Raw genomic sequence first — 57,223 nt, 5'->3', positions numbered from 1 at the left:
CGCCGCACGGCGCGCTCCTGATCCGCAACTTCGTGCGCGATATCGCCGGCTGCACCGGCGACTGGACCATGGGCGCCTATCGCGAGGAGGCGATCGCCAAGATTCGCGAGCAGGTCGGCTCGGAGAAGGTGATCTGCGGCCTGTCGGGCGGCGTCGATTCCTCCGTGGCCGCCGTCCTGATCCATGAGGCGATCGGCGAGCAGCTGACCTGCGTCTTCGTCGACCACGGCCTGCTGCGCATGGGCGAGGCCGAGGAGGTCGTGCGCCTGTTCCGCGACCACTACAACATCCCGCTCGTCCACGTGCAGGCGCAGGACCTCTTCCTCGGCGAACTCGACGGCGTCAGCGACCCCGAGCAGAAGCGCAAGATCATCGGGCGCCTGTTCATCGACGTGTTCGAGGCGGAATCCAAGAAGATCGGCGGCGCGGCGTTCCTGGCGCAGGGCACGCTCTACCCCGACGTGATCGAGAGCGTCTCGTTCACGGGCGGTCCCTCCGTGACCATCAAGAGCCACCACAACGTCGGCGGCCTGCCCGCGCGCATGAACATGCGGCTCGTGGAGCCCCTGCGCGAGCTGTTCAAGGACGAGGTCCGGGTGCTCGGCAAGGAACTCGGCCTGCCGGAGGCCTTCGTGGGGCGCCATCCGTTCCCGGGCCCGGGCCTCGCCATCCGCTGCCCCGGCACCATCACGCCGGAGAAGCTGGAAGCCCTTCGCAAGGCCGATGCGATCTACCTGGACGAAATCCGCAAGGCCGGCCTCTACGACACCATCTGGCAGGCCTTCGCGGTGATCCTGCCGGTGAAGACGGTCGGCGTGATGGGCGACGGGCGGACCTATGACCACGTCTGCGCGCTGCGCGCCGTGACCTCGGTCGACGGCATGACGGCGGATTTCTACCCGTTCGACATGGCGTTCCTCGGCCGCGTGGCGACCCGGATCATCAATGAGGTCAAGGGCATCAACCGCGTGACCTACGACATCACCTCGAAGCCGCCGGGCACCATCGAGTGGGAATAGGGAACGACCGGACGGGTCGAGCGGAGCGGCTCGACCGTCCGATCGGTCGAGCACGTCGCGATGAACTAGGACCGTAACGGCTCACAGCGCGCGAGAGCCAAAATCGGGCTTCAGGCGTCGATGGCGTTCGGGCGGGCCGCATTCCACGCATAGGTCAGCCGCAATCCGTCTTCCAGACTCACGCGCGGCCTCCACTTCAGACTGCTCCGAATCAGGCTCGTATCAAGGACGTTGACCGGAACGTCGGCGGCCCGTCCGGGCTGATAATCCACCTCGATAGCGAGCCCCGTCGCACGTTGCACGGCGGCAATCACGTCGATGACGCTCGCACCGACGCCGGACCCCACATTGAACACGTGCTCCGGTCCCTCGTAGCCGGCCGCGGCCGTCAGCGCGGACACGACGTCATCGATATAGATGAAGTCCCGCACCACGCTTCCGTCGCCCCAGATCGTCAGGGTCTCCCTGTTCAGGCCGCAACTGATGACCTTGCCGATCAGGCCCTGGCCCTTCGCCGCGAATTGGTAGGGGCCATACGGGTTCGAAATCCGAAGGATGGTCGACTTCAGGCCGAGATACCGTGCGAAGATCTCGAGGTATTTCTCCGACGCGAGTTTCCCGACGCCGTAGCAGGAAATCGGATTGGCCTGGCTCGTTTCGTTCAGGAACACATCGCGGCTGATCCCATAGACCGTCCCACCGGACGATGTGAAGACGAGGCGATCGACCCCGGCAGCGATGGCGAGTTCGGCGAGTTGGAGCGTCGGCTCCACGTTCTCGCGAAGGTCGGCCAGAGGATCGGTGTTGTAGCGCCCCGGCGATGAGGTCGAGATCAAGTGGAAAACGACGCTCTGCCCTTCGAGGGTGCGGGCCATGAAATCCCGATCCGAGAAACTGCCCTGACGCCACGCGATGTCGGGATCGCGTCGCTGCTCGTCGGAGATCGTCCGATGCACCACCGCCCGGACGCGCGCGCCCTGCGAGACGAGATGGCGGCAGAGATTCCAGCCGATGAAGCCCGTCGCCCCGAGCACCAGGCACGTTTTGCCGGAAAGGTTGGAAACAGGCATTCTCATTCCTGCGTGCGACGATCCGCAAGCGCACCGTCCGCAATGAGGCGGTCCCAGATCTCCGCGTATTGCCGAGAGATCGTGCGGGAGGAAAAGCGTTCCAGCACATCGTTCCGATGCCGGAGTGCGTTCGCGGTCACGACGGCGAGATTATCACACCAGTCGCAGAATGCCTTCCACATTTCGGTCTCCGACGCATCGGGATCGAAGACGCTGCCGGACTCGTAGTCGTCGAGCACGGGCTTGATATCGCCCACGTCGGTGGCGAAGGCCGGACGTCCGAACGCCATGGCTTCCAACAGAACGATCGGCAATCCTTCGAACGCCGAGGTCACGATGAGACCGTCGATCTTGCTCATCATTGCCCAGGAATCGTCGTAGTATCGGATACGGGCCACGTTCGTCAGGTTGTGCTCGGCGATGAACTGGTCGCAGGCGGAACTGAGTTCGCCATCGCCCACGAGAAGGAAGCGATCGCTGCGGTTCGCGTCCTGAGACATGCGGGCGAGTGCGAGAAAGCGGAGCGGTCGCTTCTGGGCGGTGAGGCGCCCGATGAAGGCAAAGCAGCGCTGATCGGGCGTCGCGCCGACCTCCGCCTTCAATTGGCGTACCTGCTCCGCGCTGGCCAGCGGATGACTCAGCTTGGCCGTGTCGATCACGCTGTAGACCAGGCTGACGCGATGGGCGGGAATGCGGATTTTCGAGAGAAAATTTGCTCTGATCCGAGTATTGATTGCAATAAAGTGATCGAATGATTGAATGCCTGGATCGTTGTATCGATTGATCCAGCCGTGCTCCGTATCGTAGACTTGCTGATCCACGATCGGCGTCTTTGAGAAAATCCGCCGCACCTCTTCCGCGTGGTCTGCGAGCCAGGGAGATCCGTTGCAGATCCATACAGCATCGGGCTTGTACCAGGATCGTAACGCCGAGAGCAGCGCGACGTGCTGCGAGCGATCGCAGATCTCCGCCAAGTCGAGGACCGGGACGTCCAGGGCGTCGAGCTGGTAATGCAGGGAGCCCTGGTGCTTGGCCTGCCACTCGGTGGTGACGACGACGAACCGATACCGGTCTCGTAACGTGCGGATCACCTCGATCGTGTTTCGCTCGACGCCGCCGACGGCCAGAAACATCGGCAGCACCAGGATCAGCGGGCCGCCCACGTTCTTCGCCGGCGGGAACGCGATGGCGGCCGGGTTCTCTGGCAGCGGAGCCGCGCCGAGAACGATGTCGGACCCGTTCACGCTCGCGGATTCGAAGCCTGGGACGGAGGTGAGGGCCTTGAGACGCTCATCATGCTCCTCGCGCGGCGCACAGCGGATGATGCGACCGCGCAAAGGTTGTTCGGCCCTGCCTTGACCGGTGAACAGAGCGGCGGCCCGGGCGTTGAAGACACCTTGCAAACGGCCATCCGTGCCGAGACTTACGGAAGGTGGCTCGGACAGGGACGGCGAGATGATCGTAAAATCGTAATCGCCCCATTGGAGCGCGAGGACGCTGTTTTCGAGGGCTCTGAACGGAAGCACCTCGGAGGATTGAACCGCGTAGCGCGCACCGGCACCCGCCGGGCCCATCCGCCCGGAAACGGCTCGTGGCTTGACCGAGTAGAATTCCTGGCTCCGAGACCAGTCGAACGTCGCAGCGTCAGCCGGAGACGAGGCCCGTACGGCAACACCGTCTCTTGCAACATACCGGCTCAGGTGCCGGTTCGATTCCAGGGCCGCGATACAGAGCGGGCTTCGTTCGATCTCGGGATACTCGGATAGGAGCCGCGTGAAGAAGCGCAGAATCTCACCATCGATGTGGCCCGACACTTCCTTGATCGTGTTCGACTCATGGATGCGATAGCGCGCGAAATAGGATCGGCTCAAGTGAACCTTTCCACGCAATGCCGCTTTCAGCGCGAAATCCCAATCATGCGCGTATCTCAGATCGCTGAAACCTCCGACCTTCTTGAAGAAAGCTTTTCGGAAGATCATGTTCGTCGTCGTGGCGAGGAAGTTCTGGCTGCAAAGAGCCGCCAGCATCTGCTCCTTGTCATCCAGGCCGCTGAAGTCGATCGCATCGGGAAAGGCATATTCCGGATCGAGCAGGCCGCGCTTCTGCCCGATCACGTTGTCGCTGCCATCGACGATGAGAAGCGATCCGCAGATCAGATCAGCGCCCGATGTGCGTGTGAGCGCCTGAGCAACGTCGAACCGCCCCGGTGTAAACTCGTCGTCGGAATTGAGAACGGCGATCCATTCGTTCGATGCGAGCTCGCAGAGCTGGTTCAAGCGCGCATGCGCCCCCCAATTCTCGCGTGACGCCGTCGTGAGATCCCGAATGCGCGTCGGATGCTGCCGCGCGAGCCCCGCGATGATGTCGGCCGAGGAATCACGCGATCCGTCATCGACCAGGAGGATTTCCGTGACCAGTCGGCACTGCAGGGCCGACGCGACGGCGCCGCGGATGTATCGTTCGTGATTATAGACCGGGATGACGACCGAAAACATTCACTGGACTCCCGATAACTCAACATCTCTGATGATGGGTTCGAAAAGACCAGAATAGATGAATTCCGATGCACTCAACTCATGATGTATCGTTCGACGCATGCGGTTCATGAAGCTGCTCAGAACGAACTGGTACGCACTCGCGAGGTTGGCATCGAACCGGGTCTGTGCCGCGATGAAGCCTTGGAAGAAGGCTGCCTCGAACACGGCATAGAGAAGGTCATCGTGCCAAGCTTCATGGCCGAGCCCTCCATTGCGATCGAGGATGCGTGCCCACGCCTTGATTCCCTCCAGAATTGCCAGGCAATCGGAAACCACGGCGGCATCGTCGGGCTTCGCCGGGGCCCGCAGATGCTCGAGGATCGTCTGAAGGCCGAGAACCTCGGTGACGTCATGAAGCTTGAGGAAGACGTCGGCCATGAGACCGGTGTTGAACTGGCGCTTGAGGAACCCGTCCACGGTGTATGGATGGATATGGCGCCCGATGCTCGTCGGATCGTAGAAGATCGTGAATCCGCCCGGCCCTCGCGCGAGACGATAGGCGAGTTCGGTGTCTTCGAACCCGTACAGATCGAATTTTGGGCTGAAGCCGTCCGCCTCCCAATCATCGATAAGATCTTTCTTGACCGAAACATTCGCCGTGTAAAAAAAGCGCCAGTCGATAAACGTATAGGGAACAAAATCAGCGTATCCGAACTGCTCGCCAGCACGGCCCTGGATATGTCTCATGACATGATTGACATCCATCTTCTTGCTGTCAGGCCAAACGCATTTCCCGAGCACGGCGAAGCGCGAAGAAGGATACGTTTTGTGCAGCCGGGCATGCGTCTCGAAGAAGTCGCGATCGAACGGCTGTATATCGTCACCCAGGAACAGGATGACCTCCTTCGTCGCGAGCGACGCACCGATGTTACGCGCGCGACCGGGCCCTCCGTTGTCGACAGAACGATAGATGATGTTGTCGTAGCGGTCGGCCATCTCTTCCAGAACGAGCGTCGTGTCATCCCGCGAGCCATCATTGATGATGATGAATTCGACATCCTGCGATTTCGCGTGCTGCTGACACAACTCTAGCGTTTCGCGCAGGAGAGACCCGCGATTGTAAGTCGGAATGACGACAGACAACGAAGCGAGAGCCGCGCTGTTGACGCGCGCGTTCCGCGGCGGACGCAGCGAACGTCCTTCCTTGCGCCCGTGCAGAACATAGTGTTCCAGCGCTCCGATACCCGAGCCGACGATATCGGCATTTGCCGCAAGGTACGCTCGCGTTGTGAATGCCCGCGACGGGTTAAGCCCTTCCCGGTCTCCGTGAAGGACATAGTGAATGAGGCTATTCATTCCACTGGTTGCAACGTAAGGATATGTTGCCTTATAATATTTATCATCGAAAAACGGCGACGGATTGGTGTTCTCTTTCGCACCATGCTCGAGATAATGTCGAACCGGTTCTACTTCCTTGTCCCAAACATCGGGACGCTGCTCATGATAATGATTGATGTCGAAGAGTGGATGAGGATTACGCTTTTCCAAGTAACCAATATTCAGATAATGCAACAATGCCGGTTCATTCAGCGGACCCGTTTGGAGCATGTAAAAACTTGTTTTAAACAACGGATGCGGATCGAGGTATTTTTTCCAACCAATCGTCAAATAATGATGAATCGCATCGATCTGGCCATCAACAGCAATGTTGTTACTCCAGATATAAAAATCCGAATCGAACAAACCGGACTTCTTGATGACTTGAATATTTTTCCGATGCGCGCTGGAAATCAATTTCGCGAATCGCGAGACCTTTCTGAGACCACGAAATGATTCCTGTGACATTCAAATATCCGTGTCTTTAAAGGTCCGAAGCCGTACCGGATGGTGAGTTGCGGGTACCTATCACGCGGATTGTGCATCGCCAAATGAACTTCGTAGACCACATTCCGACGATCGAGCAGCGCAGTCATGCCGGGATCACTCCCTCTTTTCCCGCGGTCAGGCCTCGCTAAAAGGATTTTATACCTTCTTCGCGGTCTTGTCCGGTCGCGCTCCATCTTGCGGTAACAAGGTCGTCACGCCACGCGGATTGTCGAACGTGTGTCGGGGATGGGCTCGACGGCGCTTCAAATTGCTTACCATGGCGCGGACCGCCTCCAAGAGTGGCAGCGCGTGGAGTTTGGTAAAAGGCTCGATCGGATCACCGCCGCCTTGCCGGCGTTTTCCAGGCCGACATAGTTGCGGCTGCCGTCGCCCGAGGGCCGGAGCCCGTGCGGCAAGGCACCGGTCGGAATGGTGGCAAGCTGAGCGAAGTCTTCGGTGCGGAACACCTTGACCTGGTTCAGACCGCCGACCGTCATATAGGCGAATTGGCCAGCCTTGGTCGAGACGATGTTGACGTGGTTCGTGATCGGCTCGGTCTCGATGGTCTTCAACGTCGGTCACCACCGCACCCAACTCGCCAACATGGCAGGCCAGGCGCAGAGCGCCATCGACCAGGAAACCATCCAGGTCCTGGCGGATCGCGGCTAATTCTCTGGCGAGGAGATCCTGGCCTGCGACCGGGCGGGGATCGCGGTCACACGGCCCAAACCGATGACATCCGGTGCCAAAGCCGAAGGCCGCTTCGGCAAGCAGGACCTCGTCTAACAAGCGAGCGACGACACACCCCCTCGGTGGGGAGCGGACCTCCCGACTGGGACTGACCATCACACATTGCGACTGCCGACTTATCCGTCACGCGCCCCACGGCGTCGGCCGGGGCGCGCGTTTTTGCGTTTCCGGTCAGGAACGCCGCCGGAACACCGCGTGGGACTTCCGTGGGACCGACCGCTCACAACGCTGCGCTTCCCTGCCGATTTGTGGCCCGAGACGCGATTGAGGGGGTTGCGCCCCCAGGGGGCAAAAGCTAAGAACCGCCTGCCTTTAGGGGCGTCGGAGCGTAGCGCAGCCCGGTTAGCGCACTAGTCTGGGGGACTAGGGGTCGGAGGTTCGAATCCTCTCGCTCCGACCATTTAAAGCCATCCCCGTCAGGGCTTTAGAAACAATTCCACTGTGGTGTCGGCATCCCGCTCGACGGGAGCGAACCGCGCACAGCCGGACTGAAGCGGACGACGGTTCCCTACATCTCTGCCCACAGCGATTTTGGCCCGCCTTCGCGGCTCGTTGCGGACCGAACCGCAGCGCCAGACGGCGGCCACATGTCGGCTGCAGCGACGATCACCCCCGCCGACCCGCAGGTCTGGCGCACGGCACGGATGGGGGCGCCGAGCTCCTGGCCATCGGCGTCCTGCCTTCAATCCCAACTCGGGCGCGAGACCTTCGGCGCCGGCGTGTTCCACGCTTGCGGACGGTGTTGCGCCTGGCGGAAGTCGGTTTTTGCCGAGCCCGCGCCGTTGAGCCATCGGTCCAGCCGATTTCCCCGGATGGCAACCCCAGCTCAGTTCGTGCGAGGGCGCGCCGCCCTGGCCTTTGGCGGAACGCGCGCTAGGTTGACGTGCGGTCAAGCCGAGCCGAACCGGACGCGCATCCAGGCCGTTCCTGCGCCCGACCGAGGAGAACACGTGACATGAAGGTGCTTGGTGCAATGCTGGCGGTGGGACTGGCCCTGATGGGCTCGGCCTCGGCGCAGTCCTATGGAGATCGCGATTACGGCTCTCGGGATCGCGGCTTCCGCGACCGTGACTACGGCGACCGGGACTACGAGGACCGGGGCCGGGGGCGGCGGGAGCGCGGCGGCGATTCCGGGTTCGACGAGCGGGAATATCTGCGCTGCAACGCCGACGTGCGCCGTGCCGTCGAGCAGGGCAAGATGCCCTCGGGCGCGGTCCACTATCGCACCTTCGGTCGCCGGGAAGGGCGCCGTCTGAGCTGCTGAGCGGCGGTCCGGGACCGGCGGATCGGATCGACGGACGGGTCGTGTCGCACCGGCCCGCGGTCCTGGCCCCGTCCGCCGCACACCCAGCCCCACCATCCACGCGCAGGAGGATGCCGAGACCATGAGCGATCTGAAGACGCTGCGCATCCTGTCCGGGCTCCCCGTCGAACCGGCGCGCCTGACCGGCTCCGCCCTGGTGATGATCGACCTGCAGAACACCTATCGCGAGGGCGTGATGCGGCTGGAGAACGTGGAGCCGGCGCTCACCGCCGCGCGCGCGCTCCTCGACCGGGCCCGTGGGGCGGGCGTGCCGGTCTTCCACGTCCAGCACGATGCCGGGCCGGGTTCGCCCTACGACGTTACCGCCGCCATCGGCGCGATCAGCGACGAGGTCGCGCCCCGGGACGGTGAGCCGGTCATCGTCAAGACCTTCCCCAACGCCTTCGTGGGAACCGATCTGCGGGATCGGCTCCAGGGCGCCGGCGTCACGTCGGTCATCCTCGCCGGCTTCATGACGCACATGTGCATCAACTCGACGGGGCGGGGCGCCTTCAACCTCGGCTTCAGCCCGACCGTGGTGGCCGAGACCACCGCGACGCGGGCGCTGCCCAGTTCGGACGGTTCGATCGTGCCGGCGGCCGCGCTTCAGGCCGCGAGCCTCGCGACCCTGGGCGACCTGTTCGCCGTGATCGCCCCGCGCGTGGCCGATATCGCCGACTGACAGATCCGCTCCGGGGACATTCCTCACACGGAACTCCCGGTGGCGGCGGAGGTTCGGCTCGGGACAACCGGAGCCGAATTCCATGAAGATCGCCACCGTCGCGGACCTCGTCGTCGACACCCTCGAGCAGGCCGGCGTCCAGCGCATCTACGGGATCGTCGGGGACAGCCTGAACGCATTGACCGAGTCGCTGCGGGCGCGGGGCACCATCGACTGGATCCACGTCCGCCACGAGGAGGTCGCGGCCTTCGCGGCGGGCGCCGACAGCCAGCTCTCCGGCAAACTCGCGGTCTGTGCCGGCTCCTGCGGACCGGGCCACGTCCACCTCATCAACGGACTCTACGATTGCCACCGCACCCGCACGCCGGTGCTGGCCATCGCGGCGCATATTCCGACGGCCGAGATCGGCTCGGGCTATTTCCAGGAGACGCATCCGGGGCAGCTGTTCCGTGGGTGCAGTCATTACTGCGAGATGGTCGGCGATGCCTCGCAGCTGCCGCAGGTGCTGGAGAACGCCATGCGCGCCGCCATCGGCCTGAGCGGTGTCGCGGTGGTGATCATTCCGGGCGATGTCGCCCTGATGGACGCGCCGCCACGCCGCGCCGCGCCCAATCCCGGCCTGATCCCGCCGCGCCCCGTGGTGCGCCCGGCCGAGCCGGACCTCGACGCGCTAGCCGATCTGCTCAATGACTCCGAGCGCGTCACGCTGCTGTGCGGGCGCGGCTGCGCCGGCGCGCACGCGGAGCTGCTCCGGCTCGCGGAAACCCTGAAGAGCCCCATCGTCCACGCGCTCGGCGGCAAGGACGTGGTCGAGTACGACAATCCGTACGATGTCGGGATGACCGGCCTGATCGGCTTCTCGTCGGGCTACGCCGCGATGATGTCCTGCGACACGCTGCTGATGCTCGGCACGGATTTTCCCTACCGGCAGTTCTACCCACACGATGCCCGGATCGCGCAGGTCGACGTCCGACCGGAACAGTTGGGACGGCGCTGCAAGCTCGACCTCGGCCTCGTCGGGCACGTGGACGACACCATCCGGGCCCTGCTGCCGAAGCTCGCCGTCAAGTCCGAGCGCCGGCACCTCGACGCCGCGCTGAAGCACTACGCCAAGGCGCGCGAGGACCTCGACGACCTCGCCACGGGCGCACCCGCCCGGGGCTGGTTCGGGCGGAAATCCGCCGAGACCCCAATCCACCCGCAATACCTGACCAAGCTGATCAGCGAAGCGGCGGCGGCGGATACCGTCTTCACGGCGGATGTCGGCACGCCGACGATCTGGGCGGCGCGCTACCTCACGATGAACGGCCGCCGCCGGCTCATCGGCTCGTGGGTCCACGGTTCCATGGCCAATGCCATGGCTCAGGGCATCGGCGCCCAGGCCGCCTATCCCGACAGGCAGGTGGTGTCGCTCTCGGGCGACGGCGGTTTCGCCATGCTGATGGGCGACCTCCTGACCTTACGCCAGCAGAAGCTGCCCCTGAAGGTCATCGTCTACAACAACGGCACCCTGGGCTTCGTGGAGCTGGAGATGAAGGCCGCCGGCTACATCGAGACCGGGGTCGCCCTCGACAATCCCGACTTCGCCGCGATGGCGCGCGGCGCCGGCATCCACGCCGTGCGGGTCGAGGACCCCGCCGAATTGGAAGCGGGCGTGCGCGAGGTCCTGTCCCATCCCGGCCCGGCCCTCCTCGACTGCGTGGTGGCGCGCCAGGAACTCTCGATGCCGCCGAAGATCGACGGCAAGCAGGTGAAGGGTTTCAGCCTCTACGTCCTACGCGCGGTGATGAGCGGACGCGGCGATTCGGTCCTCGATCTCGCCAAGACGAACCTCCTCCGCTAGACCGGCCTCAGAGTAGAATATTTCCAAAGCGGCCGGGTCTTCGCGACACCGGCCGCGCAGCCCGGAAAACGCCATGCGCATCGGACTGTTCGTGCCGTGCTACGTCGATGCCTTCGAGCCGGAGGTGGGGATCGCCACGCTGGAATTGCTCGAACGCTTCGGCCTCGACGTGCATTATCCGTTCGACCAGACCTGCTGCGGCCAGCCGATGACGAATACCGGCTGCCACGCGGAGGCCGCCGCCACCGAGGCCCTGTTCGTCAAGAACTTTTCGGGGTTCGACTACATCGTCGCCCCGTCCGGCTCCTGCGTGCATCAGGTGCGCGAACACCTCACGGCGATTCCGCAGACGCCTGAGGTCACGGCGGTCCGCCAGAAGACCTTCGAACTCGTGGAGTTCCTGCACGACATCCTCAAGGTCGAGGAATTTCCCTGGGCCGAGTTTCCGCACCGGGTGGGCTACCACGGCAATTGCAACGCGCTGCGCGGCATCCACCATGCCCGTCCGTCCGAACTCAACGCGCCGTTCTTCTCCAAGCCCCTCGACCTTCTGAAGAAAGTCAAGGGCATCGAGATCGTGGTGCCGGCCCGGCCCGACGAGTGCTGCGGCTTCGGCGGCACCTTCTCGGTGTTCGAGCCCGCCGTCTCGGCCAAGATGGGCTACGACAAGGTCAGCGACCACGCCCAGGCGGGAGCCGAGTACGTCGTCTCGGCCGACTCCTCCTGCATGATGCACCAGAAGGGCTGCGCGGATCGAATCGGCGTCCCCCTCAAGTTCATCCACATCGCCCGCATCCTCAATGGAGCGACCGCATGAGCGCGTCCGACGATCTCCAGCCGCCTGACGGCACGCAGCGCGACGGCGTCATCCATCCCGAGGTGATGGCGGGCAACGACGAGAGCGAGCGCGGACAGGACGGCCGGCGCCTTCAGCACGCGGAAGGGGCCTCTCGGCCCATCGCCGCCAAGGCACCCCGCGAACCGCAGCCGCGCGGCGCCAAGATCCGGGGCGACCGCCCCATCGATCAGGCCGAGGCGGCCGAGCGCTTCCTCGCGGCGCCCATGCACCAGAAGGCGCACGACGCGCGCCTGTGGGACCTGCGCGGCAAGCGCGACACCGCCGCCTTCGGGATTCCCGAATGGGAGGAGCTTCGCGAACTCGCCTCGCAGATCAAGACGCACACGCTGGCCAACCTCGATCGCTACCTCGAACAGTTCGAGGCTCAGGCCAAGGCCAACGGGGTCCAGGTGCATTGGGCGGCGGACGGGGCCGAGCACAACCGCATCGTCCACGGCATCCTGAAGGAGCACGGCGCGAAGTCGCTGATCAAGTCGAAGTCGATGCTCACCGAGGAATGCGGCTTCCGGCACTACATGGCCGGCACCGGCATCGAGGTGATCGAGACCGATCTCGGCGAGCGCATCCAGCAACTCGACAACGAGGAGCCGAGCCACGTCGTGGTGCCGGCCGTGCACAAGACCCGCTTCGACGTCGCCGACGTCTTCGCCCGCACCATGGGGACCGACCCCGAGAACGACGACGCGCACTACCTCGCCGAGAGCCAGCGCATGCACACGCGCCCACTCATCCTGGAGGCGGATGCGGGGCTGACCGGCTGCAACTTCGCCATCGCGGAGACCGGCACGGTGGTGACCTGCACCAACGAGGGCAATGCCGACCTCTCGGGCAACGTGCCCAAGCTGCAGATCCACTCCATCGGCATCGAGAAGCTGATCCCGCGCATCGAGCATCTCGGCGTGTTCCTGCGCCTGCTCTCGCGCTCGGCCCTGGGCTCGCCCATCACCCAGTACACCTCGCATTTCCGCAAACCGCGGACTGGCGCGCCCATGCACTACGTGCTGGTCGATAACGGCCGTTCCGAGCGGCTCGGGATGGAGGAGTTCTGGACCTCGCTGAAATGCATCCGCTGCGGCGCCTGCATGAACACCTGCCCGGTCTACCGGCGCTCCGGCGGCCTCTCCTACGGCGCCACCTATTCGGGGCCGATCGGCCTCATCATCGACCCGACCTTCAACAAGCGGAAGTACTCGACCCTGCCGTTCTCCTCGACGATGAACGGGAGCTGCACCAACGTCTGCCCGGTGAAGATCAACATCCACGAGCAGATCTTCGCTTGGCGCAAGGTGCTGGCCGAGGAGCACCAGATCCCACTTCTGAAGCAGGGCATGATGAAGGCGGCCGGGCAGGTGCTCAGCCGTCCGGCGACCTACCGGGCCGCCATCGGCGCCGCCGATTCCGCCCTCAAGGTGCTGCCGCGCTTCGCCGTCTACAATCCGCTCAACACATGGGGGAAGGGCCGCGAGATGCCGGAGGCTCCGCGCCAGACCTTCCACGCCTGGTACAAGCAGAACCGCATGGGCAAGGCCGGCACCGGTAAGGCCGGCACCGGCACAGCCGGCACCAAGGGACCGGAGGGCGTGAAGTGAGCGTTCGCGAAGACACCCTCGCGCGCATCCGCCGGAACCGTCCGGCGGGCGAGCACCCGTTGCCGGAGGTGCCGGACTTCGCCCCCCTCGTCGGCGACGACCATGTGGCCGAGTTCGGCGAACGCCTGAAGCGCATGGGCGGCCGGATGGCCGAGGTGATCCCGGGGGAGGACCCCTTCGCGAGCGTGCGCGAGCGGCTGGCGGGCGCGAAGGTCATCGCCTCGGCCGTGCCGGAGGTCGCGGGCAATCGCGATCTCGCGGCGGTGGCACGCCCACACGATCTTGCGGATGTCGACGTCGCCATCGTGCGCGCGGTCTTCGGCGTGGCCGAGACCGGCTCGGTGCTGTTCACGCAAGCCGAGTTGCAGGTGAATGCGGTCGCCTACCTCGCCCAGCACCTGATTGTCCTGCTCGACCCGGCCGACATCGTCATCAACATCCAGGCGGCCTATCGCCGTCCGGACTTCGCGCGCGCGGATTATGCGGTGCTCCATACCGGGCCCTCGGCCACGGCCGATATCGAGGGCGTGCTGATCCACGGCGCGCAGGGCGTGCGCTCGCTCACGGTGATCCTGGCGCCCCGCGCAAACTGACGGTTCGGGCCTTCGCGCGATGCGCCCGGAGGCGCGATCCTTGCTATACCGAGCGGCATCACAGGCCAGCAAGGAGCGGACGGTGCGCTATCAACTCGGCTGCAATCTATCCTACAATATCCTGTCCGACACGACGTTCATCTTCAATCTCGAAGTGGCGCGTCTGCGCAGCGTCGAGATCCTGAGTGAGAGCCTGATCCTGTCGCCGAACCTCAAGCGCGACATCTACATCACGCCGGACCTCCAGAACCGCTACCTCGGCGTCAACGTGCCGGTCGGGCAGTTCTCGCTGGAATACAGCGCCGAGGTCGATCTCACCGTTCACCGGGCCGATCCCGCGACGATCGACGAGACGCCGATCTCGCAGCTCCCGCTCGACATCCTGCCCTTCCTGCTGCCGAGCCGCTTCGTCTCGTCCGATCGGTTGACGCCCTTCGCGCTGGCCGAGTTCGGCGCGCTGCCGAAGGGGCATCAGCGGGTCAACGCGATCTGCAACTGGATCCACGACCACCTGACCTACCAACCCGGTACCAGCGACGGCGAGACCACGGCGGACGAGAGCCTGTTGAAGCGCGCCGGCGTCTGCCGCGACTTCGCGCATATCGGTACCGCCTTCTGTCGGGCGCTGGGCATCCCCGCCCGGTTCGTCAGCTGCTACGCCCACGGCCTCGTGCCGAGCGATTTCCACGCGGTGTTCGAGGCCTATCTCGACGGGCGCTGGTGGCTGTTCGACGCGACGCGGCAGGCCGATCTCGACGGGCTCGTGCGCATCGGCGTCGGGCGCGACGCCGCCGAGATCGCGTTCTCGACGCCCTGGGGCAACATGCAGCCCGTCAACCAGCAGATCCGCATCGTCCGCTCGGACGGGCAGGGCTCTCCGCCCCAGCGCACCGTCGACGCGATCTCCACCGAGGAGCCGGCCCCGCACGCGGGCGCGGTTTAGGCGCCCGAAGGGATCGCGCCCTTGCCGGACCGGTCCCGGGCGCGATCTTGAGGTTTCCCGGGGGAGCGTCGCGCCATGGCCTATCGTCATCTCGTCGGTGCCAGGACCCATGTCTTCGCCGATCTCGCCACCCTGATGGCGAAGGCGACGCCGGTGCGCTCCGGCGACCGGCTCGCCGGCATCGCGGCGGAATCGGCCGAGGAGGAGATGGCGGCGCGCTGGTGCCTCGCGGACGTGCCCCTGAGCGAGATCCTGGCCAGGCCGCTGATCGCCTACGAGGCCGACGACGTCACCCGCCTCATCCTCGACACGCACGACGCGGCGGCGTTCCACGAAATCGCGCACCTCACGGTCGGCGATTTCCGCGAGTTCCTGCTCACCGCCCCGTCCGCGACCCTGGCTCGGATCGCGCCCGGCATCACGCCCGAGATCGCGGCGGCGGTCTCCAAGATCATGCGCAACCAGGATCTCATCCTGGTCGCGCGCAAGTGCCGGGTGGTGACCCGGTTCCGCAACACCATCGGGCTACAGGGCAGACTCGCGGTCCGGCTCCAGCCGAACCACCCGACCGACGATGCCGCCGGCATCACCGCCTCGATCATCGACGGCCTGTCCTACGGCTGCGGCGACGCGGTGATCGGCCTGAACCCGGCCTCGGATTCCGTCTCCACCCTGAGCGGGCTGCTCCATCTCTTCGACGACCTGATCCGGCGCCTGGAGATCCCGACGCAAGGGTGCATCCTCACCCACGTCACCACGACGATCGAGGCGATGAACCGGGGTCTGCCGGTCGATCTGGTGTTCCAGTCGATCGCGGGCACGCAAGGGGCCAATGCGAGCTTCGGCGTGACGCTGCCGATCCTGAAGGAAGCCCACGAAGCGGCGCTCGCCCTCAAGCGCGGCACGGTGGGCGACAACTGCATGTATTTCGAGACCGGGCAGGGCTCGGCCCTCTCGGCGGGCCAGCACCACGGCATCGACCAGCAAACCCTGGAGGCGCGGGCCTACGCGGTGGCGCGGGCTTTCCGGCCGCTCCTGGTCAACACCGTGGTGGGCTTCATCGGGCCGGAATATCTCTACGACGGCAAGGAGATCATCCGCGCGGGCCTGGAGGATCACTTCTGCGGCAAGCTCATGGGCGTGCCCCTCGGCGTCGACGTCTGCTACACCAACCACGCCGAAGCCGACCAAAATGACATGGACACACTGCTGACCCTGCTCGGAGCGGCCGGCTGCACCTTCATCATGGGCGTGCCCGGCGCCGACGACGTGATGCTGAACTACCAATCCACCTCGTTCCACGATTCACTCTACCTGCGCGAAGTGCTCGGACTGAAGCGGGCACCCGAATTCGAGGCGTGGTTGGAGCGGATCGGCCTCACCGATGCGGACGGCGCCCTGCGTTCCGACGGTCCCAGCGCCCGCCTGATCGCCGCCGCGCCGGGCCTCGCGAATCGCGGGTTGGCCGCATGAGCGCGGATCGCGGCCCCGAGGACCCCTGGGCGCGTCTGGCGCGCCTCACGCCGGCCCGGATCGGCCTGGGCCGGGCGGGGGCCGGGTTGCCGACGCGGGAGGTCCTGCGCTTCGGCCTCGCCCATGCCCAGGCTCGCGACGCGGTCCACACGCCGCTCGACGCAGAAGCGGTCCGGTCCGACATCGCGGCGCTCGGCTTCGAGACCCTGACCGTGACCTCGGCCGCCCCGGATCGCGCCACCTACCTGCGCCGCCCCGATCTCGGGCGCGCCCTCACCGACGAGGCGCGCGACGCCTTGGGCGCCGAGGCCGGCGAAGGCGTGGACCTTGCCCTCGTCGTCGCCGATGGTCTCTCGGCTCGCGCGGTCCACGAGGGCGCGGCCGGCTTCCTCGCGGCGTTCCAGCCGCACGTCGCGCGGGCCGGCTGGCGCCTCGCGCCCATCGTGCTGGCGACGCAAGCCCGCGTCGCGCTCGGGGACGGCATCGGTGCCGCGCTCAAGGCCCGTGCCGTGGTGGTGCTGATCGGGGAACGGCCGGGCCTGTCCTCGCCGGACAGCCTGGGCCTCTACCTGACCCTCGGCCCCCGCATCGGGCGCTCGGACGCCGAGCGCAACTGCATCTCGAACGTGCGCCCGGCCGGGCTCTCCCATGATCTCGCGGCGTTCAAGCTGAACTGGCTTCTCACCCAGGCCTTCGCCCTCGGCCTCTCCGGCGTGAACCTGAAGGACGCGAGCGGCGACGCCCTCGAATCCGCGCCGTCCTCGACCCTGCTCGCGGACGGGGCGGGGCGGCCGGATTGCGCCTGAGCCGATCCCGCGCCCCGGCGGACGCCAAAAACGAAAATCGATCCCGACCCAAATGGTTCTGCGTGTTTCCGGCCCGAAAGCGTGGCTGTGGCGGGGTCGCAACACCGCGAAAGCATCCAGACTTTGCCTTGGGAGCCCCCTTCCTCCGCCGCGATCCCGCCATAAACCGGGACCACCTCAGGAAGCGCGGTAAACGATAGTCCCCCCAACGATTTACCGCAGAGTTCAGATGCTTTCCGAGGTTCGGCTCCCGGGAATCGTGCGCGGCCCTCGAAGCCACGCACCGTCCCGCGCCCCCGGTCGCCCTGAACTCGATCGAGGCGTAGCAGACCGGGGCGGCGAGACAGACGATGGACGCGCGCAAAACCGACAAGTCGAAGCTTCCGAGCCGCCACGTCACGGAGGGGCCCGAGCGTGCCCCCCACCGCTCGTATCTCTATGCCATGGGCCTGACCCGCGAGCAGATTCACCAGCCGCTGGTCGGCGTCGCCTCCTGCTGGAACGAGGCCGCGCCCTGCAACATCTCGCTGATGCGCCAGGCGCAGGCGGTGAAGAAGGGCGTCTCGGCCGCCAACGGCACGCCGCGCGAGTTCTGCACCATCACGGTGACGGACGGCATCGCCATGGGTCATGCCGGCATGCGCGCCTCGCTGCCGTCGCGCGAAGTGATCGCGGATTCCGTCGAGCTGACCATGCGCGGCCATGCCTACGACGCGCTCGTGGGGCTCGCCGGCTGCGACAAGTCCCTGCCGGGCATGATGATGGCGATGGTGCGCCTCAACGTGCCGTCGATCTTCATCTATGGCGGCTCGATCCTGCCCGGCTCGTTCCGCGGCCGCCCCGTGACGGTGCAGGACCTGTTCGAGGCTGTCGGCAAGGTCGCGGTCGGCGACATGTCCCTCGACGATCTCGACGAGCTGGAGCAGGTCGCCTGTCCGTCCGCCGGTGCCTGCGGCGCGCAGTTCACCGCCAACACCATGGCGACCGTCTCCGAAGCCATCGGCCTCGCGCTGCCCTATTCGGCCGGCGCCCCGGCCCCTTACGAGATCCGCGACAGATTCTGCATGACCGCGGGCGAGAAGGTGATGGAACTCATCGCCAAGAACATCCGCCCGCGCGACATCGTCACCCGCAAGAGCCTCGAGAACGCGGCGGCCGCCGTCGCGGCCTCGGGCGGCTCCACCAACGCGGCCCTGCACCTGCCGGCGATCGCGCATGAATGCGGCATCAAGTTCGACCTGTTCGACGTGGCCGAGATCTTCAAGCGCACGCCCTACATCGCCGATCTGAAGCCGGGCGGGCGCTACGTCGCCAAGGACATGTTCGAGGTCGGCGGCATCCCGCTCCTCATGAAGACCCTGCTCGACCACGGCTTCATGCACGGCGACTGCATGACCGTGACCGGCCGCACCATCGCGGAGAACATGGAGCGGGTGCACTGGAACCCGGACCAGGACGTCGTCCGGGCCGCCAACACCCCCCTCACGCCCACCGGCGGCGTCGTCGGCCTGCGCGGCAACCTCGCGCCCGAAGGGGCCATCGTGAAGGTCGCGGGCATGTCGGAGGAGAAGCAGGTCTTCACCGGACCGGCGCGCGTGTTCGACGGCGAGGAGGCCTGCTTCGAGGCCGTGCAGAAGCGCACCTACCGGGAAGGCGAGGTTCTGGTCATCCGCTACGAGGGCCCGAAGGGGGGCCCGGGGATGCGCGAGATGCTCTCCACCACCGCCGCCCTCTACGGCCAGGGCATGGGCGACAAGGTCGCGTTGATCACGGACGGGCGCTTCTCCGGCGCCACGCGCGGCTTCTGCGTCGGTCATGTCGGACCGGAAGCCGCCGTCGGCGGCCCGATCGGGCTGATCCAGGACGGCGACGTGATCACGCTCGATGCGATCAAGGGAACGCTCGACGTGGCGGTCTCGGACGAGGAATTCGCCAAGCGTCTCGCCGCCTGGACGCCGCGCACCAACTCGGCGACCTCCGGCTACCTCTGGAAGTACCAGCAGACCGTCGGTCCGGCGGTGAACGGCGCGGTGACCCATCCGGGCGGCGCCGAGGAGACGCACACCTATGCGGACATCTAGGACAGCCCTCGGCCGCGCCATGCGGCCGTCGGGGGCCGCCCGCGATCGGCCGCTGCGGGACCGGCTGCCGGCCCTCTCGGGCCGCCGGCTGGTCGCGGCGGCCGGGCTCCTGCTTCTCGGCGCGATGCCGGCGCTGGCGCTCGACGCCACCGCGCGGACACCCGTGCCGAGCGGCAGTTACCGCAACGCCCGCGAGGCGCTGCGCATGGGCGTGCGCGACTACAATGCCGGCGACAAGGAAGGGGCGGCCCGCGCCCTCGAATATGCCGCCGACCAGGGCCACGCCCTCGCGTTGTGGAAGCTCGGCCGCATGTATGCCGAGGGCGACGGCGTGCCCCACGACGACCTCAAGGCGTTCGAGTTCTTTTCACGGATCGCCGACGACACCACCGACGAGGGACCGGACGCGCAGAATTCGGGTGTGGTGGCGAGCGCCTTCACGGCGCTCGGGACCTACTTCCTCGACGGGATCAAGGGCACCTACGTGCGCCCGAATCCCGAGCGCGCCTACGACATGTTCAACTACGCGGCGTCGTATTTCGGCGACCCGAACGCGCAGTACAATCTCGGCCGGCTCTACCTCGATGGCACCGGCGTCGATACCGACGCGCGTCAGGCCGCGCGCTGGTTCAACCTCGCGGCCGAGAAGGGCCATGCTCCGGCCCAGGCCTTGCTCGGCCAATTGCTCGTGAACGGGCAGGGGGTTCCGCCGCAGCGCGCGCGCGGCCTCATGTGGCTGTCCCTTGCCCGGGAGGCCGCCCAAGGGCGCAAGGACGCGTGGATCGTCGACCTTTACGACAAGGCCTGGGCGTCCGCGAGCGAGGACGACCGCGCTGCCGCGCTGGCCCAGGCGTCACAAGCCACCGCGCAGGTCACCGGGTCGGCGCGCCGGCGACGCTGAGCGGGGTTCGACCCGGGCGCGCCGCCGTCGCGGCCTGACGCGACCCTGTCCGTACGCCTCAGGACCGGCGGCTCCAGGAACCGCGCAGGCGCGAGGAGCGCTGCTCCGCATTGGCGGGAGCCGCCTCGACCGACGCCTCCTTGAGGAAGTGGTGCAACGGGCTGACGCCCGGGGCCAGGCGCTTCTCGAGCCGATACAGTTCCGGGTCGAAGTCCACGGCCGGAAAGCGTCCACGCTTCTCGCCTCGCAGGATGTAGTCGAGCAAGGGATTGGTCTCGACCGGAATCTCGTGGGCGTAGGTCTTCAGGTACCAGGCCGAGTCGAAATGGGGGTTTGGGCTCCGGGCTTCGCGCCAACCGAACGCGCAGTAATGCACGAGGGGCACGAAGGACGATGCGGCCACATCGGGATTCGCAGCGCGGTAAAATTCGGTGTCGAACAGACCCGATGTCGCGATGATCTCGAACTCCTCGGCAAAGCTCGGCTCCGCCTCCTCGCCATGCGCGGAATGAAGCCCGGGCACGCGACGCGCATAAGCCCTGAGATTGGTGAAGTCCGCCGCGGCGCGATCGCGCTCGCCCTCCGCGTCGTCGCCGCCCGCGGCGTTCGGCGGGCCAGCGAGAACCCGGTTCCGGGCATGGACGTGATCGAGGCCGAGGTGCTTGTAATGCAGCAGCTTCACCTGCGGTCGCGCCTCGGGAACGACCTGACCCGTCGGTGACGCGGCGTGCCGTCCCGCATCGTAGTCGATCGCCGTGATCGCCCGGGGATCGAACATCGCCGGCTTGTCGTAGAGCGTCTCGCGCACGCCACGCACGACCTGTTGCCACAACGGCCGAAGGCCGGTGGGGAACTGGTCTGCGACCATGTTGTAGCCGAGGGTCGTGATGTAGGTGACGCCGAGGGTCCGGCACCGCGCGAGGTAGCCCGGCAGATCGGGATGATGGAGGTGCTCATCCATCTCTGCGGTGACGATCCAGTCCGCCGAGTCCCTAGAGCGCATCCAGGCGGTATTCATCAGGTTCGTCGCGGTGGCCGCATAGGTCTCGCCCTGCGCCCCGACACGCTCCACGACAATCTTCTCGTCACCCTTCAGGAGGTTCAGGCTTCGATCGGTCGAACCCATGTCGAACACATGGATCCGGTCGACGATACGACGATAATGTGTCAGGAAAAACGGAATCATCCGCTCTTCGTTCAAGCACGTGCAGTAGAGATGAACGGGCATCGCTGCGGACCTCCAAGGCTCTCCGCCACACGGCTCGCGTGCGTGAGGAAGATCCGCGCCTTGTGCGATCAAAAACCCATGGCGTCCACCGTATGGATGCGGCCCGAAGCGCGAGGCGGCGCGCGCCCGCGCCTCGGGCCGTCGTGTCAGTTGGGGCTCGTCCGAGCCGCCAGCGCAGTGACGAAGGAAGGACGCGCCAGGATAGCGTCGACATAGGCCGCGAGCTTGGGCCAGCGCCCCGCATCGACCTTCTCGCCCGCCAGGTGCAGGTTGTGGAAGCCGGTAACCACCGAAATGTCGGCGATGCTGAACGTGTCACCGACCAGGAACGCGCCGTCGATCTGACCTTCGAGATAGTCGTAGATCTTCGGCAGCTCCTCGGTGAGCGCCTTGGTGACGGCCGCTTCGTCGCCGGGCTGTCCCAGCAGCTTGGGCTTCACCACCCGGTTGGCGAAGGGCTTGATGATGATGTCGAACATCTCCGTGTCGCCGTACTTGTCGAACCAGATCGCGCGGCCGCGGGCCTTTGCCTCGGTCGGGATCAGGGCCGGGCTCGGCGCCTTCGCCTCGAGGTAGAACAGGATGGCGCTGGAATCGGCCAGGAGAAAGCCGTCGTCGTCCATCGCCGGGATCTTGCCGAGCGGGCTCGCCGCCTGGAAGGCCGGGTCCTTGTCGTGGAAGAACAGCGGGATGTGCTCCGCCGCCTGCCCCTTCTCGGCCAGGGCGACGAGGACCTTGCGGACGTAGGGCGAATAGGCGGTACCGTAGAGTTTCACGTGCGTTTCTCTCCTTCGTGGGTGAGTGGTGCTGCCCCAACACGCGGGACGGCGGATCGTTCGCTCACCCGGCGGTGAGTTCCACCGTCACCGGCACGTGGTCGGAGGGTTTCTCGAGGCCGCGCAGGTGCTTCTGCACGGCGGCCGACACCAGCCGGTCGGCGGCCTGGGGCGACAGCAGCAGGTGGTCGATGCGAATGCCGGCATTCCGGTTCCAGGCGCCCGCCTGATAATCCCAGAAGCTGTAGAGGCCCGGACGCGGGTCGCAGGCACGCAGGGCATCCGTGAACCCCTCCGCCAGCAGTGCCCGGAACGCGGCCCGGCTCTCGGGCCGGAACAGGGCGTCGGCGCGCCAGGCCTCGGGGTCGGCGGCGTCCTCCGGCTCCGGGATCACGTTGTAGTCGCCGGCCAGGACCACGGCCTCCTCGGCCTCGCGCAACGCGCGGGCATGAACCCGGAGGCGCTCGAGGAAGCCGAGCTTGTAGGGATATTTCGGGCTGTCGACCGGATTGCCGTTGGGCAGGTAGATCGAGGCGACCCGCACCGGCCGTCGTTCCGGGCCGGAGATCAGGGCCTCGATGTAGCGGGCCTGCTCGTCGCTCTCGTCCCCGGGCAGGCCGCGCCGGATCTCGCTCATCGACAGGGGCGCCCGGACGAGGAGCGCGACGCCGTTATAGGCCTTCTGGCCCAGGGTCTCGACCGCGTAGCCCGCGGCCTCGATCTCGCCGCGGGGAAAGCCCTCGTCCTGGCATTTCAACTCCTGCAGGCAGACCACATCGGGCTTGGCCTCGTCGAGGAAGGCGACGAGGTGGCCGACGCGCTGCTTGATCGAATTGACGTTCCAGGTGGCGATCCGCATGGGCAGGGTCCGGCGAGTGATTCGGGTCCGCCCGGTGAGGGTCGCGATCCGGAACGAGGTCGGCTCGTCATCGGGCCTTCGTGGCGGGCTGGCAAGGCGTGATCGCGGGGCGGACCGGCTTCCGGCGCGGTACCACGATGGATGAACGAGGAAATCCCGAATGTCCGATTGGTCGGCGCCGATCTGCGCCTATTGCGAGCGCGCCGATGCGGGATTCTGGGCCGAGCCGGTCAACGCCCTGTCGAACGGCGCATTCCTGATCGCGGCGGCCCTCGCGGCGCGGCGCGTCGGGCAGGGCGCGCGGCCCGACCTGCCGGCGCTCGCCCTCAGCGCCCTGGTGGCGGTCGTGGGCCTCGGCTCGTTCCTGTTCCACACGCTGGCCGTGCGCTGGTCGCTGCTGGCCGACGTGATCCCGATCGCGCTCTTCATCTACGGCTACTTCCTGCTGGCGATGCGGCGCTACTTCGGGCTCGGCCTCGTGGCGGCTCTGGCCGCCACCCTCGGATTTTCCGCCTTCAACCTCGGCCTGGAACCGGCCCTCGACACCCTGACGGGCGCTTCGACGGACACGCTCACCAACGGCTCGATCGGATACCTACCGGCGATCCTGGCGCTGGCGGGGGTCGCCGCCGGCCTGCTCCGGCCACAGGGCTGCGGTCTCGGCCCCCTGCGGGCCCGGGCGGGACGGGCGGTGCTTCGGGTCGCGGCCCTCTTCGCGCTCTCCCTCGCGTTTCGGACCCTGGACCGGGCGGTCTGTCCGGTCTGGCCGCTCGGGACGCACGCCCTCTGGCACATCCTCAACGCGGGCGTGCTCTATGCGCTCATTCGCATCGCGTCCCGCTACCGTCAGGCCGTTCCGTAATGGCGAACGGCATCCGGGACCGGCCGTTTTGTTGCGCCCCTGGGGGATTCGTTGCAGAAGATCGAGCCGCGTCGCACGCGGCACGCGCATCCGCCGATCGACGCGTGACCCTGTCACGTCCGCCGGGCTCCTCGCCGGACGCGGCAGGGTCACGGCACGGCAGTCTTACGGATCAAGTCATGACACAGAGCCTTCGCCTCGGCGTTGCCGGCCTCGGCACCGTCGGCGCCGCCGTCGTCCGCATGGTCGCCCGTCGGGCCCAGGCCCTCGCCGAGACCAGCGGCCGGTCGATCCGCATCACCGCCGTCTCGTCGCGCGACAAGGGTCGTGACCGCGGCCTCGATCTCGCCGGCGTCACCTGGTTCGACGATCCCGTGGCGCTGGCCGGGTCGACCGAGGTGGATTGCGTGGTCGAGTTGATCGGCGGCGCCGAGGGGGCAGCCCGGGCGACGGTCGAGGCGGCTTTGAGCGCGGGCAAGCACGTCGTTACCGCCAACAAGGCGCTCCTGGCCAAACACGGCGCGGCGCTGGCGAAACGGGCCGAAGAGCAGGGCGTGTCCCTGGCCTACGAGGCCTCCGTCGCGGGTGGCATCCCGGTGATCAAGGCCCTGCGCGAGGGGCTGACCGGCAACGCGGTCTCGCGCGTCTACGGAATCATGAACGGCACCTGCAACTACATCCTGACCCGGATGGAGCGCGAGGGCCTGACCTTCGAGGCCTGCCTGAAGGATGCCCAGGCCCTCGGCTACGCGGAGGCCGACCCGACCTTCGACGTCGAGGGATTCGACACCGCCCACAAGCTCGCCATCCTGACGAGTCTCGCCTTCGGAACCGAGATCGACGCGGACGGCGTCTCCGTGGAGGGCATCTCGGCGATCCAGCCCCTGGACCTGACCATGGCGGAGGAACTCGGCTACCGGATCAAGCTCCTGGGCGTCGCGCAGGCCGCGGCCGGCGGCATCGAGCAGCGGGTACACCCCACCATGGTGCCGAAATCCTCGGCGATCGCGCAGGTCATGGGCGTGACCAACGCCGTGACCATCGACGCGGACGCGGTGGGGGAACTCACCCTGATCGGGCCCGGCGCCGGCGGCGAGGCCACGGCCTCGGCGGTGGTGGGCGACATCACCGACATCGCCGCCGGCACGCGCCGCCCGACCTTCGGGCGCCCGTCGGCGGCGCTGACGCCCTCGCAGCGCGTCGCGATGCAGCGGCACGAGGGCGGCTACTACATCCGCCTCACGGTGCACGACCGTCCCGGCGTCGCCGCCGGTGTCGCCACCCGGATGGCCGAGCGCGAGATCTCTATCGAGAGCATCCTGCAGCGTCGCTCAGAGAGTGCGGCTTCGAAGGATCCGCATGGACGCTCCGGCCAGCCCGTGCCGCTGGTGCTGATCACCTACGCGGCCACCGAGGGCAACATCCGCGCGGCACTCGAGGCCATCGCCAATGACGGATTGCTGGCGGAAGCCCCGCAGCTCATCCGGATCGAACGCGAATAGGATGAGGGCCCGCGCGGCGCCTGAGCGAAGCCCAAATCCGCTATCTCGAAGGGGTCAACCGGATTTGATATGAGATCGCGCCCGAATCCGCGAAGAAAAATGCGTGGCATTGACGGATTTTAGTTTTTTGCCCGCATTTTAGTTCATACACAACGCCAGATAGACAGGCGTTAGAGGCGCAAGGTTTTCATGTCCGGCGGAATCTTGGAATCGCGCGTGCCGGTGGCTCGGTCCCTCACCCTCGAACTCGCGCGCGTGACCGAGCGCGCGGCCATCGCCGCCGCGCGCCTGCGCGGGCAGGGTCGTGAGAAGGAAGCCGATCAGGCCGCCGTCGACGCGATGCGCTTCGAACTCAACCTCCTGCCGATCGACGGCACCGTGGTGATCGGGGAGGGCGAGCGCGACAACGCGCCGATGCTCTATATCGGCGAGCGCCTCGGCACCCGCGACGGCCCGAAGGTCGACATCGCGGTCGATCCCCTCGAGGGAACCACGCTCTGCGCCAAGGACATGCCGGGGGCCATCGCGGTGACCGCCCTGGCCGAGGCGGGATCGCTGCTGGCCGCTCCCGACGTCTACATGCAGAAGATCGCCATCGGCCCCGGCTATCCGGCGGGCCTCGTCGACCTCGATGCCAGCCCGGCCGACAACATCGCCGCGCTCGCGCGCCACAAGGGCGTCGACCCGGCTCAGATCACCGCGATCATCCTCGATCGTCCGCGCCACATGCAGCTGGTCGCCGCCGTGCGCGAGACGGGCGCGGGCATCCGGCTGATCTCGGACGGCGACATCGCCGGCATCATCCACACCGCCAACGCGGACGCGACGGGCGCGGACATCTATCTCGGCATCGGCGCGGCCCCGGAAGGCGTGATCGCGGCCGGCGTCCTGCGCTGCATCGGCGGCCACATGCAGGGCCGGTTGATCCTCGACAGCCACGACAAGCGCGAGCGGGCGGCGCGGATGGGCATCAGCGATCCGAACCGGAAGTACGAACTCAACGACATGGCGCGCGGCGACGTCATCGTGGCCGCCACCGGCGTGACCGACGGAGCGCTCCTCAAGGGCGTCCGCTTCAAGCCGGGCATGATCGAGACCGAGACGGTCGTCTATCGTTCCGCCAGCGGCACCGTGCGGCGCATGCTCTGCGAGCATCGCCACGCCGAGGCCTGAGCGCGGATCGCCCACCGGTCCGCGCGACCGTCACGACACGAGCGGGGCGCGGATGGGTTTCCCCACCCGCGCCCACAGCGTCCGAGACCGGGCGTTCGGGTCAGGCCAGCGCGGGTTTGCCGACCATCGCGGGGATTTCGGCCATGCCGCCGAGCCAGCGCCGGCGCATCGGTTTCAGGACGAAGTAAGCGAGGATCGCGGTCAGCACATCGAGCGTGATGATGATCGCGAAGACCGGAAGCCACGAACCCTGCACCGCGTAGATCCACGCCGCGATCGGACCACCGAAGAGCGAACCGATGCCCTGGGCCATGTAGAGGAAGCCGTAATTCGTCGTGGCGTGCTTGGTCCCGAAGGTGTCGGTGAGGATCGAGGGAAACAGCGAGAAGATCTCGCCCCAGGCGAAGAAGACCACACCGGACAGGAGCGCGAAGGCGTAAGGATTCTCACGGAAGACGAGGAGCAGCGCGATGGCGGCGGCCTCGGCCGCGAAGGCGATGCCCATGGTGTTCTCGCGGCCGATCCGGTCCGAGACCCAGCCGAAGAACGGGCGCGTCAGGCCGTTGGTGATGCGGTCGAAGGTGAGTGCGAAGGGCAGGGCGACGAAGCCGAAGATGATGGCGTCGGCCACGCCGAAATCGCGGGCGAAGGAGGCGAAATTGGCCACCACCATCAGGCCGCCCGTCGACATCATGGTCATCATGACGAACATCAGCCAGAACAGGGGCGTGCGCAGCATGACCCTTGGCGTCGTGTCATGGACGCAGGTGGAGAGGTTGCGGGCCGGCGCCGGCAGGACTTCGCCGGCGCGGGGCGCCCGCAGGCCGAGGGCCGCGAGGGCGCCGATCGCCCCGAGGATCACGCCGAAGACCGTGAGCGTGTGTCGGTAGCCCGAGGCGGTGAGCATGTCGCTGATGGGAAAGGTGCTGAGCATGGCGCCCATGCCGTAGCCGGCCGCGACCACGCCGACGGCGAAGCCGCGCCGGTCGGGAAACCATTTCACCATCAGGCCGACGATGCCCACGTAGACGATGCCGGTGCCGAGGCCGCAGAACAGGCCGTAGGTGGCGTAGACGCCGAGCAACGTGTCGACGCGCGCGGCCAGCACCCAGCCGAGACCGGACAGGGCGGCGCCGAGCGCGATCATCAGCTTGGGGCTGAACCGGTCGATCAGGTAGCCCTGGACCGGCGAGAAGAAGGTCTGCAGCACGATCAGGATCGTGAAAGTCCACTGGATCTGCGGCAGCGTCGACCCGGTCGTCGCGATCAGCGGCTTGGTGAACAGCGTCCAGACATATTGCGGGCTGGAGATCGCCATCATGGCAACGAGGCCGAGGCCGAGCTGCAGCCAGCGTTGGCGGGAGAGCGTCGTATCCATTATTCACTCCTTGCGATGCAGTATGCATCGCAAGGACGGTGCCAATTTGTGGAAAGCTCGATAGTCACTCCGGAGCGTATTCGCGAGGTGGTGTGCGCATTACAACCCTTCCGAGCCACCATCGGATCGCGGATCATGCACGGCCTCGATCGATCCGTTGCCGGAATGGCGGACCAGCATGCCGGCATGGCCGAGGGAGTCGATGTAGGCCCCGCCGAGTTCCTCTATCTCGTGACCGAGGCGGCGTAGGGCCGCGATGCAGGCCGGATCGAAGCGGTCCTCGACCTTGACGGTGAGGGATTCGGCGCCCCAGGTCCGGCCATAGAGCAGGCGCGGGGCATCGACGGCAGCGGCCGGGTCCATTCCGTAATCGGCGTAGCGCGCGAAGATTTGCGCCTGGAACTGCGGCTGCCCGTCGCCACCCATGCTGCCGTAGGACATCACGCGGCCATCGTCGAAGCAGGCGAGCGCCGGGATCAGGGTGTGGAACGGGCGGCGGCCGGGCTGAAGCGGGTTCACGGCCTTCGGGTCCAGGGAGAACGAGGTGCCCCGGTTCTGCCAGTGGATGCCCGTCCTCGGCAGGACGAGCCCGGAGCCGTATTCCCAGTAAATCGACTGGATGTACGACACCGCCAACCCGTCCCGGTCGATGGCCCCCATCCAGACCGTGTCGCCCTCGCCCGGATTGCGCAGGGGCACGCTGGCCGCGCGCTTCATGTCGATCCGCGCCGCCTCGCGGTCGAGACGCTCGGGCGTGAGGAAGCTCGCCGGATCGACGCTGAGCCGGTCGTAATCCGTGACGATCCGGTCGCGGATCGCGAAGGCGAGCTTCGTGGCCTCGATCAGCCCGTGGAAATGCGCGGCGGTCTCGGGCTGTCCGATCTTCAGACGGTCGAAGATGCCGAGGATCAGCAGGGCGGCGATGCCCTGGGTCGGCGGCGGAAAGTTGTAGAGCGTGGCATCCCGGCGTCGGATCGAGAGGGGTGCGCGCTCGCGCGGCGCGTAGGCTTCGAGGTCGGCCCGGGTCACCGGGGTCCCGAGCCGGTCGAGGTCCGCCGCGATCTCACGGCCGAGGTCGCCCCTGTAGAAGTCGTCGAGCCCGGCATGGGCGAGTTGCTCCAGCGTGCCGGCCAAAGCCGGCAGCTTGCGGACCGCACCGGCGGCGTAGGGCTTGCCGTGATCGAGGAAGGTCTCGGCGAAATGCGGCTGCTCGTGCAGCGTATCGAGTTCCTTCGGCACGTAGCGCGCTTCCGAGGGCGAGACGGCGACGCCGTCACGGGCGTGGCGGATCGCGTCGGCGAGCAGCGTCGCGAGGGGCAGGCGGCCGCCGAGGGCCTTCGACAGGTCGAGGGCGAGGCGCCAACCGCCGATGGCGCCGGCCACGGTCAGGGCGGCGTCCGGGCCGCGCGCGGGCAGGACGTCGTATTCCTTGTCCCGGTAGCGCTGGATCGTGGCGAGGCTGCCCGCCGGACCGCAGGCCTCGATGCCGCGCACCCGTCCTCCGCGCTCGCGGACCAGCCAGAAGCCGTCGCCGCCGATGCCGTTCATGTGCGGGTAGACCACCGCGATGGCGGCGGCCATCGCCGTCATCGCCTCGATCGCGTTGCCGCCCTGCGCGAGCACATGTTGTCCGGCTTGGGCCGCGAGGCGATGAGGCGCCGCGACGGCGGCCGAGGCGAAGACGGGCGTATCTGACATTCTGCTCTCTGGGTGATCTCGGGACACACGATATCGCATTTCGCCGACGCGGTGATCGGCCCGGACACGCCCGCCGCGCAAGCCGCGCGCCGCGCGCGCAGAGCGGGAACTCGGCATGTTCTACGCAGCCTCGGGCCCGATCCGTATTAATTTCGCCACACTGTTGTGGCGACGCATCAGCCATGCCGTGGCTTCGTTCTTCCAGCAATTCGGGCTCCTCCACGGAGGGTCCAAACCTCCCCGAGACGGCGCTCGACGAGGGCGACGGCGCCGATCGGCTGGCCGCGGTCGTGAAGCCGCCGCCGCGCGGCCCGGGCCTCGTCGGCGCCCTGGTCGTGGTGACCGCGCTCGTCTCCGCCATCGCCACCTTCCTCATCCTGGCCGGGGTGATCCGGGTGACGCCGACGCCGACGGTCGGCCTGACGCTCCTCGGCATCAACGTCTTTCTCGTCCTCGGCCTCGTGGTGATCATCGCCTGGGAGGCGCGGGTCTTCCTGCATGCCCGCCGCACCAACGCGGCGGTCGCACGGCTGCATACGCGCATCGTCGGCCTGTTCAGCCTCATCGCCATCCTGCCGACCGTGCTCCTCGCCGTGGTGGCGGCGGTGACGATCGATCGCGGCCTCTCGCTGGGCTTCACCGACCGGGTGCGCGACGTCGTGCTGAAATCCGTCGAGGTCGCCGACGCCTACCAGGAGAACCAGTGCCAGAGTCTCGCCCGCGAGATCCGCATCCTCACGGACGACCTCACCCGGGCGCGACCGAACTTCGACGTGAACCGGACCTGGTTCGAGAGCTTCCTGACCACGCGTGCCACCGCGCTCGGATTGCCGGTGGCCGAGATCATGCGCGGCCCCACCGAGGTGGTGGCCCGCGCCAAGATCGATGTCCTGAAGGAGCGGCGCCTGCCCTCCGCCGCCGCGTTCGAGGATGCGGCCAAGTCCAGCGATCCGATCTGCCTCGTGCCGAGCGAGGGCCGGGTCTTCGCCGCGCTCCTGCGGATGCCGGCCTATGACGGGGCGGTGCTGCTGGTCCAGCGCGAGGTCAGCCAGTTGGCCGTCGAGTTCCCCGGCGTGTCGCGCGCGGCGGCGGCCGAGTACCTCACCTACGATTCCCTGAAGCGCTCGATCCAGATCAGCTTTGCCTCGGTCTTCGTGCTGATCGCGCTCATCGCCCTGCTGTCGGCCGTGTGGTTCGGCCTCAACTTCGCCAATCGCTTCGTCGCCCCGATCCGGCGCCTGATCAATGCCGCCGATCAGGTCGCCTCGGGCAATTTCTACGCGCGGGTCCCGGCCCGGAAGAGCGACGGCGACCTCGCCCACCTCTCCGACAGCTTCAACAAGATGACCCAGGAGCTGCGCCGCCAGCACGACGGCCTCACGGCGGCGAGCGACCTCATCGACCGCCGCCGGCGCTTCACCGAGGCGGTGCTGGCGGGCGTCTCGCCGGGCGTGCTCGGCGTTGATGCCGCCGGCCTCGTGACCATCGCCAACCCGTCCGTGGAGCGCACCCTGGGGCTCACCGCCGAGGCGATCGTGGGCAAGCCCCTGACGCAGGCCGTCCCGGAACTGCAGGCCCTGTTCCCGGACGGCGGCGAGGCGCGCCTGCGCACCCTGCAGCAGCAGATTCAGCTCACCCGCGACGGGCGCGAGCGCACCGTGACCGTCCGGGTGACGAGCGAGCAGGCGCAGGGCGGCGCGCGCGGCTTCGTCGTCACCCTCGACGACATCACCGACCTCGTCTCGGCCCAGCGCACCTCGGCCTGGGCCGACGTCGCCCGCCGCATCGCCCATGAGATCAAGAACCCGCTCACCCCGATCCAGCTCTCGGCCGAGCGCATCCGGCGCAAGTACGGCAAGGTCATCACCACCGACAAGGAGGTGTTCGACCAATGCACGGCCACGATCGTGCGCCAGGTCGACGAGATCAAGCGCATGGTCGACGAGTTCTCCTCGTTCGCCCGGATGCCCAAGCCGGCCATCGCCCAGAACGACCTCAGCGAGATCACCCGCCAGAACCTGTTCATGATGCGGGTGGCCCATCCCGACATGGACTTCTCGTTCGGGGAGGCGGGCGAGGAGCGGGTGCTGGCGGCCTTCGACATCCGCCTGCTCTCGCAGGCGATCACCAACATCCTGAAGAACGCCGTCGAGGCCGTGCAGGCGGTGCCCGAGGCCGATCTGGACCAGGGGGACGGCGGCAAGGGCCGGGTCGATGTGCGCCTCGTTCTCGAGGACGGTTTCGCCGTCATCGAAGTGACGGATAACGGCAAGGGATTTCCCGCCGAGGGGCGCCAGCGGCTGCTGGAGCCCTATATGACGACGCGCGAAGGCGGGACCGGGCTCGGGCTCGCCATCGTCAGCAAGGTTCTGGAAGAGCACGGCGGTGGGATCGAATTGAACGACAATCCGGAAGGCCGGGGCGGGCGTGTGCGGATGCGGGTGCCGCGCGAGACCCCCGGCGACCCTGCCCCTGACGATCCCGGCCGGGCATCAGCCAATCCACCGAAGCCGGGGGGCCACCCCTCCGTGCAGGACGAGAAGGGCGCCGCGCGGACGGCCCCCCCCATCGCGGAGATCCAGTCATGAGCGCCGATATCCTGATTGTCGACGACGAGGCCGACATCCGCGACCTCGTGGCCGGCATCCTCGACGACGAGGGTCACCGCACCCGGACCGCCGGGGGATCGGACGAGGCGCTGGCCGCCATCGAGTCGCGCCGGCCCCACCTCGTCTTCCTCGACATCTGGCTGCAGGGCTCGCGCCTCGACGGGCTGCAGGTGCTCGACCAGATCAAGGCCGGACACCCCGACCTGCCGGTGGTGATGATCTCGGGCCACGGCAACATCGAGACGGCGGTCGCGGCGATCAAGGCGGGCGCCTACGACTTCATCGAGAAGCCGTTCAAGGCCGACCGCCTGATCCTCGTGGCGGAGCGGGCCCTGGAAGCCTCACGCCTCAAGCGCGAGGTCCGCGACCTCAAGGCCCGCTCGGGGCAGGCGAGCCGGCTCGTCGGCGCCTCGGTGGTGGTCAATCAACTGCGCCAGACCGTCGAGCGCGTGGCGCCCACCAATGCCCGCGTCATGATCCTGGGCGCGCCGGGTTCCGGCAAGGAACTCTCGGCCCGCACGCTGCACGCGATGTCGACCCGTGCGAACGGCCCGTTCGTCGTCATCAACGCGGCGACGATCACGCCCGACACGATGGAGGCCGAGTTGTTCGGCGTCGAGGCCGGGGAAGGCCGGGCCCGGCGCGTCGGTGCGCTGGAGGAGGCGCATGGCGGCTCGCTCTACATCGACGAAGTCGCCGACATGCCGCGCGAGACCCAGAACCGCATCCTGCGCGTCCTCGTCGACCAGAACTTCCAGCGCGTCGGTGGCACGGCGCGGGTCCACGTGGACGTGCGCATCATCTCGTCCTCCTCGCGCGACCTCGCCGAGGAGATCGCCGGCGGCCGCTTCCGCGAGGACCTGTTCCACCGCCTGTCGGTGGTCCCGATCCGGGTGCCCTCGCTCTCGGAGCGCCGCGAGGACGTGCCCGAACTGATCTCGTTCTTCATGGAGCAGATCTCCGGTGCCACTGGCCTGCCGCGTCGGCGCATAGCCGAGGATGCCATGGCGGTGCTGCAATCCCACGACTGGCCCGGCAACGTTCGGCAATTGCGCAACAACGTCGAGCGCCTGATGATCCTGACCCATACCGATCCGGATCAGGAGGTGACCTCCGAGATGCTGCCCACCGAGATCGGCGCCCTGGTGCCGACGACGCCTAACGGCTCGGGCGGCGAGAAACTGATGAGTCTGGCACTCCGCGAGGCGCGCGAGATCTTCGAGCGCGAGTATCTGGTCGCACAGATCGCACGCTTCTCCGGCAACATCTCCCGAACGGCGGAATTCATCGGGATGGAGCGCTCCGCGCTCCATCGGAAGCTCAAGTCCCTGGGGATCGGACCCTGAGGATTGCTGTGGGATGCACTTGCATCGCGCGCCCAACACACGTGTAATGCCTGCGGGCGGGGTCGAGGTCATTGGACTTCGCCCGGTCTCACGAAACCGGCTGATGAGAACCCGTCAGGCTCGACGGGCAACAGCGTGAATCAAGGATAAGAAAAAATGGCGGGCGAGCGCGCTCAGAACCTCCAGGACACGTTCCTGAACCACGTTCGCAAGAACAAGATTCCGCTGACCATCTTCCTCGTCAACGGCGTCAAGCTTCAGGGCGTCGTCACGTGGTTCGACAATTTCTGTGTGCTGCTGCGCCGGGACGGTCACTCGCAGCTCGTCTACAAGCACGCGATCTCGACGATCATGCCGGGTCATCCCGTTCAGCTCTTCGAGCCCGACGAGACCACGCCCGAAAAGGCGTGAGACCGAACGAAACCACGTGTCCGTGGGTCGATCCGGTTTGCCGTGCCCTTGTCTGTGGCCGGCAAACGCCCATTGTCCTGTGAGCACGCGGGACAGGGGCGACCAAAGAACTTCATGACGGAACCGATGACACCCGGCGAAGCCCGGCTCCAGGCGATGGCCGCCCCCGAAGGCGACATCGCGGCGGCAACCCACACGCTCGTCGTGGGGCCCTATCTCGGGCGGGCCGCGGCCGCGGCGCTCCGGGGGCAGGCGGGCAGCACGCCCGAGATGCTCCGCTCCTCGGAGGCGCGCCTCGACGAGGCCGCGGGCCTCGCCGCCGCGATCGAACTCGATGTGGTGGAGGCCATCGTCGCGCCGGTGCAGCGCATCCGCCCCTCGACCTATCTCGGCAAGGGCCGGGTCGAGGAGCTGGCGGGCGTGATCCGTGCCCGCGATATCGGCCTCGTGGTCATGGATTGCGCCCTCTCGCCGGTGCAGCAGCGCAACCTCGAGAAGGCCTTCGGTTGCAAGGTCATCGACCGGACCGGCCTGATCCTCGAAATCTTCGGGCGCCGCGCCTCCACGCGCGAGGGCACGCTCCAGGTCGAGCACGCCCATCTGGCCTATCAGAAGAGCCGCCTCGTTCGGTCCTGGACCCACCTGGAACGCCAGCGCGGCGGCTTCGGCTTCCTCGGCGGCCCCGGCGAGACCCAGATCGAGGCCGACCGCCGCATGATCCAGGAGCGAATGACGAAGATCGAACGCGAGCTCGACAGCGTCACCCGCACGCGCGGCCTGCATCGCCAGAGCCGAGCGCGCGTTCCGTATCCGATCGTCGCGCTGGTCGGCTACACCAATGCGGGCAAGTCGACGCTGTTCAACACGCTGACCAAAGCGCAGGTGATGGCGCAGGACATGCTGTTCGCCACCCTCGACCCGACCGCCCGGGCGACGAAGCTGCCGCATGGCGAGACCGTCATCCTGTCGGACACCGTCGGCTTCATCTCCGAGTTGCCGACCTCACTGATCGCGGCCTTCCGGGCGACCCTGGAGGATGTGATCCATGCCGACATCCTGCTGCACGTGCGCGACGTCTCGCACGTCGACAGCGAGGCCCAGGCGGAGGATGTCGGATCGGTCTTGCGTGAACTCGGAATCGAGACGTCGGCGTCCCGCATCATCGAGGTCTGGAACAAGGCCGATCTTCTCGACGAGGGGGATCGCACGCGCCTCCTGAACCTCAGCGGGCAGGGGCGCAGCGACCGGGACAGCGACGCGCCGGTGCTGGTCTCGGCCGTGACCGGAGAGGGACTCGGCGTCCTGACGGCCCGGATCGAGGCGCGGATCGCGCGTCAGCGCTCGACCTTCGCGGTGATCCTGCCGCCCGAGGACGGTGCCGCGCTGCACTGGCTCTACGAGAACGCCGAGGTGCTCGACCGGCGCGAGGAGGAGGGCGGCACCATGCATCTGGCCATCCGCATCGCGCCCGAGAAGGAACCCCGCTTCCTCAACCGCTTCGAGGGCGCCCGTCGGCTGAACCGCGTGGGTTGACCGACCCGTCCTCGACGAAACGCGAGAAGCCCCGCGATCCTGAGGATCGCGGGGCTTCTGCGTTCGGGCTTCGTGAAACGCGAGCGATCAGGGCTGCAGGACACCGTTGATGACGTGGATCACGCCGTTCGACTGCATCACGTTGGCGACGGTGACCGTCGCGGTGCTGCCCTTGGCATCGGTCACGTAGACCTTCTTGCCCTTGGACTGGATCACGAGCGGCTCACCCTCGACGGTCTTGAGCTGGGCTTCGCCGCCGCCGTCCTTGGCGAGCTTCATCAGATCCTTGGCGGTGTAGGTGCCGGGGACCACGTGATAGGTCAGGATCTTGGTGAGCGTCGCCTTGTTCTCGGGCTTCACCAGGGTCTCGACGGTGCCCGCCGGGAGCTTGGCGAAGGCGGCGTTGGTGGGGGCGAAAACGGTGAAGGGGCCGGGGCTCGCCAGGGTGTCCACAAGGCCGGCGGCCTTCACGGCCGCGACCAGCGTCGTATGGTCCTTCGAGTTCACCGCGTTCTCGACGATGTTCTTCGAAGCGTACATCGGCGCGCCGCCGACCATCGGGTTCTTGGCGAGGGCGGCGGCCGGCACGGCGGCGCCGAGCGTGAAGGCGAGGGCGGCTGAGGCCAGGGTACGGGTGATCGTCGTCATGAGCATGTTCCTCTTCGTCGGCCCTCGTGCGGGGGGACTGAGGTGCTCTACGGGACGGGTCGGCGAAAAGTTTCAGGGTTTCGCCGATCCTGCCACGAACATCGATGGGCCGGTCGTGGCGCCGATACGCGAAAGCCGCCGGACCCATGAGATCCGGCGGCTTCGGCAGACGTTGGAGCGTGGGTCGGGGCGCGAGCCCCGACCGATCGTTCTCAGTACTTGCGGACGAGCGGAGCGGCCGAAGCCACGGCCGGGGTCGGCGAGTACAGGGGCACGATCACGCGGAACCAGGCCTCGGTCCGGAGGTCCTCACGCGAGCGGCCGGTGTTCACGTCGACGTAGCGAGCGGCGCTGACGACATCGTGAGCGACGTAAGCCTGGGCGGTGAACGCACCGAAGTCGTAGCCGATGAGACCACCGAGGGCGAAGCGGCCACGGCCGGCGCCGAAGGCGTTCGCCGTCGCGGCGCTGGTGTCGAAGTTGTAGGTGCCGTAGCCGATCGCACCGATCTCGAACTTACCGAACTTCTTGGTCGCGGTCAGGTCGAGGTTGAGGGCATCGGAGAGGACGAACGGGCCACGGGTGTTGCCGAAAGCGAGGCTGTTCACGCCATCGAAGCGGCCGGGCGAGTCATAGATGTTCGCGGTCAGGTTGGCGGTCAGGTTCCAGCCGTCGCCGGTGTAGCTGCCGGCAACGCCGAAGCGGTAGGTGTTCGAGGAGAGCTGCGGCAGGACCGGAGCGGCCGCGAAGGCACCGTTGTTCTGAACGAGAACGCCACGATCGCCGTTGAGGTCGTTCAGGTAGACGCCGCCGAGCAAGCTGACGCCGAAGTTGTTGCCGAGGTCGAAGGCCCAGATGCCGCCGACGAAGGTGCCGACGTTGATCGAGGTGTCACGCAGGCCGGTCGGGCCGCTCTTGCGACCGAAGGTGAACACGGTCGGGGGAGCGACGAGCAGCTCGATGCGGCCGCCGAGCGGAACCAGCGGGGTCGACCAGACGAGCACCGGCACGTTGACGGCGACGTCGACGCCGATGTTGCCCGGGGTCGCGTCGGGCGTGCGGTAGAGGAACGTGTTCAGCGCGTAGATGCCCTCGGGCAGCGGTGCGCCGGTGGCGAGGCCGACCTGCTCACCGGGAACAGTGGTGGTCTGCGCGTAGGAAGCCGTGGCGGTCATGCCAACGGTGAGCGCAAGCGCTCCGGCGGCGAGCCAGTTCTTCGTCATTCTCGTTATTCCTTCCCAAGGATTTCAGGTGTCCGCCACGCAGCCATCCGAACCATTCTGCCGATCCGCCACTTTTTCGCGGCTTGTTTGCAGCTGATCCGACGGCCCCCCTTGCGGCGCGTTCTCAAGTCTCAACGTCGAGAACTATTCTACAGGACGCGGCGGAAGGACAGCGGAATGCTTGGAAACGGGGCAGTTCGGATCCGACCGTTGCGCAAAAGCCGCATTTTGGGCGCAGTGCAGCGTAGGGTTTTGTTAACTATTTGAGCAAGTTTCCGGACCGGTCTGGCGCTGCACGAGCGTCCCGCACGGCAGAATATCGCTGAATGCTCAAGCTGTTGCGCGGACGCCGAAGCCTCTGGGAGAAAGCGGCAAACGCCCCCTGGCCAATGCGCAGGGCGGTGGGTGTCCGAGCGGATTCACGGCGGCGTGAACGCCGTTTCGATGCAACGCGGGGACCGTGACGGGAGGCCGATCCGGCGAATCGCCGACCCGGGATGGACTCACCGCGCGACGAGGCGGCGTTCGCTCGGCTTATTCGGCGGCGGCCTTGCCCTTGAGGGGAGCCGCGGCGGGCCGGCGGGCGAGAACGTCGCGCAGGAACCGCCCGGTATGGCTCGCCCGCGATTTGGCGATCTGCTCCGGCGTGCCCTCGGCCACCACCTCGCCGCCGCCGTCGCCGCCCTCGGGACCCATGTCGATGACCCAATCGGCGGTCTTGATGACCTCGAGGTTGTGCTCGATCACCACGACGGTGTTGCCCTGGTCGACGAGTTCGTGGAGCACCTCCATGAGCTTGGCCACATCGTGGAAGTGCAGGCCGGTCGTCGGCTCGTCCAGGATGTAGAGCGTGCGCCCGGTGGCCCGCTTCGAGAGCTCCTTCGAGAGCTTCACCCGCTGCGCCTCGCCGCCCGAGAGCGTCGTCGCCTGCTGCCCGACCTTGACGTAGCCGAGACCGACGCGGGCCAGCGTCTCCATCTTCTCGCGGATCGTGGGTACGGCCTTGAACAGGTCGGCGGCCTCCTCGACCGTCATGTCGAGCACGTCGGCGATGGAATGGTCGCGATACTTCACCTCGAGGGTCTCGCGGTCGTAGCGGCGGCCCTTGCAGACGTCGCAGGTGACGTAGACGTCCGGCAGGAAGTGCATCTCGATCTTGATCACGCCGTCGCCCGAGCAGGCCTCGCAGCGCCCCCCCTTCACGTTGAAGGAGAACCGGCCCGCCTGGTACCCGCGCGCCTTGGCCTCCGGCAGGCCCGCGAACCAGTCGCGGATGGGCGTGAAGGCGCCCGTATAGGTGGCCGGGTTGGAGCGCGGCGTCCGTCCGATCGGCGACTGGTCGATGTCGATGACCTTGTCGAGGTTCTCCAGCCCGTCCAGGCGCTCGAACGGCGCCGGATGCTCCAGGGCGCCGTTCAGGGTCTTGGCGACGGCCTTGTACAGGGTGTCGATGATCAGGGTGGACTTGCCGCCGCCCGAGACGCCTGAGATGCAGGTGAAAGTGCCGAGCGGGATATCGACCGAGACGTTCTTCAGGTTGTTGCCGCGCGCGCCCACGAGGCTGAGCTTGCCCTTGCGCCCCTTGCGCCGGGCGGTCGGCACCCGCACGCTCATCTCGCCGGTCAGGTATTTCGCCGTGAGCGAGGCCGGGTTCTTCAGCACCTCCTCGGGCGTGCCCTGGGCGATGATCCGGCCGCCGTGGATGCCCGCGCCGGGGCCGACATCGACGACGTAGTCGGCCTGCAGGATCGCATCCTCGTCGTGCTCGACCACGATCACCGAGTTGCCGAGGTCGCGCAGGCGCTTCAGCGTGCCGAGCAGACGCTCGTTGTCGCGCTGATGCAGGCCGATCGAAGGCTCGTCGAGCACGTAGAGCACGCCGGTGAGGCCGGAGCCGATCTGAGAGGCGAGGCGGATGCGCTGGCTCTCGCCACCCGACAGCGAGCCGGAGCCGCGTGCGAGCGTGAGGTATTCGAGCCCGACATCGATGAGGAAGGTCAGCCGGTCCCGGATCTCCTTGAGGATGCGGTAGGCGATCTCGTTCTGCTTCGGCGTGAGTTTCCCCGGCAGGTCCGAGAACCACGCGTGGGCATCGCGCACGGAGAGCGCGGTGATCTCGCCCACATCCTGCATCGCCACCTTCACCGAAAGGGCTTCGAGCTTCAGGCGCTTGCCGCCGCAGGCGGCGCAGGGCGTCTCGCTCATGAAGCGCGCGATCTCCTCGCGGGAGGTGTCGCTCTCGGTCTCCTTGTAGCGCCGCTCCAGGTTCGGGATCACGCCCTCGAAGGGCTTGTTCACCTCGTAGGCGCGCATCCCGTCGTCGTAGGCGAAGCGCACCGCCTCGGACCCGGTGCCGTAGAGCACGACGTCCCGCGCCTTCGCCGGCAGGTCGGCCCAGGCGACCGTGGTCTTGAAGCCGTAATGCCGGGCCAGCGCATCGAGGGTCTGGCCGTAATAGGGCGAGGTCGACTTCGCCCAGGGGCCGACGACGCCGCGCTTCAGGCTGAGCTTGCCATCGGAAATCACGAGTTCGGGGTCGATCCGCATCTCGTGGCCGATGCCGCCGCAGGTCGGGCACGCGCCGAACGGGTTGTTGAACGAGAACAGGCGCGGCTCGATCTCCGCGATGGTGAAGCCGGAGACCGGGCAGGCGAAGCGCGACGAGAAGGTGATCGCCTCGTGCGGGGCCTCCCCCTCGGGCGTGTCCGCAAACTCGATGAGCGCGATGCCGTCGGCGAGTTCGAGGGCCGTCTCGAAGGAATCCGCGAGCCGCGCGGCGATGTCGGCGCGCACGACGATCCGGTCCACCACCACGTCGATGTCGTGCTTCAGCTTCTTGTCGAGCTTCGGCACGTCGTCGATGGCATAGTACTCGCCGTCGATGCGCAGGCGCTGGAAGCCCTTCTTCTGGAACTCGGCGATCTCCTTGCGGTACTCGCCCTTGCGGCCCCGGACCACGGGGGCGAGCAGGTAGAGCCGGCTCTTCTCGGGAAGGGCCAGCACCCGGTCGACCATCTGGCTGACCGTCTGGCTCTCGATGGGCAGCCCCGTGACCGGCGAATAGGGGATGCCGACCCGCGCCCAGAGCAGGCGCATGTAGTCGTAGATCTCCGTGACGGTGCCGACCGTGGAGCGCGGGTTCTTCGAGGTGGTCTTCTGCTCGATGGAGATCGCCGGCGAGAGCCCGTCGATCTGGTCGACATCGGGCTTGCTCATCATCTCGAGGAACTGGCGCGCGTAGGCCGAGAGTGATTCGACGTAGCGGCGCTGGCCCTCCGCGTAGATGGTGTCGAAGGCGAGGGACGATTTCCCAGAGCCGGAGAGCCCGGTGAAGACCACGAGGCGGTCGCGCGGGATGGTCAGGTCGATGTTCTTGAGATTGTGCTCGCGCGCGCCGCGCACCGAGATCACCCGCTGGTCGCGCGCGCCGTCGAAGAGCGCTTCGATCTTCGCCTCGACGCGCTCGGCCTCGGCTTGGGACTTCTTGGCAGCGGCTTTGGCTTTGGCCATCGGGTCTCTTCGGCGGATCTCTTCGGAACGTCTGCGGCGCCAGGGCGGCGGGAACCGTCCCGACCCCGCCCGAACGCCATGTCGGGCGCATACCCGCGCGGGGCAAGGCGCAGGCCACGCATATCCGCCCCTCGACTAGAACAAAAAGCGTACAAGCTCAAGATCGGCCGCTTGGTCGGCCATCGATGACTTCGGGATTCCGGAGGCGACACGCGCCGGAGCAATGTCCGCGGCCCACGGAGGCGGGGATCGCAAGGCTCGGAGCGTGACCGATGGCGGATCGTCGCCGCAGACCAGTCCCGAACGAACGACCATCGGTTGACGCGCTATCATGCACCGGACACGCAAGTACCTGATTAAAATTTAGCGATCTGGCTCAAAAAGCAGCAACAACACAAGAATGAACACAACCTTTACCGATGAAACGCAGAAAGGGTCCGCAACGGAATGTGCGGGCTCGGTTCATGTCAGTGGGTTTCCTATCCTCCCTTCGGTTTCGCATCCTTCTGGTCGCGCTGGCGCCCTGCTTCGCCTTCGCGGTGGTGGCCAGCCTCGCCATCGGCGATCGCCTGGATGAGCGCGGCCGCATGGTGCAGGTCCAAGACCTCGTCGGCCTTGCCGGCCGGGTCAGCGCCTTCGTCCATGAAGCGCAGCGGGAGCGGGGGGCGTCCAGTCTGTTCCTGGGATCGAAGGGCACGCAGTTCCGCGCCGAACTCGACGCGCAGCGCGGCCGCACGGATGCGAGCCGCACGGCGTTCGAGGAAGGTGCCGCCGTCTTGAACGCGAATGCGTTCGGCGCCGGCGTCGCCCGTCGCAACACGGCCCTGTCGGCCCAGATCGCCGGGATCGCGGCCCATCGCAAGAGCGTCGATGACCTCGCCCGCACGCCGGCCCAGAACATGGCCCTGTATTCGGGCGTCATCGCCAGTGCGCTCGACCTCGTCCGGGACATGGCCCAGGTGACGGCCAGCGTCGACCTGTCCGCCCGCGTCTCGGCCTACTCGGCGTTTCTCGCGCTGAAGGAACTCGCCGGCCAGGAGCGGGCCGCCGTCTCGGCGATCGTCGGCGCCGGCCGGATCGACCTTTCCGGGCACGAACGTCTGAGCAGCCTGCTCGCCGGGCAGGGAACCTACGAATCCTTGTTCCGCCTCGGCGCCGACGCGGAGCAGGCGGCTCTGCTCGACGCGGCCAAGGCGAGCGCTCCGGCCCGCGAAGTCGAGCGCCTGCGCCGTGTCATCCTCGACACGCAGCCGGGCACGCCCCTGGCCTTCACCGACGCGCCGGCCTGGTTCGGGCTCGCCACGCAGCGCATCGATGGCCTGAAGGGCATCGAGGATCGCCTCACCGCCGACCTCGGTGCCGCCGCCGGTGCGGCGCGAACGAAGGCGGAGCGGGGCGCGACGCTCTGGATCGCCGCGAGCCTGGCGACCCTGGCGCTGTCCTGCGGGCTGGCCTTCGCGTTCGGCACCGCCATCGCGCGCCCGCTCGCCCGCATCGCCGCCATCCTCACCGCCATCGGGCGCGGCGAGGCGTCGGGCACGATCCCGCGCGGCGGTGCCCGCGAGGTCCGTGCCATCGCGGCGGCGGCCACCGATTTTCGCGACAGCGTCACCGAGCGCCAACGCATCGCCGCCGAGGCGGAGCACCTGACGGCACGCGCCGCCGCCGCGCGCCGGGAGGCGATGTGCGAACTCGCCGACCGCTTCGAGGCCCGGGCCGGCGGCATCGTCGAGGCCGTCTCGGCGGCCTCCAGCCAGCTCGAGACCGCCGCCTACGCCCTGACGCAGGCGGCCAGCGACACCTCGTCCCTCAGCCAGTCGGTGGCCGCCGCGTCCGAGGACACCGCCGCCACGGCCGATACGGTGGCGGCGGCCACAGAGGAACTGAGCGCCTCGGTGCGCGAGATCGGCAATCGCGTGGAGACCTCGGCGGCTGTCGCCGACGAAGCGGAGCGCGACGCCGCCCGGATGAAGGCGGATGTCACCCGTCTCGCCGCGGCGGCGAGCAGCATCGGTGAGATCGTCGGGCTGATCACCTCGATCGCGGGGCAGACCAACCTGCTGGCGCTCAACGCCACCATCGAGGCGGCGCGCGCCGGCGAGGCGGGACGCGGTTTCGCGGTCGTGGCCGCCGAGGTGAAGAGCCTGGCGACGCAGACCGCCCGGGCCACGGAGGACATCGCCGCCAAGGTCGCGGAGATCGCCTCGTCCACGGACGCCTCGGTCGCGACGATCGGGGGGATCACCGAAGTGATCCAGCGCCTCAGCCGCATCTCGGGGGACATCTCGGCCGCCGTGGAGCAGCAGGACGCCGCGACGCAGGAGATCGCCCGCAACACGGTGCTGACCTCGGAAGGCACCCGTGCGGTCTCGGGCCACATCGCTGGCGTGCGGGAGGCCGCGGAATCCGCGCGCTCCGGCTCCGCGCAGGTGCTGACGGCGGCCAGCGACCTGGCCCGTCAGGCCATGGCGTTGCGCCGGGAGGTCGACGGGTTCCTCGTCACCGTGCGGGCCGCGTGAACCTCAGGGCGAGGTCGTCCAGGGATTGATCACCCGCATGGCGGTCGTTTCCACGCGCACCGGCTGTGCGGGCCCGATGGGCATGACTTTGGCAGAGCGGGCCATCAGCTTGCGGGCCTGATCCGCCGGCATCGCGCCGACGGGCAGCATCATCGCGGTCAATTGGGTACGGGTCCGGCGATCGATGAAGTCGGAGCGGCCGATGCTCTGGAAATCCCGCGCCGTGTGGCGGTCGTCCGGCCTGCCGACGAAGACCTTGGGACCGTCCTTCATCACGACGATGTCGCCGGGGCGCAGGGTCTCGTCCTTCATGAAGGCTGCCGCCGGGCCGGCCTTCATGTCGAGGGGCGTCTGCCGGTCCGTCACCTTGATCTGCAGGGGCTCGGCCTTGGGGAGGGCCGCATAGCGGATCTTCGGCCGTTGACGGCGGTCGGCGCGGCGGATCGAGCGGCGGGCCTGCTCGTACCCGCCCTGATCCATCGTCGGCGCGGGCTCCGCTTGCTGCACGGGACGGGCAGGGGCAAACAGCAGATCGAAGAGGCTGCGATCGGCACTCTGCGCGCTTGCCGGCAGGCCGAGCATCAGGAACGCGAATGCGGGAGCGATCACCGCGCGCGGCGCGGCGGACAGCGGAAACGTCGGCATGGATCTCTCCGAGAGCGTCTCCCGACCGCGCGCCGGGACGACCTCTTAACAAAAGCACAACCTGAACAGTTCCAAGGTTTTCAAAACATGGTGAGGCTGCCGCAAAGACTTCGCGCGGGGTGTGGCGCGTTCTCCGCCAGAACAGAATCGCGGGCCGCGGGCTGCGCCGGACGCGCGTTCTGATGCCGGATGGGACGCTGCTGGTTCCACGCCCGCACCAGGCCGAGGCGAGCCGGGCGATCCTCGCCGCGCGCATGGCCGGGCGCCGGGGATTTCTGCTCGGCGACACGACGGGGCTCGGCAAGACGCTATCGGTCTGGAGCGCGGTCGCCGCGATGCCGGAGCGCGAGATCCTGATCGTCTGTCCCAAGGGGGCGATGCCGCAATGGCGCCGGACGATCGCGCTCTCGGGCCTTGCCCCGAAGGCGGTCACGCTGACCAATTACGAGCGCACCAAGGCCCTCATGGCTCCCCCGCCGGCGAGCAACCGCCGCTCGACGCGGGCGAAGAACAACGCCCTGGCCAAGCACGGCACGCCGAAGCGGGCCTGGCCCCTGGTGGTGTTCGACGAGAGCCACCGCATCCGGAATCCTTATGCCCAGCAGAGCCTGGTCTGCCGACAGATCGCGGAGGCGGCCGGCTTCACCATCTATCTCAGCGCCACGGCGGGTCAGGCGCCGCACGAACTCTCCTATCTCGGACCGCTTCTCGGCGAGGCGGCGGGCGAGCCCGCGCAGACACTGGCCGAGTTTCGCGGCCTGATGCAGCGGCTCGGGATCGGCAGGGCCAAGGGCCGCTGGACCAACTGGTCCTGGGAGGCGAACCCGCGCGACTGCACCGTGATGGCCGACCTGCTGTTCAAGGGACCGCGCGCGATCGGATTGCGGCGGCGCCCCGCCGACATCGCCGGATGGCCGGAGGTGCAGCGCGAACTCAGCCCCGTGGCGCTGAGCCCGGCCGAGCGCCGCCTCTACGACGCCACGTGGCGCGAGTTCCGCCGCGAGTGGGGCCTGCTCGGCGGATCGACCCGCAAGCCCGCCGGTTGGGCGGCCGACCTGCGCTTTCGCCAGAAGGCCAGCCTGCTGCGGGTCTCGGGCACCGCCGCCTTCGCCGATCTGCTGATGGAGGAGGGCCATCAGATCGCGATCTCGATCGCCTTCCTGGAGACGGGCGAGGCCCTCGTGGCGGCCCTGCGCGCGGCGGGCTGGCGGGCCGACGCGATCACGGGGACCCGGTCGGGGGAGGCGAACGAGGCGACGCGGCTCGGCTTCCAGGCCGGGCAGCTCGACGCGGTGGTCTTCACCGTGACCGAGTCGATCTCCCTGCATCAGGGCGAGATGCCGGGGGGTGAGAAGCCCCGTGCCCTGATCGTCCACGACCTGCGCCACAGCGCGATCCAGCTGGCGCAGATCGAGGGGCGCTGCCACCGCGACGGCCGGCGGGCGACGATCTACTACGCGCTCGCGGAGGGCACGGTGGAGGAGGGCATCGCCGCCACCGTCGTCGGCCGCATGGCCTCGATGGAGGCGATGGCGGGCGAGGATACGATGCTCCTCGACGCCATCGCGGCGGCGATCGGCACGGCAGGGAAACCCGATGCGGCCGGAACGGGATCGGAAAGCCACGGTTGAGGCCTTCGGGGCCCCCGCTGGGGGACACGCACAGGGAACTGGACTCCATGGGACGACCGACGGCGAGCCTGCGCACGCTGATCAGCGAGGGCCTGCGCCACGGCGGCGACCTCGTGGGCCAGGAACTGGAATTGATGCGGCGAGAGACTGACGGGAACATCCAGGCCATCCTGGGTCTCGTCGCCACGTTCGGGACCGCGCTCGTTCTGGTCGTGGCCGCGATGGTGATGCTGTTCGTCGCCCTGGTGAAGGGACTCGCGGCGCTGATCGGCTCGGAAATCCTGGCCGCGCTCATCGTCGGCAGCCCGTTCGCCGCCATCGCCCTCGTCCTAACGACGCTGGGCCTGCGCCGGATGGCCCGCTCCAACCTGTTGCCGCGCCGCTTCGAGCGTCAGGTGGGGAAGGATGCGGCCCTGGTCACGGAGCGCGCGTCCGACTGAGGCTCACGCCCCCGCCGCCGAGCCCAGCAGCGCGTCCTTGTCGACGCCGAGGGCGGCCGCGATCTCGGCGAGCGCCGTGTGCTCCACGGCGCTGATGCCCGCCTGATCGGCGACGTCGGCGGCGATCAGGAACACGCTCATGCGCTGGATGCTCTCGCGCGCGGCGATGGCGGAGACAAAGCGAAGATTCTCCGCGCGCCCGGCCCGGGTCCGCGCGCGGGCGATTCCCTCGAACAGCTCCGCCTCCAGCTTCAGGGTGTCGTAGCCCTTCTCCAGGATCGGGTTGGCGCGCATGCCCGCGAGCGCCGCCTCGATCTCCTCCTCGTCGATCTCGTAATCCGCCAGGATGACGTTGGCCGCGGCCGAGACCGCCGCCTCCATCAGGGGGCGATCGCCGATATAGGCCGTCATCGTCTGGTTGAAGCGCCCGATGAAATCCTGGAACACACCCATCAGCTTCCCCGAGAGTCCTGGCGTTCCGCGACGCGTGATCCGGGCGGATCGCCGCCATCGGAGCCGCGAAAGGTCGCGGGCATCAGAAGCTTAGGCTCGAAGACCTGTCAACGCGCCGCCCGTGTCAGGACCCGTCTGGTTCGGGGGGATAGGCGTGCGCCGTCCCATTCGGATCGGTGACGCGCCAGCCGGCCCCGTCGGCCTCGAGATAATCCGGGCCCACCGGGACCTTGCCGTGCCCCCCCGGAATGTCGAGCACATAGAGCGGTTGAGCGAGGCCGGAGAGGCGTCCGCGCAGGTCCCTCACGAGGGCACGCCCCTGATCGAGCGTCGTGCGCAGGTGCCCCGTACCCGGCGCGAGGTCCCCGTGATGGAGATAATAGGGCTTGATCCGGTTCTCCACGAAGCGGCGCATCAGGAGGCTCAGTGTCTCGGGATCGTCGTTGATCCCGGCGAGCAGCACGGACTGGCTCACTATCGGAATGCCGGCATCCACGAGCCGCGCGATGGCGGCCATCGCCGCGGGCGTGAATTCGCGCGGATGGTTGGCGTGGAGCGCGACGAAGACCGCACCCTCGAATCGCTTCAGGGCGGCCACGAGCGCGTCGGTGACGGAGCCCGGCTCGACCACGGGCACGCGGGTGTGGAAGCGCAGGACCCGGACATGCGCAATGCCGGCGAGCGCGGCCGCGATGCTCCCCAGCCGCCGCGGCGAGAGCGCGAAGGGGTCGCCGCCCGTGACCACGACCTCCCAGATCTCGGGCCGATCCGCGATGTAGGCCAGCGCCCGCGCGAGATCGGCCTCGCTCAGCGTTCCGAGTCCGTCCGGCCCCACCACCTCGCGCCGGAAGCAGAAGCGGCAATAGACCGGGCAGACATGGAGCGGCTTCAGCAGGACCCGGTCCGGGTAGCGGTGGACGAGGCCGGGGAGGGGGCTGTGGGCATCGTCCCCGATCGGATCGGCATTCTCCTCGGGGCGGGTCTCCAACTCCTCCGCCCGCGGCAGGAACTGGCGCGCGATCGGGTCGGCGGAATCCTGCGCGTCGATCAACTCCGCCATGTCGGGCGTCACCGAGACCGCGTAGCGCGCCGCCACCGCCTCCAGGGCCGGGAGGGCGGCCGGGGCGACGAGCCCCGCCCGAACCAGGGCGCCGGGATCACGCAGCGGCCGATCCAGGGGCCGTTTCATGCCGGCAGCCGCGCCACGGGCGTCCAGATGACGTCCTCGATCCGGGGCGCGCCGGTGGCGAGCATGACCAGCCGGTCGAGTCCGAGCGCGATCCCGCTCGCCTCCGGCATGATCGCGAGAGCCGCCAGGAAATCCTCGTCGATGGGGTAGGTCTCTCCGTAGACGCGCGCCTTCTCCTCCATTTCCAGGATGAAGCGCCGGCGCTGCTCGTCGGCATCCGTGAGTTCGCCGAAGGCGTTGGCGAGTTCGACGCCGCAGGCATAGAGCTCGAAGCGCTCGGCCACGCGCGGGTCGCGCGGGCTCGGTCGCGCCAGGGCCGCCTCGCTCACCGGGTACTCGCACAGGATGGTCGGCCGGCCGAGGCCGAGATGCGGCTCGACGCGGGCGACGAGGACGCGGCTGAAGAGATCCGCCCAGGTGTCGTCGTCCGCCACGCGCAAGCCCGCCTGCCGGACGGCGGCGGCGAGCGCATCCCGATCGGTACGGCCATCGTGGTCGATCGTGGCGAGAAGGTCGATGCCGGCGCGCTCCGCGAAGGCTTCGGCCAGCGTGACGCGCTCGAAATCCGCGAACGGGTCGGCCTCCCGGTCGCGGTAGCGCAGGCGGCGCGCCTCCGCCGTCTCGGCCGCGAGCGCCAGCAGATCAGCGCCGTCGCGCATGAGTTCGGTGTAGTCGGCGCCGGCCCGGTACCATTCCAGCATGGTGAATTCGGGATGGTGCAAAGGTCCGCGCTCGCGGTTGCGGTAGACCCGGGCGAAGCTGACGATGCGCGCTTCACCGGCCGCCAGCAGCTTCTTGCAGGCGAATTCCGGCGAGGTGTGGAGGTAGATCGCCTCGGCCCTTCCGTCGGGGGCCTGCATCTCGGTGGCGAAGGCGCAGAGATGCGCCTCGTTGCCCGGCGAGACCTGCAGGGCGGCGGCTTCGACCTCCACGAAATCGGCACGGGCGAAATGCGCGCGGAAGGCCGCCACGATGCGATTGCGCGCCATCAGGGCCGGCCGGCGGTCGGCGTGCCGATGCGGCATCCACCAGGGAGAGGGCGTGTTCATGGCTGAAGCGAGGACATGGGAAAGAGGGCAAGGGAAACATGAGGTGGGGGAATCGCCGCCTTTGGAGTGCCGGCTCGCCGTGCGACTGGCAACGGGGGCTCGGATAGGTTAGTGGCGGGGCCAAGATGTCGCCCCCGCGGATGAAACCGCGCCGGGGCGTCGCGTCCGTTTTTCCAACGAACACAGCAGGACCAGACCCCGTGAAGGTGATCGCCTCTACGCTCCGCAAGGGCAACGTCGTCGACAAGGATGGCAAGCTCTACGTCATCCTGACGGTCGAGAACATCCACCCCGGCAAGGGCACGCCCGTTACGCAGCTCGACATGCGCCGCATCACCGACGGCGTGAAGGTGTCCGAGCGCTACCGCACCACCGAATCGGTCGAGCGCGCCTTCGTCGAGGACCGGGAGCACACCTTCCTCTACGAGGACGGCGAGGGCTTCCACTTCATGAACCCCGAGAATTACGACCAGGTCGCGATCCCGAAGGACGTCGTCGGTTCCGCCGCCCCCTACCTTCAGGAAGGGATGGCCGTGATGGTCTCGACCCATAACGGCGTGGCGCTGACCCTCGAACTTCCGCAGCGCGTCACCCTCGAAGTCACCGAGACCGAGCCGGCGATGAAGGGCCAGACGGCCTCCTCGTCCTACAAGCCCGCCATCCTCTCCAACGGCGTGCGCACCGCCGTGCCGCCGCACATCGCCGTCGGCACCCGCGTGGTGATCATGACCGAGGACGGCTCCTACGTGGAGCGCGCCAAGGACTGAACACCCGGCTCGGCGGGGAGCGGCACCGTCTCAGGGAGCGGGCGCCGTTCCCTCCGCCGCCTCGTAGCAACCTTGCGACAGACCCTGCGCCCGCGCGCGTTCCTCGGCGCTGAAGCTGCGGGGCCTGTCGGCCCAGAGGCCCTCGCGGCGAAAGGCATCGGAGACGCAGATGGCCGCCTTGGCGCAGGCTTGAGAGTCTCCGCCCGTTGCCGTGCAGTTGCGCTCGTAGAGTGACCGGAATTCGCGGACGCCCGCCTCCGGATGCGGTCCGGTCAGGCTCACGAGGCCGGTGAACAGCGCCATCAGCACGGGCTGGTGCACGAGGTAGACCGCGAGGCTGTGACGACCCGCGAAGGTGAGGCCGCGCCCGATCCGCCCACCCGCCCGCCAGGCGCCGAGCGTCGTCCGGGCGAAGGCCGGCAGCCCGTAGCGGGCCAGGGCGATGCCGGCCAGGATCAGGCCGAACCAGGGAAACAGCGGCACGTAGTCGTTGGTCTGCGGCGTTCCCTGGCCGAGGCCGAGGAAGGCCAGGACCGGCGCATCGAGGGCGTCCGCCGCCACGAGATGCGGGCCTGCCAGGACCACCCCCGCGCCGAGCAGAGCCGCCCAGGCGGGCAGGCCGCGCACGAAGGGCAGCGCGAGGACGCTTGCCAACGCGATGCAGTGCAGGATGCCGAAGAAGATGTAGCTCGAGGGGTCGGTCACCAGCGTCGCGCCGGTCACGAGGAGCGCGCCCCCGGCGATCCGGGCGAACCGAAGGGCGAAGCGGCGCGCCGCGAAACGCGTTCCGTTCATCAGCACCAGACCGATGCCGACGAGGAGCAGGAAGCTACCGGCGATTCCGTGAGCGGCGACACGCCCGAGCGGCGTCAACGCATAGTTCTCCGGTGTCAGGCGCAAGGCACCGAGATCCCAGGTCGCGTGATAGATCGCCATCGCGACGAGCGCGGCCCCACGCGCCGCGTCGATGGCGTCGAAGCGCGGGTGGAGCGTGGCGGGCGGGGAAGGCAGGCTCTTCATGGCCGTGGCCCTAGCATCGATCGACGGCACCCGCGACGGAGCCCGGAGACGGAGCCCGCCTGCCGGGGACCGTTCGGCGGATGCCTAACAAAATTTGAAGCGAGGCGGCGGCCTCCCGAAAATGCCTTTCCCTCGGACGGCGTTACGCGCGTTCGGGCTGTTGCGCGCGCACCGCCGTGCCGAACAATACGGCACCGAAATCCGCGCGCGGTCGCCAAACGGGCTTCCGCAGAGTCGCGACTTTGTTAATCTCTCGTGCGGGTCGCTTGGCGTGATTCGGTGTGGGTTGCTTACATGTCGGACGATTTCGGTTCAGGCCCCTTCGGGCGGCATTCGTCGGGACATTCCGACGACACCCGCACCGGGGAAGGCCTGGGTGCGGAGACCCAACGCCCCCTCGATCTCGTCGAAGTCGTGGGCCGGATCAAATGGTTCGATGTCGCCAAGGGTTTCGGCTTCATCGTTCCCGATGACGGTTCGGCCGACGTGCTCCTGCATGTCACCTGCCTGCGCCGCGATGGACACCAGAGTGCGAGCGAGGGTGCCCGCATCGTCGTGGAAGCCACGGAGCGGCCGCGCGGCTGGCAGGCTTTCCGGGTCGTGTCCCTGGATCAGTCGACGGCGACCCATCCCTCGGAGCTGCCGCTGCCGCGCACCCATGTCACCGTGACCCCGACGAGCGGACTCGAGACGGCCGTGGTGAAGTGGTTCAACCGCCTGCGCGGGTTCGGCTTCCTCAGCCGAGGCGACGGCACGCCGGACATCTTCGTGCATATGGAGACGCTTCGCCGCTACGGGATCGCCGAACTCAAGCCCGGCGAGATGGTTCTCGTCCGCTACGGCGACGGCTCGAAGGGCAAGATGGCGGCGGAAGTCCGCCTTCTGGATGGCGCGCTGCCCGCTTCACATTGACGGATGGTCCGGTGATCTCTCGACGCATGAACGCTTGGCGCGATGGCCTTCGCGCGCTCATCGCCATAACGCTCCTGGGGCTCGCGCTCGGGCCGGCGGCCGCGCAGGATGCGGCCTCGGGTCCAACCGAAAGCCTGAGCATCGTCGGCCGCGAAGGGCGGCACCTCTTCAACGTCGAGGTGATGCGCACCGATGCGGACCGCTCGCGTGGCCTGATGTACCGCCGCTCCATGGCGCCCGACCACGGGATGCTGTTCGACTTCCAGGCCTCCGCCCCCGTGGCGATGTGGATGAAGAACACCTACCTCCCCCTCGACATGCTCTTCATCCGGGCCGACGGCAGCATCGCCAAGATCGCGGCCGACACCGAACCCCTCTCCACCAAGGTCATCCCGTCGAACGAGCCCGTGCTCTCGGTGCTCGAACTCAACGCCGGCACAGCGGCGCGGCTGAAGCTTCACGCGGGGGACCGTGTGGAACATCCCCTTTTCAGCACGACGCGGCGCTGAGATCGAACCGTCCGACAAACACGAACACACCGGGAACAGAGCCTTGACGCCTGTTCCGTTTCGGATCACTGTTCCCTTAATGTTCTGAACCGATCCGGTGGCGCCCTTCCGCGTTGCCGGAAACGTCGACGAGGGGACACCATGTTCGACCAGCTGCCGGACGATACGTGCGTGATCACGGGCCGCCTGTTCGAGAACGCCGAGTGGCGTGTGCTGGGGGATGGGCTCGAACATCGCGCCACGGGTTACTTCATTGCCCGCGACACGTTCGCGATGCGGCGGGGAGATCTCTGGGAGTGGCCGCTGCACCTGGCGGAGAAGAGCTGGTGCAGCCTTCGCAGCTTCCGGGAAGCGTTTGTGGCTGCGGTCGAGGCTTTCGGCCTCACGCCCGACGCGGACCTCTCGCGATCCTTCGTGGCGGGCTTCGGCCGCGTCGCGAGCCCGGGTCTCAAGGCCCGCACGGATGAGTTCGTGGCGCTCGGGGAGATCGTGCGGCCGAAGACCGGACAGCCCGCCCCGGCCCGCAAGCGCGCCGGTGCCGGCGAGCCGCGCCCAGCCGCGCGCCATGCCGGGATGCGGGCTCCCCAGCGAGCCAACGACGTCACGCGCCAGCGCGTCACGCTCTGAGACCCGCTCCCGGCACGCCTCGCGGATGGTCACCATGTCTCGACGTCCTAGATGACGGGGTCAGATCGAGAACCTGCCTCAGACCTGTCGGGGACATCATGTCGAACGCGTCGGACCCCCATGAGAACGATCCCTTCAGCCAACTCGACGGGCTTCTGACGCCGCCCTTCTCGCGGCGTGGCTTCGTGATGACGAGCCTGATGACGGGTCTGACCCTGGCAACGACATCGGTCGAAGCGCAGGTCATCCAGACGGATGCCGAGGGTCTGGAGGCCGGCGAGGTCAAGATTCCGACCGCCGATGGCCCGATGCCGGGGTACCGCGCGATGCCGGAGGGCGCGGGGCCGTTCCCCATCGTCCTCGTCATCGAGGAGATCTTCGGGGTACACGCGTATATCAAGGACATCTGCCGCCGCCTCGCCAAGGTCGGCTATTGCGCCGTCGCGCCCGAACTGTACGCGCGACAGGGCGACCTTTCGACGATGACGGACGCCAAGCTCATCATCCGCGACGTCATCTCGAAGACCCCCGACGCTCAATGGATCGCCGATCTCGATGCCGCCGCGTCCTGGGCCGTCTCGGCCTCGCGGGGCGACGCCGCCCGGCTCGGCACCATGGGCTGGTGTCGTGGCGGGCGCGCCGTCTGGCTCTATGCCGCCCATCGCCAGGACCTGAAGGCGGGCGTCGCCTGGTACGGTCCCGTGGGTGGGGATCGCACCGAGATCCAACCTCGCACCGGGATGGACGTGGCCGCCGAGATCCACGCACCGATCCTCGCGCTGTATGGCGGCGCCGATACGGGCATCCCCGTCGCGGCCGTCGAAGCGGCCCGGGACAAGGCGAAGGCCGCCGGCAAATCCGTGGAGCTCGTGGTCTACCCGGACGCGCCACACGGCTTCCACGCGGATTACCGGCCGAGCTATCGCCCGAAAGAGGCCAACGACGGATGGGCGCGGGCGTTATCCTTTCTGAAGGCACACGGTGTTGGCTAAATCTCTCCCGAAGGCGTGACCTCTAAAGCACAACGGGACTGTCGTGTGGCTGAGACTCACCCGATAGTCCCTTCAGCCACATTGACACTTTTCTTCACTCATGGCGCAACGATGCAAGCGGCCCGCCGTTCTGGCCTGAAGAGCGTTCCGGACCCATGAGTGCTGTGACTGCCTCGGACTCACGCCCCGTGATCCTCGTCGTGGAGGACGAGCCCGACGAGCGTTTCCTCGCGGCCGAACTGCTCGAGGAAACCGGCTTCCGGGTGATCGAGGCCGAGACGGCCGAGCGTGCCCTCGCCATCCTCAACGATCGCGCCGACGAGGTCAGCGTCGTGTTTTCCGATGTCCGGACGCCGGGCCCCATCGGTGGCTTCGAACTCGCGCGCATCATCGGTGTGACGTGGCCGCGCGTGCGCGTGCTCCTTACCTCCGGCGATGCCGGAGATCAGCCGAGCGATCTGAGGGTCTCCGCGACCTTCATCCCGAAACCCTGGCGCGCCGTGGACATTCTCGCCTGGGTGGAGGAAGCCGCCGGCCGTCCCGATGGCGCGAAGGCGAGCCCGGACGTGATCGGCTCACCGGCACGGCGTGCCTGAAGATTTATCATACGTTAATGGAAACATGTGGCTCCAGGCCCGTTGACCGGTCTCCACAAGTGAGAGGCCGAGCGATGGCCCATGAGACCGCAATGAAATCTGTCAGCGCCGCGTGCGCCCAAATGCCGAGCGACCCCTGGTCGTCGCTCACCGTTCTGTCGGATCAACGAATGTTGTCGGCGCTCGGCGGCAACCTGCGGGACGTCTACGCGGACGTGACGGATTCCGCCCAGCCGAGCGATCTGCTCCGTCTCGCCGCGATGATCGATGAGCAGCGCAGCCGTTCGAACGGCTGAGAACAGAAATCCGGCACCCGGGTGCGGCGGGAATACCGCACTCAATGCAGCACGTTTGTCGTATGATCTCCGCCGTGATCGGGTTCGTGTGCCGAGGGACGAACCCTTGGCGGGAGCCGACCGGTGAATCGGGTTCGTCATGCGTCTGAACGTCCACCCCGGCCATGCCACCCTGAGGCGCGCCGGCATCGGCCTCGCCGCTCTTTTGGCGACCGTTCTACCTGTCCTGGCGGCCGCCCCCCCACCTCAGCCCAAGGACGGGCCCGGAGGAATGGGGGACAAGTCGGTCGCCGTCACCAAGCGTGGGTTGGGCAAGGCGGGAGCCGGCAGCTTCGTTTTCTATCCGGCCGCGCCGGCCCCGGCCGAAGGACGGCCCGTGGTGGTCTTCCTTCACGCCTGGGGTGTCCCGAATCCGCAAGCCTATGGCGGCTGGATCGACCATCTGGCACGCACGGGGGCTCTCGTGGTTTTTCCCCGGTTCCAGGACGTGAACCGAACCCGGCCGGCGGATGCCAGCGCCAACGCCGAGCGCCTGCTCAAGGCCGCCCTGTCCGAACTCGCCGGCGATCCGGAGGCGAAGCCGGATCCGAAGCGGGTCGCCGTCATCGGGCATCTGGCCGGCGCGCCCATCGCGGCCAACATCGCGGCGGATGCCGCCGAACAGGGCCTCCCGATCCCGCGTCTCGTCTTCGCGGTGATGCCCGGCGGCATCGCCAGCGATGCACGGGCGCGCGGCATCGTGCTCCACGACCTGTCGCGCATCAATCCGGAGACCCTGGTGATCACGGTGATCGGAGACCGTGACGCACGCGCCGCCGATCTCGCCGCGCGCCGCCTCCTGCGAGAGACGAGCGGTGTCCCGAGCGACCGTAAGCTCTTCCTGCGCGCGCTCTCGGACGATCATGGTTTTCCGGCCCTGACCGCGACGCTGACCTCGCCGGCGGCCGTCGATCCCGCCTATGACGGCACTGCGATCAAGCTGCCACCCGAGCCGCCGCGCGACCCGAAGCAGCCGGCACCGCCCTTCAAGTGGTCGCCCGACATGGCGCTCACGGGCGAGCAGACCACCCTGGTGTCGCAGATCAACAATGCCCGGGCCGACAGCCTGGATTACCTCGCCTATTGGAAGACCTTCGACCTCGCGGCCGCCGCCGCCTTCGCGGGCACCGACGCGGGAAGCCTGAAGAGCAATGCGCGCTTCAGCGACATGGAGCGCTGGGCCGATGGCTGGCCGGTCAAGCGCCTCGTCGTCGAGACCCCGCGCGCGAGCCCGCCCGCGGCCACCACACAGCCCGCGCCGGCACCAACGGCAGCGCGGGGAAAACCCGCGAGTTCGCGCCGCCCGTAATCCACGGCATGAACCTCGTCACCGAGCCGGAACGATCCCGATGCAACTCTTCCATTCCCATTTCTCGCCGTTCGCCCGCAAGGTCATGGTCGTCGCTTTCGAGCATGGCCTGACGGAATCCCTCGAGCTCCTGCCCACGGCGGCGCACCCCGTGAAGCGCGACGGCACGATCCTGGCGCGCCACCCCCTGGCGCAGGTGCCGACCCTGATCGATGACGAGGGGCATGCGATCGCCGACAGCCGCGTCATCTGCGAGTACCTCGATGCGCGCGCGGGCGGTGGCCTCTTTCCCCCGTCGGGCCCGGCGCGCTGGATCGCCCTGGGTGACCAGTCGACCGCCGACGGGATGCTCGATGCGGCGCTGCTGATCCGCTACGAGTTGACCGCCCGCCCGGAATCCGGGCGCTCCGACGGCTGGATCGCCGGACAGACCGCCAAGATCGTGAGCGGATTGGCGAGCTTCGAGGAAGCGGCGGTCCGTCTCGGAGACCGCGTCGATATCGGGACCATCGCGCTGGGATGCGCGCTTGGCTATCTCGACCTGCGCTTTCCGGAGATCACCTGGCGCGCGAATCACCCGGCGCTCGCCGCCTGGTACGAGGTCTTCTCGGCTCGCCCGGCGATGCTGGCGACGCGCCCGCCGGCGGCCTGAAGCCCGGAACCGCTTGGCGCAAGGGTTGCGTGGTGAGGTCCGGGTCCATCGGATACGTCACCATGCCCGACTTCATCACCGGTCTCGCCGCTGCGGCCCTGTTCTGCGCGGGCATTCTCATCTTCAACGGGCTGACGCGGCTCGCGCTCCAGCTGAACGTCGCCCCCCTCGATCTGGCTGAGAACGGCTTCGTTCAGTACGGCCTCGCCCTTGCCCTGTCCGGAGCGCTCTGGCGCAGGCACGCCCGCGCCCCAAGGTGTTGAAAACGTGGCGATCCTGTATCCCTCGCAGGAACCGTATCCGTAACTTGTCGTTATTCAGGCATGAGGTCGCAGCCGATGCTGCACCGTACTTGATGAAGGGGTGGTCACATGCTCGGATGGGCCGTTACGTTCCTGGTCGTCGCTCTGGTTGCGGCACTGCTCGGCTTCGGTGGCATTGCCGGCACGGCGATGGAAGCCGCCAAGCTCGTGTTCTTCGTGGCGATCGTGCTCTTCGCCATCTCGGCCGTCATCGGCCTGATGCGCGGCCGCTCGCCCACGCTCTAAACCAGACCGGCGCCCGATA

At 67.7% G+C, this 57,223-nt stretch carries 49 protein-coding genes, 1 tRNA gene and 2 pseudogenes (1 of these 52 cut by a window edge); 35 read left to right on the top strand and 17 right to left on the bottom strand.

Features of this window, described 5'->3' with window-relative positions:
- On the top strand, positions 1-1,019 hold the 3' portion of the coding sequence (gene guaA, locus MKK54_RS23550; protein WP_244014924.1) for a glutamine-hydrolyzing GMP synthase. 538 nt of this gene lie to the left of the window's left edge; 1,019 of the gene's 1,557 nt are visible here — the last part of the coding sequence; the start codon falls outside the window, past its left edge; it ends in the stop codon at positions 1,017-1,019.
- A gap of 110 nt (positions 1,020-1,129) precedes the next feature.
- Here the strand turns inward: guaA and MKK54_RS23545 are convergent, their stop codons facing one another.
- The 4 genes and pseudogenes from MKK54_RS23545 to MKK54_RS23530 all read right to left on the bottom strand — a co-directional run.
- A complete protein-coding gene (locus MKK54_RS23545; RefSeq protein WP_244014922.1) occupies positions 1,130-2,089 on the bottom strand; it encodes an NAD-dependent epimerase/dehydratase family protein in 960 nt (319 codons plus the stop codon).
- A gap of 2 nt (positions 2,090-2,091) precedes the next feature.
- Positions 2,092-4,584 (bottom strand): glycosyltransferase, encoded by a 2,493-nt coding sequence (locus MKK54_RS23540; RefSeq protein WP_244014920.1) that lies wholly within the window; start codon positions 4,582-4,584, stop codon positions 2,092-2,094.
- Positions 4,585-6,411, bottom strand: coding sequence for a glycosyltransferase family 2 protein (locus MKK54_RS23535; RefSeq protein WP_244014918.1), 1,827 nt, complete (start codon positions 6,409-6,411; stop codon positions 4,585-4,587). It lies immediately after the preceding gene.
- A gap of 356 nt (positions 6,412-6,767) precedes the next feature.
- Positions 6,768-7,004: pseudogene (locus MKK54_RS23530) on the bottom strand (YncE family protein); the annotation flags it as partial.
- Between MKK54_RS23530 and MKK54_RS23525 the strand changes: the two are divergent.
- The 13 genes and pseudogenes from MKK54_RS23525 to MKK54_RS23465 form a co-directional block, all read left to right on the top strand.
- Positions 6,937-7,215: pseudogene (locus MKK54_RS23525) on the top strand (IS5/IS1182 family transposase); the annotation flags it as partial. The pseudogenes MKK54_RS23530 and MKK54_RS23525 sit on opposite strands and share 68 nt — an antisense overlap.
- Before the next feature lie 289 nt (positions 7,216-7,504).
- Positions 7,505-7,582: transfer RNA gene (locus tag MKK54_RS23520), tRNA-Pro, on the top strand.
- Between the two features lie 555 nt (positions 7,583-8,137).
- Positions 8,138-8,446, top strand: coding sequence for a hypothetical protein (locus tag MKK54_RS23515; RefSeq protein WP_244014916.1), 309 nt, complete (start codon positions 8,138-8,140; stop codon positions 8,444-8,446).
- Positions 8,447-8,567: 121 nt separating this feature from the next.
- Positions 8,568-9,167: a cysteine hydrolase family protein gene (locus tag MKK54_RS23510; protein ID WP_244014914.1), complete on the top strand. Its 600-nt coding sequence runs from the start codon at positions 8,568-8,570 to the stop codon at positions 9,165-9,167.
- 82 nt (positions 9,168-9,249) lie between these two features.
- The gene (poxB, locus tag MKK54_RS23505; RefSeq protein WP_244014912.1) at positions 9,250-11,010 is read left to right on the top strand and encodes a ubiquinone-dependent pyruvate dehydrogenase; all 1,761 of its coding nucleotides are present in this window, start codon (positions 9,250-9,252) and stop codon (positions 11,008-11,010) included.
- 73 nt (positions 11,011-11,083) lie between these two features.
- The gene (locus tag MKK54_RS23500) at positions 11,084-11,827 is read left to right on the top strand and encodes a (Fe-S)-binding protein (protein WP_244014910.1); all 744 of its coding nucleotides are present in this window, start codon (positions 11,084-11,086) and stop codon (positions 11,825-11,827) included.
- Positions 11,824-13,458, top strand: a complete 1,635-nt coding sequence (locus tag MKK54_RS23495) for a lactate utilization protein B (RefSeq protein ID WP_244014908.1) — start codon at positions 11,824-11,826, stop codon at positions 13,456-13,458. The genes MKK54_RS23500 and MKK54_RS23495 overlap by 4 nt, the downstream gene beginning before the upstream one ends.
- The gene (locus tag MKK54_RS23490; protein ID WP_244014906.1) at positions 13,455-14,051 is read left to right on the top strand and encodes a lactate utilization protein C; all 597 of its coding nucleotides are present in this window, start codon (positions 13,455-13,457) and stop codon (positions 14,049-14,051) included. The genes MKK54_RS23495 and MKK54_RS23490 overlap by 4 nt, the downstream gene beginning before the upstream one ends.
- Before the next feature lie 82 nt (positions 14,052-14,133).
- A complete protein-coding gene (locus MKK54_RS23485; protein WP_244014904.1) occupies positions 14,134-14,994 on the top strand; it encodes a transglutaminase-like domain-containing protein in 861 nt (286 codons plus the stop codon).
- Between the two features lie 75 nt (positions 14,995-15,069).
- Positions 15,070-16,467, top strand: a complete 1,398-nt coding sequence (locus MKK54_RS23480; RefSeq protein WP_244014902.1) for an ethanolamine ammonia-lyase subunit EutB — start codon at positions 15,070-15,072, stop codon at positions 16,465-16,467.
- Positions 16,464-17,273 carry an ethanolamine ammonia-lyase subunit EutC gene (gene eutC, locus MKK54_RS23475; RefSeq protein ID WP_244014900.1) on the top strand — a complete coding sequence of 270 codons (810 nt, stop codon included), beginning with the start codon at positions 16,464-16,466 and terminating at the stop codon, positions 17,271-17,273. Before MKK54_RS23480 ends, eutC begins: the two co-directional genes overlap by 4 nt.
- A gap of 350 nt (positions 17,274-17,623) precedes the next feature.
- Positions 17,624-19,354: a dihydroxy-acid dehydratase gene (ilvD, locus tag MKK54_RS23470; RefSeq protein ID WP_244014897.1), complete on the top strand. Its 1,731-nt coding sequence runs from the start codon at positions 17,624-17,626 to the stop codon at positions 19,352-19,354.
- Positions 19,341-20,255, top strand: a complete 915-nt coding sequence (locus MKK54_RS23465) for a tetratricopeptide repeat protein (RefSeq protein WP_244014895.1) — start codon at positions 19,341-19,343, stop codon at positions 20,253-20,255. The genes ilvD and MKK54_RS23465 overlap by 14 nt, the downstream gene beginning before the upstream one ends.
- A gap of 58 nt (positions 20,256-20,313) precedes the next feature.
- On the opposite strand, the gene MKK54_RS23460 is transcribed toward MKK54_RS23465, so the two are convergent.
- The 3 genes from MKK54_RS23460 to xth form a co-directional block, all read right to left on the bottom strand.
- Entirely contained in the window at positions 20,314-21,441 is a 1,128-nt protein-coding gene (locus MKK54_RS23460; RefSeq protein WP_244014874.1) for a glycosyltransferase family 2 protein, read from the bottom strand.
- A gap of 188 nt (positions 21,442-21,629) precedes the next feature.
- Positions 21,630-22,259: a glutathione S-transferase family protein gene (locus MKK54_RS23455; RefSeq protein ID WP_244014869.1), complete on the bottom strand. Its 630-nt coding sequence runs from the start codon at positions 22,257-22,259 to the stop codon at positions 21,630-21,632.
- A 64-nt stretch (positions 22,260-22,323) separates the two neighbouring features.
- Positions 22,324-23,118 (bottom strand): exodeoxyribonuclease III, encoded by a 795-nt coding sequence (gene xth / locus MKK54_RS23450; RefSeq protein ID WP_244014867.1) that lies wholly within the window; start codon positions 23,116-23,118, stop codon positions 22,324-22,326.
- A 160-nt stretch (positions 23,119-23,278) separates the two neighbouring features.
- On the opposite strand from xth, the gene MKK54_RS23445 reads away from it, so the two are divergent.
- The 3 genes from MKK54_RS23445 to glpX all read left to right on the top strand — a co-directional run bounded on the left by MKK54_RS23445 (position 23,279) and on the right by glpX (position 26,655).
- Positions 23,279-23,980, top strand: a complete 702-nt coding sequence (locus MKK54_RS23445) for a ceramidase (protein ID WP_244014865.1) — start codon at positions 23,279-23,281, stop codon at positions 23,978-23,980.
- Positions 23,981-24,159: 179 nt separating this feature from the next.
- A complete protein-coding gene (locus MKK54_RS23440) occupies positions 24,160-25,482 on the top strand; it encodes a homoserine dehydrogenase (protein WP_244014863.1) in 1,323 nt (440 codons plus the stop codon).
- Positions 25,483-25,671: 189 nt separating this feature from the next.
- Entirely contained in the window at positions 25,672-26,655 is a 984-nt protein-coding gene (gene glpX / locus MKK54_RS23435; RefSeq protein WP_244014861.1) for a class II fructose-bisphosphatase, read from the top strand.
- 100 nt (positions 26,656-26,755) lie between these two features.
- Here glpX and oxlT read toward each other — a convergent pair whose 3' ends face one another.
- Both oxlT and MKK54_RS23425 read right to left on the bottom strand, forming a co-directional pair.
- On the bottom strand, positions 26,756-28,033 hold the full coding sequence (gene oxlT / locus MKK54_RS23430) for an oxalate/formate MFS antiporter (protein ID WP_244014858.1): 1,278 nt from the start codon (positions 28,031-28,033) through the stop codon (positions 26,756-26,758).
- A gap of 99 nt (positions 28,034-28,132) precedes the next feature.
- Positions 28,133-29,731 (bottom strand): gamma-glutamyltransferase family protein, encoded by a 1,599-nt coding sequence (locus tag MKK54_RS23425; protein WP_244014856.1) that lies wholly within the window; start codon positions 29,729-29,731, stop codon positions 28,133-28,135.
- Between the two features lie 182 nt (positions 29,732-29,913).
- Between MKK54_RS23425 and MKK54_RS23420 the strand changes: the two genes are divergently transcribed.
- The 4 genes from MKK54_RS23420 (at position 29,914) to hflX (ending at position 35,630) form a co-directional block, all read left to right on the top strand.
- Positions 29,914-32,319: a sensor histidine kinase NtrY-like gene (locus MKK54_RS23420; protein ID WP_244014854.1), complete on the top strand. Its 2,406-nt coding sequence runs from the start codon at positions 29,914-29,916 to the stop codon at positions 32,317-32,319.
- Complete coding sequence (locus tag MKK54_RS23415; RefSeq protein ID WP_244014852.1) at positions 32,316-33,686, top strand: sigma-54-dependent transcriptional regulator; 1,371 nt, start codon at positions 32,316-32,318, stop codon at positions 33,684-33,686. Before MKK54_RS23420 ends, MKK54_RS23415 begins: the two co-directional genes overlap by 4 nt.
- Positions 33,687-33,842: 156 nt before the next feature.
- Complete coding sequence (gene hfq, locus MKK54_RS23410; protein WP_244014850.1) at positions 33,843-34,097, top strand: RNA chaperone Hfq; 255 nt, start codon at positions 33,843-33,845, stop codon at positions 34,095-34,097.
- A gap of 114 nt (positions 34,098-34,211) precedes the next feature.
- Positions 34,212-35,630 (top strand): GTPase HflX, encoded by a 1,419-nt coding sequence (hflX, locus tag MKK54_RS23405; protein WP_244014848.1) that lies wholly within the window; start codon positions 34,212-34,214, stop codon positions 35,628-35,630.
- A gap of 87 nt (positions 35,631-35,717) precedes the next feature.
- On the opposite strand, the gene MKK54_RS23400 is transcribed toward hflX, so the two are convergent.
- From MKK54_RS23400 to uvrA, 3 genes are all read right to left on the bottom strand, one after another.
- Entirely contained in the window at positions 35,718-36,278 is a 561-nt protein-coding gene (locus tag MKK54_RS23400; RefSeq protein WP_409564234.1) for a fasciclin domain-containing protein, read from the bottom strand.
- A gap of 212 nt (positions 36,279-36,490) precedes the next feature.
- Entirely contained in the window at positions 36,491-37,501 is a 1,011-nt protein-coding gene (locus MKK54_RS23395; protein WP_244014844.1) for a transporter, read from the bottom strand.
- A gap of 534 nt (positions 37,502-38,035) precedes the next feature.
- Complete coding sequence (gene uvrA / locus MKK54_RS23390) at positions 38,036-41,011, bottom strand: excinuclease ABC subunit UvrA (RefSeq protein WP_244014842.1); 2,976 nt, start codon at positions 41,009-41,011, stop codon at positions 38,036-38,038.
- A gap of 470 nt (positions 41,012-41,481) precedes the next feature.
- Here uvrA and MKK54_RS23385 point away from each other — a divergent pair, with 470 nt between their 5' ends.
- Complete coding sequence (locus MKK54_RS23385; protein WP_244015260.1) at positions 41,482-43,530, top strand: methyl-accepting chemotaxis protein; 2,049 nt, start codon at positions 41,482-41,484, stop codon at positions 43,528-43,530.
- 3 nt (positions 43,531-43,533) lie between these two features.
- On the opposite strand, the gene MKK54_RS23380 is transcribed toward MKK54_RS23385, so the two are convergent.
- The gene (locus tag MKK54_RS23380; protein ID WP_244014840.1) at positions 43,534-44,175 is read right to left on the bottom strand and encodes a hypothetical protein; all 642 of its coding nucleotides are present in this window, start codon (positions 44,173-44,175) and stop codon (positions 43,534-43,536) included.
- Positions 44,176-44,357: 182 nt separating this feature from the next.
- Here MKK54_RS23380 and MKK54_RS23375 point away from each other — a divergent pair, with 182 nt between their 5' ends.
- Entirely contained in the window at positions 44,358-45,806 is a 1,449-nt protein-coding gene (locus MKK54_RS23375) for a DEAD/DEAH box helicase family protein (RefSeq protein ID WP_244014838.1), read from the top strand.
- 47 nt (positions 45,807-45,853) lie between these two features.
- Positions 45,854-46,246: a phage holin family protein gene (locus MKK54_RS23370; protein ID WP_244014835.1), complete on the top strand. Its 393-nt coding sequence runs from the start codon at positions 45,854-45,856 to the stop codon at positions 46,244-46,246.
- 3 nt (positions 46,247-46,249) lie between these two features.
- Here MKK54_RS23370 and MKK54_RS23365 read toward each other — a convergent pair whose 3' ends face one another.
- From MKK54_RS23365 to epmA, 3 genes are all read right to left on the bottom strand, one after another.
- Positions 46,250-46,699 (bottom strand): Tellurite resistance protein TerB, encoded by a 450-nt coding sequence (locus tag MKK54_RS23365; RefSeq protein ID WP_244014833.1) that lies wholly within the window; start codon positions 46,697-46,699, stop codon positions 46,250-46,252.
- A gap of 124 nt (positions 46,700-46,823) precedes the next feature.
- Positions 46,824-47,888, bottom strand: coding sequence for a lysine-2,3-aminomutase-like protein (locus tag MKK54_RS23360; protein WP_244014831.1), 1,065 nt, complete (start codon positions 47,886-47,888; stop codon positions 46,824-46,826).
- Entirely contained in the window at positions 47,885-48,937 is a 1,053-nt protein-coding gene (epmA, locus tag MKK54_RS23355) for an EF-P lysine aminoacylase EpmA (protein WP_244014828.1), read from the bottom strand. Before epmA ends, MKK54_RS23360 begins: the two co-directional genes overlap by 4 nt.
- Positions 48,938-49,077: 140 nt before the next feature.
- Here epmA and efp point away from each other — a divergent pair, with 140 nt between their 5' ends.
- Positions 49,078-49,704: an elongation factor P gene (gene efp, locus MKK54_RS23350; RefSeq protein WP_409564233.1), complete on the top strand. Its 627-nt coding sequence runs from the start codon at positions 49,078-49,080 to the stop codon at positions 49,702-49,704.
- 30 nt (positions 49,705-49,734) lie between these two features.
- Here efp and MKK54_RS23345 read toward each other — a convergent pair whose 3' ends face one another.
- Positions 49,735-50,715 (bottom strand): DUF1624 domain-containing protein, encoded by a 981-nt coding sequence (locus MKK54_RS23345; protein WP_409564238.1) that lies wholly within the window; start codon positions 50,713-50,715, stop codon positions 49,735-49,737.
- Between the two features lie 303 nt (positions 50,716-51,018).
- Between MKK54_RS23345 and MKK54_RS23340 the strand changes: the two genes are divergently transcribed.
- From MKK54_RS23340 to MKK54_RS23295, 10 genes are all read left to right on the top strand, one after another.
- Entirely contained in the window at positions 51,019-51,636 is a 618-nt protein-coding gene (locus MKK54_RS23340; RefSeq protein WP_409564232.1) for a cold-shock protein, read from the top strand.
- Between the two features lie 26 nt (positions 51,637-51,662).
- The gene (locus MKK54_RS23335) at positions 51,663-52,145 is read left to right on the top strand and encodes a DUF192 domain-containing protein (protein WP_244014821.1); all 483 of its coding nucleotides are present in this window, start codon (positions 51,663-51,665) and stop codon (positions 52,143-52,145) included.
- Positions 52,146-52,286: 141 nt separating this feature from the next.
- On the top strand, positions 52,287-52,772 hold the full coding sequence (locus tag MKK54_RS23330; protein ID WP_244014819.1) for a hypothetical protein: 486 nt from the start codon (positions 52,287-52,289) through the stop codon (positions 52,770-52,772).
- Positions 52,773-52,870: 98 nt separating this feature from the next.
- On the top strand, positions 52,871-53,764 hold the full coding sequence (locus MKK54_RS23325; protein ID WP_244014817.1) for a dienelactone hydrolase family protein: 894 nt from the start codon (positions 52,871-52,873) through the stop codon (positions 53,762-53,764).
- Between the two features lie 155 nt (positions 53,765-53,919).
- Entirely contained in the window at positions 53,920-54,360 is a 441-nt protein-coding gene (locus tag MKK54_RS23320; RefSeq protein WP_244014815.1) for a response regulator, read from the top strand.
- Between the two features lie 74 nt (positions 54,361-54,434).
- Positions 54,435-54,656, top strand: a complete 222-nt coding sequence (locus MKK54_RS23315) for a hypothetical protein (protein WP_244014813.1) — start codon at positions 54,435-54,437, stop codon at positions 54,654-54,656.
- A gap of 139 nt (positions 54,657-54,795) precedes the next feature.
- Entirely contained in the window at positions 54,796-56,004 is a 1,209-nt protein-coding gene (locus MKK54_RS23310; protein WP_244014811.1) for a chlorophyllase/cutinase-like alpha/beta fold protein, read from the top strand.
- A gap of 40 nt (positions 56,005-56,044) precedes the next feature.
- Positions 56,045-56,656, top strand: coding sequence for a glutathione S-transferase family protein (locus tag MKK54_RS23305; protein WP_244014809.1), 612 nt, complete (start codon positions 56,045-56,047; stop codon positions 56,654-56,656).
- Between the two features lie 62 nt (positions 56,657-56,718).
- Positions 56,719-56,919, top strand: coding sequence for a hypothetical protein (locus MKK54_RS23300; RefSeq protein ID WP_244014807.1), 201 nt, complete (start codon positions 56,719-56,721; stop codon positions 56,917-56,919).
- 108 nt (positions 56,920-57,027) lie between these two features.
- Positions 57,028-57,204, top strand: coding sequence for a DUF1328 domain-containing protein (locus MKK54_RS23295; RefSeq protein ID WP_003599466.1), 177 nt, complete (start codon positions 57,028-57,030; stop codon positions 57,202-57,204).
- The last annotated feature ends 19 nt before the right edge of the window (positions 57,205-57,223 follow it).

The organism is Methylobacterium sp. J-068, assembly GCF_022829445.1.
Lineage (GTDB): Bacteria > Pseudomonadota > Alphaproteobacteria > Rhizobiales > Beijerinckiaceae > Methylobacterium.
The sequence above is the reverse complement of the archived record's forward strand: the minus strand, read 5'-3'. Positions and strand labels throughout refer to the sequence as shown.

What these genes read in the sequence shown, in the direction of transcription:
- MKK54_RS23545 (WP_244014922.1), bottom strand. Translation starts at nt 2,089, where the DNA reads ATGCCTGTTTCCAACCTTTCCGGCAAAACGTGCCTGGTGCTCGGGGCG.
- MKK54_RS23500 (WP_244014910.1), top strand. Translation starts at nt 11,084, where the DNA reads ATGCGCATCGGACTGTTCGTGCCGTGCTACGTCGATGCCTTCGAGCCG.
- MKK54_RS23335 (WP_244014821.1), top strand. Translation starts at nt 51,663, where the DNA reads ATGAACGCTTGGCGCGATGGCCTTCGCGCGCTCATCGCCATAACGCTC.
- MKK54_RS23440 (WP_244014863.1), top strand. Translation starts at nt 24,160, where the DNA reads ATGACACAGAGCCTTCGCCTCGGCGTTGCCGGCCTCGGCACCGTCGGC.
- glpX (WP_244014861.1), top strand. Translation starts at nt 25,672, where the DNA reads ATGTCCGGCGGAATCTTGGAATCGCGCGTGCCGGTGGCTCGGTCCCTC.
- MKK54_RS23300 (WP_244014807.1), top strand. Translation starts at nt 56,719, where the DNA reads ATGCCCGACTTCATCACCGGTCTCGCCGCTGCGGCCCTGTTCTGCGCG.
- efp (WP_409564233.1), top strand. Translation starts at nt 49,078, where the DNA reads ATGAAACCGCGCCGGGGCGTCGCGTCCGTTTTTCCAACGAACACAGCA.
- MKK54_RS23365 (WP_244014833.1), bottom strand. Translation starts at nt 46,699, where the DNA reads ATGGGTGTGTTCCAGGATTTCATCGGGCGCTTCAACCAGACGATGACG.
- MKK54_RS23330 (WP_244014819.1), top strand. Translation starts at nt 52,287, where the DNA reads ATGTTCGACCAGCTGCCGGACGATACGTGCGTGATCACGGGCCGCCTG.
- MKK54_RS23510 (WP_244014914.1), top strand. Translation starts at nt 8,568, where the DNA reads ATGAGCGATCTGAAGACGCTGCGCATCCTGTCCGGGCTCCCCGTCGAA.
- MKK54_RS23465 (WP_244014895.1), top strand. Translation starts at nt 19,341, where the DNA reads ATGCGGACATCTAGGACAGCCCTCGGCCGCGCCATGCGGCCGTCGGGG.
- ilvD (WP_244014897.1), top strand. Translation starts at nt 17,624, where the DNA reads ATGGACGCGCGCAAAACCGACAAGTCGAAGCTTCCGAGCCGCCACGTC.
- eutC (WP_244014900.1), top strand. Translation starts at nt 16,464, where the DNA reads ATGAGCGCGGATCGCGGCCCCGAGGACCCCTGGGCGCGTCTGGCGCGC.
- poxB (WP_244014912.1), top strand. Translation starts at nt 9,250, where the DNA reads ATGAAGATCGCCACCGTCGCGGACCTCGTCGTCGACACCCTCGAGCAG.
- MKK54_RS23495 (WP_244014908.1), top strand. Translation starts at nt 11,824, where the DNA reads ATGAGCGCGTCCGACGATCTCCAGCCGCCTGACGGCACGCAGCGCGAC.
- MKK54_RS23295 (WP_003599466.1), top strand. Translation starts at nt 57,028, where the DNA reads ATGCTCGGATGGGCCGTTACGTTCCTGGTCGTCGCTCTGGTTGCGGCA.
- MKK54_RS23340 (WP_409564232.1), top strand. Translation starts at nt 51,019, where the DNA reads ATGTCGGACGATTTCGGTTCAGGCCCCTTCGGGCGGCATTCGTCGGGA.
- MKK54_RS23420 (WP_244014854.1), top strand. Translation starts at nt 29,914, where the DNA reads ATGCCGTGGCTTCGTTCTTCCAGCAATTCGGGCTCCTCCACGGAGGGT.
- MKK54_RS23540 (WP_244014920.1), bottom strand. Translation starts at nt 4,584, where the DNA reads ATGTTTTCGGTCGTCATCCCGGTCTATAATCACGAACGATACATCCGC.
- MKK54_RS23380 (WP_244014840.1), bottom strand. Translation starts at nt 44,175, where the DNA reads ATGCCGACGTTTCCGCTGTCCGCCGCGCCGCGCGCGGTGATCGCTCCC.
- xth (WP_244014867.1), bottom strand. Translation starts at nt 23,118, where the DNA reads ATGCGGATCGCCACCTGGAACGTCAATTCGATCAAGCAGCGCGTCGGC.
- MKK54_RS23445 (WP_244014865.1), top strand. Translation starts at nt 23,279, where the DNA reads ATGTCCGATTGGTCGGCGCCGATCTGCGCCTATTGCGAGCGCGCCGAT.
- MKK54_RS23535 (WP_244014918.1), bottom strand. Translation starts at nt 6,411, where the DNA reads ATGTCACAGGAATCATTTCGTGGTCTCAGAAAGGTCTCGCGATTCGCG.
- MKK54_RS23310 (WP_244014811.1), top strand. Translation starts at nt 54,796, where the DNA reads ATGCGTCTGAACGTCCACCCCGGCCATGCCACCCTGAGGCGCGCCGGC.
- MKK54_RS23425 (WP_244014856.1), bottom strand. Translation starts at nt 29,731, where the DNA reads ATGTCAGATACGCCCGTCTTCGCCTCGGCCGCCGTCGCGGCGCCTCAT.
- uvrA (WP_244014842.1), bottom strand. Translation starts at nt 41,011, where the DNA reads ATGGCCAAAGCCAAAGCCGCTGCCAAGAAGTCCCAAGCCGAGGCCGAG.
- MKK54_RS23460 (WP_244014874.1), bottom strand. Translation starts at nt 21,441, where the DNA reads ATGATTCCGTTTTTCCTGACACATTATCGTCGTATCGTCGACCGGATC.
- MKK54_RS23325 (WP_244014817.1), top strand. Translation starts at nt 52,871, where the DNA reads ATGTCGAACGCGTCGGACCCCCATGAGAACGATCCCTTCAGCCAACTC.
- MKK54_RS23305 (WP_244014809.1), top strand. Translation starts at nt 56,045, where the DNA reads ATGCAACTCTTCCATTCCCATTTCTCGCCGTTCGCCCGCAAGGTCATG.
- hflX (WP_244014848.1), top strand. Translation starts at nt 34,212, where the DNA reads ATGACGGAACCGATGACACCCGGCGAAGCCCGGCTCCAGGCGATGGCC.
- MKK54_RS23415 (WP_244014852.1), top strand. Translation starts at nt 32,316, where the DNA reads ATGAGCGCCGATATCCTGATTGTCGACGACGAGGCCGACATCCGCGAC.
- hfq (WP_244014850.1), top strand. Translation starts at nt 33,843, where the DNA reads ATGGCGGGCGAGCGCGCTCAGAACCTCCAGGACACGTTCCTGAACCAC.
- MKK54_RS23515 (WP_244014916.1), top strand. Translation starts at nt 8,138, where the DNA reads ATGAAGGTGCTTGGTGCAATGCTGGCGGTGGGACTGGCCCTGATGGGC.
- MKK54_RS23360 (WP_244014831.1), bottom strand. Translation starts at nt 47,888, where the DNA reads ATGAAACGGCCCCTGGATCGGCCGCTGCGTGATCCCGGCGCCCTGGTT.
- oxlT (WP_244014858.1), bottom strand. Translation starts at nt 28,033, where the DNA reads ATGGATACGACGCTCTCCCGCCAACGCTGGCTGCAGCTCGGCCTCGGC.
- MKK54_RS23400 (WP_409564234.1), bottom strand. Translation starts at nt 36,278, where the DNA reads ATGACGACGATCACCCGTACCCTGGCCTCAGCCGCCCTCGCCTTCACG.
- MKK54_RS23370 (WP_244014835.1), top strand. Translation starts at nt 45,854, where the DNA reads ATGGGACGACCGACGGCGAGCCTGCGCACGCTGATCAGCGAGGGCCTG.
- MKK54_RS23375 (WP_244014838.1), top strand. Translation starts at nt 44,358, where the DNA reads ATGCCGGATGGGACGCTGCTGGTTCCACGCCCGCACCAGGCCGAGGCG.
- MKK54_RS23320 (WP_244014815.1), top strand. Translation starts at nt 53,920, where the DNA reads ATGAGTGCTGTGACTGCCTCGGACTCACGCCCCGTGATCCTCGTCGTG.
- MKK54_RS23480 (WP_244014902.1), top strand. Translation starts at nt 15,070, where the DNA reads ATGGCCTATCGTCATCTCGTCGGTGCCAGGACCCATGTCTTCGCCGAT.
- MKK54_RS23315 (WP_244014813.1), top strand. Translation starts at nt 54,435, where the DNA reads ATGGCCCATGAGACCGCAATGAAATCTGTCAGCGCCGCGTGCGCCCAA.
- MKK54_RS23395 (WP_244014844.1), bottom strand. Translation starts at nt 37,501, where the DNA reads ATGACGAAGAACTGGCTCGCCGCCGGAGCGCTTGCGCTCACCGTTGGC.
- epmA (WP_244014828.1), bottom strand. Translation starts at nt 48,937, where the DNA reads ATGAACACGCCCTCTCCCTGGTGGATGCCGCATCGGCACGCCGACCGC.